Annotated in this window: 52 protein-coding genes, 4 tRNA genes and 1 pseudogene (1 of these 57 only partly in view); 24 read left to right on the top strand and 33 right to left on the bottom strand. The window is 72.4% G+C overall.

Annotated features, from left to right (window positions below; translation table 11 throughout):
* Positions 1-367: the 3' portion of a creatininase family protein gene (locus AB0C78_RS25020; RefSeq protein ID WP_360751902.1), read on the top strand. 407 nt of this gene lie to the left of the window's left edge; only the last 367 of its 774 coding nucleotides appear in the window; the start codon falls outside the window, past its left edge; it ends in the stop codon at positions 365-367.
* Here AB0C78_RS25020 and AB0C78_RS25015 read toward each other — a convergent pair.
* The 8 genes and pseudogenes from AB0C78_RS25015 to AB0C78_RS24980 all read right to left on the bottom strand — a co-directional run.
* Positions 359-1126 (bottom strand): annotated as a pseudogene (locus AB0C78_RS25015) (lysylphosphatidylglycerol synthase transmembrane domain-containing protein); the annotation flags it as partial. The gene AB0C78_RS25020 and the pseudogene AB0C78_RS25015 overlap by 9 nt on opposite strands.
* On the bottom strand, positions 1123-1920 hold the full coding sequence (locus tag AB0C78_RS25010; protein WP_360751899.1) for a class I SAM-dependent methyltransferase: 798 nt from the start codon (positions 1918-1920) through the stop codon (positions 1123-1125). The gene AB0C78_RS25010 and the pseudogene AB0C78_RS25015, both read right to left, overlap by 4 nt.
* Complete coding sequence (locus AB0C78_RS25005) at positions 1917-2984, bottom strand: glycosyltransferase family 4 protein (RefSeq protein ID WP_360751896.1); 1068 nt, start codon at positions 2982-2984, stop codon at positions 1917-1919. Before AB0C78_RS25005 ends, AB0C78_RS25010 begins: the two co-directional genes overlap by 4 nt.
* Entirely contained in the window at positions 2981-3379 is a 399-nt protein-coding gene (locus AB0C78_RS25000) for a 6-carboxytetrahydropterin synthase (protein WP_360751894.1), read from the bottom strand. The genes AB0C78_RS25005 and AB0C78_RS25000 overlap by 4 nt, the downstream gene beginning before the upstream one ends.
* Positions 3380-3423: 44 nt before the next feature.
* Entirely contained in the window at positions 3424-4404 is a 981-nt protein-coding gene (locus AB0C78_RS24995; RefSeq protein WP_360751891.1) for a dehydrogenase, read from the bottom strand.
* On the bottom strand, positions 4361-5047 hold the full coding sequence (locus tag AB0C78_RS24990; protein WP_360752054.1) for a CDP-alcohol phosphatidyltransferase family protein: 687 nt from the start codon (positions 5045-5047) through the stop codon (positions 4361-4363). The genes AB0C78_RS24995 and AB0C78_RS24990 overlap by 44 nt, the downstream gene beginning before the upstream one ends.
* 98 nt (positions 5048-5145) lie before the next feature.
* The gene (gene ribA, locus AB0C78_RS24985) at positions 5146-5811 is read right to left on the bottom strand and encodes a GTP cyclohydrolase II (protein WP_360751888.1); all 666 of its coding nucleotides are present in this window, start codon (positions 5809-5811) and stop codon (positions 5146-5148) included.
* Between the two features lie 167 nt (positions 5812-5978).
* A complete protein-coding gene (locus tag AB0C78_RS24980) occupies positions 5979-6725 on the bottom strand; it encodes a nucleotidyltransferase domain-containing protein (RefSeq protein ID WP_360751885.1) in 747 nt (248 codons plus the stop codon).
* A 173-nt stretch (positions 6726-6898) separates the two neighbouring features.
* Here AB0C78_RS24980 and AB0C78_RS24975 point away from each other — a divergent pair, with 173 nt between their 5' ends.
* Positions 6899-8101 carry an RNA-guided endonuclease TnpB family protein gene (locus tag AB0C78_RS24975; protein WP_360751882.1) on the top strand — a complete coding sequence of 401 codons (1203 nt, stop codon included), beginning with the start codon at positions 6899-6901 and terminating at the stop codon, positions 8099-8101.
* Positions 8102-8131: 30 nt separating this feature from the next.
* Here the strand turns inward: AB0C78_RS24975 and AB0C78_RS24970 are convergent, their stop codons facing one another.
* A complete protein-coding gene (locus AB0C78_RS24970) occupies positions 8132-8821 on the bottom strand; it encodes a nucleotidyltransferase domain-containing protein (RefSeq protein WP_360751880.1) in 690 nt (229 codons plus the stop codon).
* A 199-nt stretch (positions 8822-9020) separates the two neighbouring features.
* Between AB0C78_RS24970 and AB0C78_RS24965 the strand changes: the two genes are divergently transcribed.
* From AB0C78_RS24965 to AB0C78_RS24910, 12 genes are all read left to right on the top strand, one after another.
* Complete coding sequence (locus AB0C78_RS24965; protein WP_360751878.1) at positions 9021-10370, top strand: ABC transporter substrate-binding protein; 1350 nt, start codon at positions 9021-9023, stop codon at positions 10368-10370.
* Between the two features lie 5 nt (positions 10371-10375).
* Positions 10376-11401 (top strand): sugar ABC transporter permease, encoded by a 1026-nt coding sequence (locus AB0C78_RS24960; protein ID WP_360751875.1) that lies wholly within the window; start codon positions 10376-10378, stop codon positions 11399-11401.
* Entirely contained in the window at positions 11398-12228 is an 831-nt protein-coding gene (locus AB0C78_RS24955; protein WP_360751873.1) for a carbohydrate ABC transporter permease, read from the top strand. Before AB0C78_RS24960 ends, AB0C78_RS24955 begins: the two co-directional genes overlap by 4 nt.
* A gap of 45 nt (positions 12229-12273) precedes the next feature.
* Positions 12274-13911: a glycoside hydrolase family 13 protein gene (locus AB0C78_RS24950; protein WP_360751870.1), complete on the top strand. Its 1638-nt coding sequence runs from the start codon at positions 12274-12276 to the stop codon at positions 13909-13911.
* Between the two features lie 10 nt (positions 13912-13921).
* On the top strand, positions 13922-14980 hold the full coding sequence (locus tag AB0C78_RS24945; protein WP_360751868.1) for a LacI family DNA-binding transcriptional regulator: 1059 nt from the start codon (positions 13922-13924) through the stop codon (positions 14978-14980).
* 155 nt (positions 14981-15135) lie between these two features.
* Positions 15136-16425 carry an extracellular solute-binding protein gene (locus AB0C78_RS24940; protein ID WP_360751865.1) on the top strand — a complete coding sequence of 430 codons (1290 nt, stop codon included), beginning with the start codon at positions 15136-15138 and terminating at the stop codon, positions 16423-16425.
* A 105-nt stretch (positions 16426-16530) separates the two neighbouring features.
* Positions 16531-17517: a sugar ABC transporter permease gene (locus tag AB0C78_RS24935; RefSeq protein ID WP_360751863.1), complete on the top strand. Its 987-nt coding sequence runs from the start codon at positions 16531-16533 to the stop codon at positions 17515-17517.
* On the top strand, positions 17514-18410 hold the full coding sequence (locus AB0C78_RS24930; protein WP_360751861.1) for a carbohydrate ABC transporter permease: 897 nt from the start codon (positions 17514-17516) through the stop codon (positions 18408-18410). Before AB0C78_RS24935 ends, AB0C78_RS24930 begins: the two co-directional genes overlap by 4 nt.
* Before the next feature lie 5 nt (positions 18411-18415).
* On the top strand, positions 18416-19849 hold the full coding sequence (locus AB0C78_RS24925) for a GH1 family beta-glucosidase (protein ID WP_360752051.1): 1434 nt from the start codon (positions 18416-18418) through the stop codon (positions 19847-19849).
* A 120-nt stretch (positions 19850-19969) separates the two neighbouring features.
* Complete coding sequence (locus AB0C78_RS24920; RefSeq protein WP_360751859.1) at positions 19970-20980, top strand: LacI family DNA-binding transcriptional regulator; 1011 nt, start codon at positions 19970-19972, stop codon at positions 20978-20980.
* A 110-nt stretch (positions 20981-21090) separates the two neighbouring features.
* Positions 21091-21573 carry a nucleoside deaminase gene (locus AB0C78_RS24915; RefSeq protein WP_360751856.1) on the top strand — a complete coding sequence of 161 codons (483 nt, stop codon included), beginning with the start codon at positions 21091-21093 and terminating at the stop codon, positions 21571-21573.
* Between the two features lie 81 nt (positions 21574-21654).
* Entirely contained in the window at positions 21655-22143 is a 489-nt protein-coding gene (locus AB0C78_RS24910; protein WP_360751853.1) for a nuclear transport factor 2 family protein, read from the top strand.
* Between the two features lie 17 nt (positions 22144-22160).
* Here AB0C78_RS24910 and AB0C78_RS24905 read toward each other — a convergent pair whose 3' ends face one another.
* The 14 genes from AB0C78_RS24905 to AB0C78_RS24840 form a co-directional block, all read right to left on the bottom strand.
* Positions 22161-22718 (bottom strand): WHG domain-containing protein, encoded by a 558-nt coding sequence (locus tag AB0C78_RS24905; protein WP_360751851.1) that lies wholly within the window; start codon positions 22716-22718, stop codon positions 22161-22163.
* 3 nt (positions 22719-22721) lie between these two features.
* Complete coding sequence (locus tag AB0C78_RS24900) at positions 22722-23354, bottom strand: hypothetical protein (RefSeq protein WP_360751848.1); 633 nt, start codon at positions 23352-23354, stop codon at positions 22722-22724.
* A 135-nt stretch (positions 23355-23489) separates the two neighbouring features.
* On the bottom strand, positions 23490-26480 hold the full coding sequence (locus AB0C78_RS24895; protein ID WP_360751845.1) for a glycoside hydrolase family 3 C-terminal domain-containing protein: 2991 nt from the start codon (positions 26478-26480) through the stop codon (positions 23490-23492).
* A gap of 110 nt (positions 26481-26590) precedes the next feature.
* A complete protein-coding gene (locus tag AB0C78_RS24890) occupies positions 26591-27625 on the bottom strand; it encodes a LacI family DNA-binding transcriptional regulator (protein WP_360751843.1) in 1035 nt (344 codons plus the stop codon).
* Positions 27622-28995, bottom strand: coding sequence for a GH1 family beta-glucosidase (locus AB0C78_RS24885; RefSeq protein WP_360751841.1), 1374 nt, complete (start codon positions 28993-28995; stop codon positions 27622-27624). Before AB0C78_RS24885 ends, AB0C78_RS24890 begins: the two co-directional genes overlap by 4 nt.
* On the bottom strand, positions 28995-31286 hold the full coding sequence (gene yicI / locus AB0C78_RS24880; RefSeq protein WP_360751838.1) for an alpha-xylosidase: 2292 nt from the start codon (positions 31284-31286) through the stop codon (positions 28995-28997). Before yicI ends, AB0C78_RS24885 begins: the two co-directional genes overlap by 1 nt.
* Entirely contained in the window at positions 31286-32176 is an 891-nt protein-coding gene (locus AB0C78_RS24875; protein WP_360751835.1) for a carbohydrate ABC transporter permease, read from the bottom strand. Before AB0C78_RS24875 ends, yicI begins: the two co-directional genes overlap by 1 nt.
* Entirely contained in the window at positions 32173-33141 is a 969-nt protein-coding gene (locus tag AB0C78_RS24870) for a sugar ABC transporter permease (protein WP_360751833.1), read from the bottom strand. The genes AB0C78_RS24875 and AB0C78_RS24870 overlap by 4 nt, the downstream gene beginning before the upstream one ends.
* On the bottom strand, positions 33138-34424 hold the full coding sequence (locus AB0C78_RS24865; RefSeq protein ID WP_360751830.1) for an extracellular solute-binding protein: 1287 nt from the start codon (positions 34422-34424) through the stop codon (positions 33138-33140). Before AB0C78_RS24865 ends, AB0C78_RS24870 begins: the two co-directional genes overlap by 4 nt.
* 194 nt (positions 34425-34618) lie before the next feature.
* Positions 34619-36061: a cellulose binding domain-containing protein gene (locus AB0C78_RS24860; RefSeq protein ID WP_360751827.1), complete on the bottom strand. Its 1443-nt coding sequence runs from the start codon at positions 36059-36061 to the stop codon at positions 34619-34621.
* A gap of 20 nt (positions 36062-36081) precedes the next feature.
* On the bottom strand, positions 36082-36873 hold the full coding sequence (locus AB0C78_RS24855) for a putative hydro-lyase (RefSeq protein ID WP_360751825.1): 792 nt from the start codon (positions 36871-36873) through the stop codon (positions 36082-36084).
* The gene (locus AB0C78_RS24850; protein WP_360751822.1) at positions 36870-37775 is read right to left on the bottom strand and encodes a biotin-dependent carboxyltransferase family protein; all 906 of its coding nucleotides are present in this window, start codon (positions 37773-37775) and stop codon (positions 36870-36872) included. Before AB0C78_RS24850 ends, AB0C78_RS24855 begins: the two co-directional genes overlap by 4 nt.
* Positions 37772-38380 carry an allophanate hydrolase subunit 1 gene (locus AB0C78_RS24845; protein ID WP_360752048.1) on the bottom strand — a complete coding sequence of 203 codons (609 nt, stop codon included), beginning with the start codon at positions 38378-38380 and terminating at the stop codon, positions 37772-37774. Before AB0C78_RS24845 ends, AB0C78_RS24850 begins: the two co-directional genes overlap by 4 nt.
* An 8-nt stretch (positions 38381-38388) precedes the next feature.
* Positions 38389-39618 carry an NRAMP family divalent metal transporter gene (locus tag AB0C78_RS24840; protein WP_360751820.1) on the bottom strand — a complete coding sequence of 410 codons (1230 nt, stop codon included), beginning with the start codon at positions 39616-39618 and terminating at the stop codon, positions 38389-38391.
* Between the two features lie 162 nt (positions 39619-39780).
* On the opposite strand from AB0C78_RS24840, the gene AB0C78_RS24835 reads away from it, so the two are divergent.
* The gene (locus tag AB0C78_RS24835) at positions 39781-40476 is read left to right on the top strand and encodes a GntR family transcriptional regulator (protein WP_360751817.1); all 696 of its coding nucleotides are present in this window, start codon (positions 39781-39783) and stop codon (positions 40474-40476) included.
* Between the two features lie 19 nt (positions 40477-40495).
* Here AB0C78_RS24835 and AB0C78_RS24830 read toward each other — a convergent pair whose 3' ends face one another.
* The gene (locus tag AB0C78_RS24830) at positions 40496-41128 is read right to left on the bottom strand and encodes a GntR family transcriptional regulator (protein ID WP_360751815.1); all 633 of its coding nucleotides are present in this window, start codon (positions 41126-41128) and stop codon (positions 40496-40498) included.
* A 144-nt stretch (positions 41129-41272) separates the two neighbouring features.
* On the opposite strand from AB0C78_RS24830, the gene pdhA reads away from it, so the two are divergent.
* From pdhA to AB0C78_RS24805, 5 genes are all read left to right on the top strand, one after another.
* Positions 41273-42430, top strand: a complete 1158-nt coding sequence (pdhA, locus tag AB0C78_RS24825) for a pyruvate dehydrogenase (acetyl-transferring) E1 component subunit alpha (RefSeq protein ID WP_360751813.1) — start codon at positions 41273-41275, stop codon at positions 42428-42430.
* Between the two features lie 11 nt (positions 42431-42441).
* Complete coding sequence (locus AB0C78_RS24820; protein WP_360751811.1) at positions 42442-43458, top strand: alpha-ketoacid dehydrogenase subunit beta; 1017 nt, start codon at positions 42442-42444, stop codon at positions 43456-43458.
* On the top strand, positions 43455-44771 hold the full coding sequence (locus tag AB0C78_RS24815) for a dihydrolipoamide acetyltransferase family protein (RefSeq protein WP_360751809.1): 1317 nt from the start codon (positions 43455-43457) through the stop codon (positions 44769-44771). The genes AB0C78_RS24820 and AB0C78_RS24815 overlap by 4 nt, the downstream gene beginning before the upstream one ends.
* 105 nt (positions 44772-44876) lie before the next feature.
* Positions 44877-45521: a nicotinamide riboside transporter PnuC gene (pnuC, locus tag AB0C78_RS24810; RefSeq protein ID WP_360751806.1), complete on the top strand. Its 645-nt coding sequence runs from the start codon at positions 44877-44879 to the stop codon at positions 45519-45521.
* On the top strand, positions 45518-46627 hold the full coding sequence (locus AB0C78_RS24805) for an AAA family ATPase (protein ID WP_360751803.1): 1110 nt from the start codon (positions 45518-45520) through the stop codon (positions 46625-46627). The genes pnuC and AB0C78_RS24805 overlap by 4 nt, the downstream gene beginning before the upstream one ends.
* On the opposite strand, the gene AB0C78_RS24800 is transcribed toward AB0C78_RS24805, so the two are convergent.
* From AB0C78_RS24800 to AB0C78_RS24770, 7 genes are all read right to left on the bottom strand, one after another.
* Positions 46605-47879, bottom strand: a complete 1275-nt coding sequence (locus AB0C78_RS24800; RefSeq protein WP_360751800.1) for an ROK family protein — start codon at positions 47877-47879, stop codon at positions 46605-46607. The genes AB0C78_RS24805 and AB0C78_RS24800 overlap by 23 nt on opposite strands.
* 80 nt (positions 47880-47959) lie before the next feature.
* Positions 47960-49861 (bottom strand): glycoside hydrolase family 3 N-terminal domain-containing protein, encoded by a 1902-nt coding sequence (locus AB0C78_RS24795; protein ID WP_360751797.1) that lies wholly within the window; start codon positions 49859-49861, stop codon positions 47960-47962.
* Between the two features lie 55 nt (positions 49862-49916).
* A tRNA-His gene (locus tag AB0C78_RS24790) sits at positions 49917-49991 on the bottom strand.
* Position 49992: 1 nt separating this feature from the next.
* A tRNA-Arg gene (locus AB0C78_RS24785) sits at positions 49993-50065 on the bottom strand.
* A 21-nt stretch (positions 50066-50086) separates the two neighbouring features.
* Positions 50087-50159, bottom strand: a tRNA-Met gene (locus AB0C78_RS24780).
* A gap of 5 nt (positions 50160-50164) precedes the next feature.
* Positions 50165-50249 (bottom strand) — tRNA-Ser (locus AB0C78_RS24775).
* Between the two features lie 253 nt (positions 50250-50502).
* Positions 50503-51357 (bottom strand): oxidoreductase, encoded by an 855-nt coding sequence (locus tag AB0C78_RS24770; protein WP_360751795.1) that lies wholly within the window; start codon positions 51355-51357, stop codon positions 50503-50505.
* An 81-nt stretch (positions 51358-51438) separates the two neighbouring features.
* On the opposite strand from AB0C78_RS24770, the gene AB0C78_RS24765 reads away from it, so the two are divergent.
* Positions 51439-52320: a LysR family transcriptional regulator gene (locus tag AB0C78_RS24765; RefSeq protein WP_360751793.1), complete on the top strand. Its 882-nt coding sequence runs from the start codon at positions 51439-51441 to the stop codon at positions 52318-52320.
* On the opposite strand, the gene AB0C78_RS24760 is transcribed toward AB0C78_RS24765, so the two are convergent.
* Complete coding sequence (locus tag AB0C78_RS24760; protein WP_225992169.1) at positions 52310-52570, bottom strand: sigma factor-like helix-turn-helix DNA-binding protein; 261 nt, start codon at positions 52568-52570, stop codon at positions 52310-52312. The genes AB0C78_RS24765 and AB0C78_RS24760 overlap by 11 nt on opposite strands.
* A 272-nt stretch (positions 52571-52842) precedes the next feature.
* Here AB0C78_RS24760 and AB0C78_RS24755 point away from each other — a divergent pair, with 272 nt between their 5' ends.
* Positions 52843-53064, top strand: coding sequence for a hypothetical protein (locus AB0C78_RS24755; protein ID WP_360751791.1), 222 nt, complete (start codon positions 52843-52845; stop codon positions 53062-53064).
* A complete protein-coding gene (locus tag AB0C78_RS24750; protein WP_360751788.1) occupies positions 53057-53668 on the top strand; it encodes a DUF2637 domain-containing protein in 612 nt (203 codons plus the stop codon). Before AB0C78_RS24755 ends, AB0C78_RS24750 begins: the two co-directional genes overlap by 8 nt.
* A gap of 935 nt (positions 53669-54603) precedes the next feature.
* On the opposite strand, the gene AB0C78_RS24745 is transcribed toward AB0C78_RS24750, so the two are convergent.
* On the bottom strand, positions 54604-55335 hold the full coding sequence (locus AB0C78_RS24745; protein WP_360751785.1) for an XRE family transcriptional regulator: 732 nt from the start codon (positions 55333-55335) through the stop codon (positions 54604-54606).
* A 170-nt stretch (positions 55336-55505) separates the two neighbouring features.
* On the opposite strand from AB0C78_RS24745, the gene AB0C78_RS24740 reads away from it, so the two are divergent.
* Positions 55506-55784 carry a hypothetical protein gene (locus AB0C78_RS24740; RefSeq protein WP_360751782.1) on the top strand — a complete coding sequence of 93 codons (279 nt, stop codon included), beginning with the start codon at positions 55506-55508 and terminating at the stop codon, positions 55782-55784.
* Positions 55785-55884: the final 100 nt, after the last annotated feature.

The raw sequence follows: 55884 nt of genomic DNA, 5'->3' as shown, positions 1-55884 counted from the left end.
GCGCGCCGCCGCCGGAATGGCGACGTCCGGCATCTCCGACATGCACGCCGGGGAGCTGGAGACGTCGATCCTGCTGCACGCGCACCCCGACCTCGTCCGGCCCGGGTACGAGGGGTCCGATCACCTCGCGGACGACCGGCGGCACCTGCTGACGGCCGGGATGGCGGCCTACACCGCGTCCGGGGTCATCGGGCGGCCGTCACTGGCCTCCGCCGGCAAGGGCCGGGACGCGCTCGCCCGCCTCGTCGGGGCGTTCGGGAGCTGCCTCGCCGTGCTGGACCAGCAGGGCGAGGGCGCCCGGCAGCGCGGACACGAAGGTCAGCACGCCGTAGACGACGGAGATGGTGAGGCCCTCGGCCGAGCCTAGGCCGGCGGCGCCGAACGCGAGCGCGGTCACGGCCTCGCGCGGCCCCCAGCCGCCGACGTTGATCGGCAGGCCCATGACCAGCAGCGCCAGCAGCAGCAGCGGCAGCAGCTCGATGAGGGGCGCGTGCGATCCGGCGGCGCGCGCGGCGACGACGAACAGCGCGAGGTGCCCGGCGAGCGCCGCGACCGACAGCCCGGCGATGCCGGGCCAGGCCGCGAGGACGCCGCGGGCCTCCGCGAGCGCGGCGGCGACGGCGCGGTGCCGCCAGCGCGCCAGCGCCAGCAGGACGCTCAGCACCAGCGCGGCCGGGATCAGCGCGGGCGTCAGCGACGCCAGCAGGGACGGGCGGGCCGGCAGGACGGCCAGGCACGCGAGCACGAGGACGATCTGCCCCGCGGCGCGTTCCAGCACGACCGCGCGGACGCCGCGTCCGACGTCCCCGGCGCGGTGGCCGTGGCTGACGGCGCGGTGCACGTCGCCGAGGACGCCGGCGGGCAGCACCGCGTTGAGGAACAGCGCCCGGTAGTAGGCGGCGACGGCGCCGGTCAGCGGCAGCGGGAGGCCGAGGCGGCGGGCGATCAGGCGCCAGCGGGCCGCGGCGCACACGGTGCTGAACAGGCCGGCGGCCAGCGCCGCCGCGACGGACGGCCCGTCGACCGCCTTCAGCGCGGCGACGAACGCCGACGTGCTGTGCCACCACAGCAGTCCGGCGAGGATCGCCAGGGCGGCCGCGACGCGCAGCCAGGGACGGAGCTTCACGTGGTTCCCCCGGGGAGTGCGAGCAGGTCGATGTGGTGGACCTCGGCGGTCAGGCGGCCGGCGTCGCAGTCGGCGAGCCGGCGCCGCAGGTACTCGGCGGCGGGTTCGGCGAGGTCGGGGCGCTGCTCGACGGCGGCGCCGACCCAGCCGCGCAGCCATTCGGCGGTGAGCCCGGCCCGCTCCGGGCCGAGCCGCCACGGGCTGGGGCGGGTCTGGACGGTCGCGCCGCGGCGGCGGAACGCGGTCGCGGCGGCCGCGGCGGCGTCGGGGCCGAGCAGCCCGTCCCGCCGCTGGTGGGCGTCGAACGCGGCGCCGATCTCGGCGTCGAGCGGGTCGTGCGGGACGATCCGGACGCGTCCGGCGACGGTGAGGGTGAGCAGCGCGGGGCAGGACGCGGCGGCGGCGATCCCGTCGACCTGCCCGGCGGTGAGGACGTCCAGCAGCGCGGACGCGGTGACCAGGGACGCGCCGACGAGGTCGGCGGCGCGCAGACCGGCGAGGTCGCCCTCGCGGGTCTCGAGGGTGGCGGGCGTGCCGTCGGCGGTGCGGTAGGCGTTGGCGCGGGCCTCCTCCAGCAGGGCGGGGTCGCCGTCGTACAGGACCCAGTGCTGGGGGCCGGGAAGGCGCGGGGCGAGCCAGCGGCCGAGCGCGCCGGTGCCGCAGCCGAGGTCCCAGATGACCAGCGGTTCGCCGGCGGGCAGGCGCGCGCGCAGCGGGCCGAGCAGCTCGCCGGCGCGGGCGGCGGCGTCGGCCTCCTCGCGCAGCGCGAGCCAGGCCGGGGCGAAAGCGGTCATGGTGTCTCCTCAGCGAGTCCGTCCAGGACGGCGGCCATGCGGCGGGACGTGCCGTCCCAGCCGGGCAGGGCGCCGCGCCGCCGCCGGGCGGCGGCGCGCAGCCGGTCGCGCAGGGCCGGGTCCCGCAGCCAGCGGCGCAGGGCCGCGGCGAGCGCGGCGGGGTCGTCCGGGGGGACGAGCATTCCGGGGGCGGTGCCGCCGGGCGCGTGCCCGAGGGTGCCGGGGAGGCCGTCGACGTCGCTGGTCAGGACGGGGGTGCCGCGCGCGAGCGCCTCGGTGACGACCATGCCGTAGGTCTCCGAGCGGGTGGGCAGGACGGCGAGGTCGGCGGCGTGGTAGGCGGCGTCGAGGGCGCGCCCGGTGAGGGGCCCGGCGAGGTCGACGCGGTCGGCGAGGCCGTGCCGGGCGAGGAGCCCGCGGACCCGCTCGGCGTGGGCGGGGTCGCGGTCGAGGGGTCCGGCGCAGACGCACGTCCAGGGCAGGTCGGCGACACGGGCGAGGGCCTCGGCGAGGACGTCGTGGCCCTTGCGCGGCGTCACGGACGCGACGCACAGCAGCCGGGACGCCCCGTCGGTTCCGGCGGCGAGCGGCGCGGGGTCGACGCCCGGCTGGACGGCGTGGACCCGGGCCGGGTCGAGGTCGTGCTGCCGGATCAGCCGTTTCATCGCCCACGGGCTGGTCGCGACGACCGCGGCGGCGGCCTGCAGCGTCTCGCGTTCGAGAGCGTCGAGATGCTGGTCGCCCTCGTCGACGAGGGGCATGTGGACGAGCACGGCCAGCCGCAGCCGGGACGCGTGCGGGACGACGACGTCCGGGACCCCGCACGCGACCAGGCCGTCCATCAGGACGGCGGTGCCGTCGGGCAGGGCGGCGAGGGACCTGGCGAGCCCCGCGCGGGCGTCCGCGCCGGGCCGCGGCCAGGCGCCGGGCGCGGCGATCTCCAGCACGGGTCGTCCCGCAGCGGCAAGCGCCCGGCAGAGCTTCCGGTCGTAGACGTTGCCGCCGCTCGGGACGGCCGGGTCGTCGATGTCGGCGGGGACGACGAACGCGATGCCGGTGGTCATAGCCCGCGCTCGTAACTCGCCCACGCGACATGCGACTCGCGCAGCGTCACCTCGATCCCGGACAGCCCGCGCGCGCTCTCCCCCATCGCCCCGGCGCGGATCCGGGCGGCGAGCCGGTCGGCGACGACCTTCGCGAGGTACTCCGTCGTCGTGTTGACCCCGGCGAACTCGGGTTCGTCGTCCAGGTTGCGGTAGTTCAGCTCCCGCAGCACCTCGCCGAGCTCGCGGGTGGCGAGCCCGATGTCCACCACGATGTTGTCGGCGTCGAGTTCCGCGCGGCGGAACGTCGCGTCCACGACGAAGGTGGCGCCGTGCAGCCGCCGCGCCGGTCCGAAGACCTCGCCGCGGAAGCTGTGCGCGACCATGAAGTGGTCGCGGACGGTGATGCCGAACAAGTGCCCTCCCTGTTCCGTGCGGTTCTCGTGCGGTTCTCGTGCGTCTAGCCCTGCGGGTGGTCGATCCGGTGGCAGAGCGCGGGCGTCTCCCCGCTCGCCAAGCGGGCCATGGCCTGGGGAAGCTCCTCGAAGGGGCTGTTCCCCGTGATCAGCGCGTCGAAAGCCGGGGCGGCCAGCAGCCGCAGCGCCAGCGCGAGCCGGTCGCCGAACGCGCGGCGCGACCGCCGGGCCGGCGCGACCATGCCGACCTGGCTGGCGCGGACGGCGAGCCGGCGCGAGTGGAAGAACTCGCCGAGCGGCACGCTCACCTTCCGGTCGCCGTACCAGCTCAGCTCGATCACCTCGCCCTCCGGCGCGAGCAGCTCCAGCGACCGCGCCAGCCCCTCCTCCGTCGCGCTGGCGTGGAACACCAGGTCCCGGCCGCCCTCGGCGTCGCCGGGCGGCGCGAACGAGACGCCGAGCGCGCGCGCCGTGTCCGCCCGCGCCGGGTCGACGTCGACGAGCTGGACGTCGCAGCCCGGCAGCCCGGCGAGGACGCCCGCCACCGAGCAGCCGACCATGCCCGCGCCGACCACCGCGATCCGGTCGCCGACCAGCGGCGCCGCGTCCCACAGCGCGTTCACCGCGGTCTCCACCGTCCCCGCGAGGATCGCGCGCTCGGGCGGGACATCATCCGGGACCGGGACGACCGCGCCCGCCGGGACCACGTAGCGGGTCTGGTGCGGGTAGAGGCAGAACACGTGCCGCCCGGCCAGCTCCGGCGGGCCGTGCTCGACGACCCCCACGTTCAGGTACCCGTACTTGACCGGCCCGGGGAACGCGCCGTCCTGGAACGGCGCCCGCATCACCGCGTACTGGTTCTCCGGCACGCCGCCGCGGAAGACGAGCGTCTCGGTCCCCCGGCTGACACCGGAGAACACCGTCCGGACGACGACCTCGCCGGGCCCCGGCTCCGGCAGCTCCACCGAGCGGATCTCGCCCTCACCGGGCGACCGGATCCAGAACGCGCGCGCGTCCGGCTCCATGGCTCCCCCTCCCCTGACGGGCCCGGCGGTGGCGCGCCGCGAGCGCCAGCACGTCCCGTCCGAACGACCACGCGAGCAGCGCCAGCGCCGCCCCGACGAACGCCGCCGCGTACGGGACGGCGCCCGACGCGGCGGCCGTCAGCACCACGCCCTGCACCACCGCGACGGCCTTGCGCGCGAAGCTCGGCGGCAGCGGCGCCCGCAGCCACGGCGCCGCCCACGACGCCGCGACGAACGCGTACCGCATCGTCCCGATCGCCAGCACCCACAGCCCCGCCACCGTCGCGACCTGCACCGACAGCACCAGGATCAGCAGCGCGTCGGCCTCCATGTCGAACCGCGCGCCGAGCGCGGAGGACGTCCCGGTGCGCCGCGCGACCTGCCCGTCCACCCCGTCCAGGACGAGCGCGACGGCCGCGAGCGCGACCAGCGCCCCGGCCGGGCCGCCGTCCGCGAGGCGCCCCGCGACGAGCGCCGCGACGCATCCGACGAGCACGACCCGCGCCAGCGTGACGTGGTCGGCGGGCCGCAGCGCCCGCCGTCCCCGGAACGCGAACTCGAGGACGCCCCACGCGGCGAGCGCGTAGGCGATGCCGGCGGCGAGGCCCACGGCGCCCGGCCGCAGCAGCGCCACGGCCGCCATCTGCACGCACGCCGCGGCGGCCAGCTCCCACGCCCGCCACACCACGGGCCCGCGCCACCCCGTCCGGAGCACGGGGCGGGACACCGTCATCGGCCGCGTCATCGGCGCGCCTCGCCGGCGTCCACCGGGGCCGCCTTCGCGGGCAGCACGCCGTCCAGCTGCGGGAGGTCGTGGCCGAGGCGGTCGCGCTTGGCGGTCAGGTAGCGGAGGTTGTCGGCGCTGACCGGGACGAGGAGGGGGACCCGGGCGGCGACGTCGATGCCGTAGGACCGCAGCGCGCTGACCTTTGCTGGGTTGTTGGACAGCAGCCGCACCGACCCGACGCCGAGGTACCGCAGCACCCGGGCGGCGGGCCCGTAGTCGCGGGTGTCGACCGGCAGCCCGATCGCGGTCGCGGAGTCGACGGTGTCGAGGCCCTGGTCCTGCAGCACGTGCGTGCGGACCTTCGCGACGAGGCCGATCCCCCGGCCCTCGTGTCCGCGCAGGTAGACCAGGACGCCGGCGCCCTCGCGGACGACCGCGTCCATCGCGGCGCCGAGCTGGTCGCCGCACTCGCAGCGGGTGGCGCCGAAGATGTCGCCGGTCATGCACTCGGAGTGCATCCGGACGAGGACGCGCTGCCGGCCGGCGACGTCGCCCCGGACGAGCGCCATGTGCTCGTTCCCGTCGACCGGGTCCCGGAACGCGACGGCGCGGAACGTGCCGCGCCGCGTTCTCAGGTCCGCCTCCGCGATGTCCTCGCTGTCGATGCCCTGGTCGTGCATCTGCCCCTCCTCGGCTCGTGATCACCGTGCTCCGCAGCGATCGGTACGCAGCGGCCGCGGCGTGCGGTCGCGTCCCCGGCAATGAATCTGCCCGCGAATCATTCAGGCTCTGAACGAAACCTTCGGGCCGTCACACCGACTGGCACGGAGGGGAGGTACCCGAGGGTTCAGCCGATTCGCGCGCGGACCACGAGTTCGTGCAGGGCACGGCGCGCCGGCGGCTGCTCCGGCAGCGCGCTGCGGGCCCGCTCGTCCTCCAGCCGGGACGTCAGCGCGGCGACGTCCGCCTGCAACGTCTCCACGGACGGCGCGTCCGCCGGAAGCGCCCCGTGCTCGGCGGCGCGCTTCGCCTCGACGAGTTCCGGCAGGTACGCGGGGCCGTATCCGGTCAGCCGGGTCAGGTCCGCCTGGAGCTCCGCCTCCCGCATCAGGTGGATCCCGGTGAGCAGCACCCGAAACGTGTAGAGCAGCGGCTTCAGCTCGCGGGTCTTCTCGAACAGCGTCCACTGCGAGCGCGCGAACCCCAGGTAGTGGTGCGCGTGGTTCGACGTGAACAGCCCCGGCGTCAACGCCACCAGTTCCTCGTGCAGCGGCGACGTCGCGACGACCAGCGGCGACAGCACCTGCTCCAGCACGTACCCGTTGCGCCGCAGCAGCAGCGCGCAGAACTTCGCGAGGTCGTGCGTGACCACGTCGGCCTCCACGCCCGCGTGGTCCCACATGAGCGTCACGGTCTCCTCGCCGGTCTCCAGCCCGACGATCTCCTCCAGCGGCAGCAGGTGGACGCCGCGCAGGTCCACGTCGGAGTCCTGCGACGGGAAGCCGTACAGGTGCGCGCCGCTGACGGTGACGAACGCCCGCGGGTACGGATGGTCGGCGGCGAGGGCGTCGAGCATCCCATCGGGAAGGTTCACCCGGTCCTCCAATAGTTGACGCGGCTTTCGGCCCTGGGAGTTATTTGGACACGTAAAGAGCGGTCCGGTTCAACGCAGGATGCCTCAACACCAACGCAGGATGCTTCAACAACCAGGTCTGCGATATCCAAGAAGCGCTTACAGGAATTCTTCGGCTGTGTAAAGTCGTGGTTATGCGGACGGCGTTCAAGTGCCGGGCTTACCCCGACCCCGAGCAGGCGGCCGTGTTCGGTCGCACGTTCGGCTGCGTGCGCCTTGTCTGGAACAAGACGCTCGCCGAGCGGCACCGCGCCTGGCACGCCGACGGCCAGACCACGTCTTACAAGCAGACCGACGCCGCGCTGACCGCATGGAAGAAGACCGAGGACCTGTCGTTTTTGAACGAGGTGTCCTCTGTTCCGCTGCAGCAGGCGCTGCGGCACCAGCACGCCGCGTTCGCCAACTTCTTCGCCGGACGCGCCCGCTATCCCCGCTTCAAGAGCCGGAACTCTCGCCAGTCCGCGCACTACACCCGCTCGGCGTTCCGCATGCGCGACGGAGAACTGCGGATGGCCAAGACCACCGCACCGCTGGCGTTCGTCTGGTCCTTTGACGAGGTGGACCTGGCGGCGCTGGCCCCGACGATGGTGGTGATCTCGCGGGAGCCCGACGGCCGCTGGTACGTCACCTTCGCCGTCGACACCGACGCCCCCGGGCCCATGCCGGCCACCGGGCACCAGGTCGGCGTCGATCTGGGGGTGAAGGAGTTCGCGGTGACCTCTGACGGGGACCGCATCGCCAACCCGAAGCATCTGGAGAAGAAGCAGCGCAATCTCGCCCGCTACCAGCGGCGCATGGCCCGCTGCCGACCCGGCAGCAACAACCGCCGCAAGGCTAAGGCCAAGGTCGCCCGCGCTCACCGCAAGGTCCGCAACGCCCGCGCCGACTTCTTGCACCGCACCAGCACCGGCCTCATCCGCCGAGCCGACACCATCGTCATCGAAGACCTGAACGTCTCCGGCCTGGTGCACAACCGCAAACTCGCCCGCGCCATCTCCGACTGCGGATGGGGCGAGTTCCGGCGACAGCTGGAGTACAAGTGCCAGCGGGCCGGACGCACCCTGGTGGTGATCGACCGCTGGTACCCCTCGTCCAAGACCTGCTCTGCCTGCGGGCACCTGCTGGCCGAGCTGAGCCTCTCCACCCGGGCATGGACGTGTCCGGGCTGCCGCACCCGGCACGACCGGGACCACAACGCGGCCAAGAACATCCTTGCGGCTGGTCGAGCCGTAGCCGGGGACGACCCCGGCAATGTCTGCGGAGCTGATGTCAGACGGCAAGGGACCTCCCTTCCGCAGTCGGCCGTGAAACAGAAACATCCACGGCGCGAGCCGTAGAAATCCCCTCCCATCGGGGAGGGGGGAGAGTCAACAGTTCACGCTCCTTCGGCGGACGGAGACCAGCAGGGTCTCGACGCGGTCGCGGTCGGGTTCGGGGGGCAGCGGGCTGCGGTCGAGGGCGCCGTCCAGGCCGGCGGTGAGGGAGGCGCGCCAGCGCTCGATCTCGTCCCAGCCGGTCTCGCCGCGCCGGACGGCGAGCAGCCGGTCGCGCAGGGCGCCGACGTCCACCAGCGGCTCGCCCGTCCGGACCAGGTGCTCGCCGCTCAGCAGCAGGCGCAGCAGGTGCATCACGTGCTTCCACTTCGGCTCGCCATGGTTGCGCAAGTCGCCTTGCAGCTTGCGGAACTGCGCGTCGGCATAGCGCAGGAAGGTGCGGTGCGCGTGCCGGGACAGGAACGCGTCCCGGACGGCCAGCAGCTCCTCCCCGACCGGCGTGACCGTCTCGACGATCGGCGACCAGAGGCACTCCAGGACGGTCGGGTTCGCGGCCAGCGCCAGCTCGCAGAACCGTTCCAGCTCCCACGAGAACTGCTCGGGCAGCGGGCCGTCCAGATGGGTCGGCGGCTTGGTGAAACGCCAGAACAGCGGGGCGGGCGCGGCGAACACGCCGCGCCGGTCGGTGTCGCTGTCCCCGGTCGCGAGGCCGTACGCGCGCGAGCCGGTGACGACCGACAGCACGGTGTGGTCGCGGACGAGCCGGAGGTCTTCGGAGGTCACGGACGAAGCCTGGCGCAGGCGCCCGCCGGCGCGCCACCGGGTTTGCCCGCGCGCTGTAAGGGGTTACGGCTCCGCAACAGACTTGCAGAAAGTTTCTGCAAGCTATTTACGAGCCTGCAAGCCGTTGCTAACGTCCCGGTCCAGCCACCCCAATCCCGGACCTGCGGGGCGACGTCCGCGTCCCGCGAAGGAGGACCCCATGCGGCGCATCCCCCCGATCGGCGCCCCGAGAAGCACCGGCCCCCTCGGCACCGGCCCTCTTGTCACCGGCACCGTCGTGTGCGCCGCCCTCGCGCTGTCGCTCTCCGCCTGCGGCGGGGACGACGGAGGCGGCTCCAAGGGCAGCGCGGGCACGGCGAGCCTCACCGGCCGCGGCCCCATCACGTTCGTCACCGGCAAGGACCGCTCCGGCTACCTGCAGAAGCAGCTGGACGGCTGGAACGCCGACCACCCGCAGGAGAAGGTCCGGGTCATCGAGCTGCCGGACGAGCCGAACGACCAGCGCCAGCAGATGATCCAGAACGCGACGACGAAGTCCGACGCGTACACGGTGCTGAACCTGGACGTCGTGTGGACCGCGGAGTTCGCCGCCAACCGCTGGCTGACGCCGCTGCCCAAGGACAAGATCGACCTGGCGAAGATGCTGCCCGCGACCGTCACGACCGGGCAGTACCGCGGCAACCTGTACGCGGTGCCGTCCACGTCCGACGCCGGGATGCTGTACTACCGCAAGGACCTGCTGGCCAAGGCCGGGATCTCCGCGCCGCCGAAGACCTACGCCGAGATGTGGGCCGACTGCGACAAGGTCAAGAAGCTGCCCGAGGGCAAGGGCGTCGACTGCTTCTTCACCGAGGTCAACAAGACCGAGAGCGTCACCATCAGCGCGGTCGAGGCGATCGGCAGCGCCGGCGGGTCGATCGTCGGGCCGGACGGGAAGCCGACGCTGAACACGCCGCAGGCCAAGCAGGGCCTGGAGTTCCTCGTCAACGCCAAGAAGGACGGCCGGATGCCGAAGGAGGCCGTCACCCTCGACACCGAGGGCGGCCGCCGCTACTTCCAGTCCGGCAAGCTGCTCTTCCAGCGGCAGTGGCCGTACCAGTACGCGCTCGCCGACAAGGACGACGGGTCGTCGAAGGTCGCGGGCAAGTTCGCGGTCGCGCAGCTGCCCGGCCCGAACGGCCCCGGCGTCGCCAACCTCGGCGGCCACAACCTGGCGATCTCCGCGTTCGCCAAGAACAAGGCGACCGCGCTCGACTTCATCCGGTACCTGACCGGCGAGCAGTCGCAGCGCGCGAACCTCCTCGCCACCTCGCAGGCGCCGACGCTCGCCTCGCTCTACGACGACCCGGAGATGACGAAGAAGTTCCCGTACCTGCCGGTGCTGAAGCAGGCCATCACCAACGCCCGGCCGCGCCCGGTCGCGGTCAAGTACGGCGACGTCACCGCCGCGATCCAGGGCGACGTCTACGACGCGGTGACCGGCAAGAAGACCGTCGACCAGGCGCTGACCGACCTGCAGGGCAAGCTCGGTCCGCTGACCGCGCAGTGAGCGGCATGACCACCACGTACGACGGCACGCCGTCCGCCGCGGACACCGCCGCGGCGGACGGGGCGCGCCCGCGCAGGCGCGACGTGCAGGGCACGAAGCGGCTCGCCGCCCTGCTGCTGTCCCCGACGCTGCTCGTTCTCGCGCTGGTCATCGGCTATCCGGTGCTCGCCGGGTTCCGCGAGTCGCTGTACGCGCGCGGCGAGGGCCTCGACGCCAACGGGTTCGTCGTCCAGGGCGAGCGGTTCGTCGGCCTGGACAACTACACCGCGATCTTCCACGGCGACCGCGGCGACGCGTTCTGGAACGCCTTCGGCAACACGACGTTCTTCACCGTCACCACCGTCGTGCTGGAGACGGTGATCGGCGTCGCGATGGCGCTGATCATGCAGCAGGCGTTCCGCGGCCGGGGGTTCGTGCGGGCCAGCATCCTCGTCCCGTGGGCGATCCCCACCGCGATCTCCGGGCTGCTGTGGCGGTGGATCTTCCAGGCGGACGGCGCCGCGAACGCGGTGCTGCGCCACCAGGTCCTGTGGACCGCCGACGGCTTCCAGGCGAAGACGGCGGTCGTCATCGCCGAGGTCTGGAAGACCTCCCCGTTCATCGGGCTGCTCGTCCTCGCCGGCCTGCAGATGATCCCGCGCGACGTCTACGAGGCGGCCCGGGTGGACGGCGCCGGGCCCGTCCAGCAGTTCTGGCGGATCACGCTGCCGCTGGTCAAGCCGGCGCTGCTGGTCGCGGTGCTGTTCCGGATGCTGGACGTGCTGCGGATGTTCGACCTGCCCGCGGTGCTGATCGGGGTGAACCAGAAGTCGGTGGAGACGCTGACGATGATCGCCTGGTTCGAGGCGTCCAACCTGCGGTACGGGTCGGCGGCGGCGTACGCGACGATCCTGTTCCTGTACATCGCGCTGATCGCGTACCTGTTCGTCAAGCTGCTCGGCGCCGACATCATCGGCGAGGCGCGGCAGCATGCGAAGCGGCCCCGCAGGCACCGGCCGGTGAAGGGGAAGCGGAAGAAGGTGACCGCATGACCGGGTCGCTGCCGAAGCGCGTCCTGTCCTACCTCGGCCTCGCCGTCGTGGCCGTGTACTGCCTCGCGCCGTTCTACTGGATGGCGGTGTCGGCGTTCCGGCGGCCGCAGGACCAGTTCGACAACTCGATCGTCCCCGCGCGCTGGTCGTGGGAGAACTTCCACGCGGTGTTCTCCGGCGACAACGGCTTCGGCCGCGCGCTGCTGAACAGCCTCGTCGTCGCGGGCTGCACCACCGTGCTGACCCTGCTCATCGGCACGTTCACCGCGTACGCGCTCGCCCGGCTGGACTTCCGGTTCAAGAACGCGGTGCTCGGGCTGATCGTCGCGACCACGATGTTCCCGGGAATCTCCCAGCTGGTGCCCTTGCTGAAGCTGTTCACGGACATCAAATGGATCAACACCTACCAGGCGATGATCCTGCCCAGCCTCGGGTTCGCGCTGCCGCTGTCGGTCTGGCTGCTCACCGCGTTCTTCCGGCAGCTGCCGTACGAGCTGGAGCAGGCCGCGATGGTCGACGGCTGCACCCGCGGCCAGGCGTTCCGCAAGATCATCATTCCGCTGGCGGCGCCCGGGGTGTTCACCACGGCGATCCTGACGTTCATCGCCGCGTGGAACGAGTTCCTCATCGCGCTGTCCATGGTCAACAAGAAGGAGATGCAGACCGCCACCGTGGCGATCTCCAAGTTCACCGGCGTGTCGGGCTTCGACCAGCCGTTCGGCACCCAGATGGCGGCGGGGGTCGTCGTGACCGTCCCGCTCATCGCCCTCGTGCTGGTCTTCCAGCGCCGCATCGTCGCCGGCCTCACCGCCGGCGGCGTCAAGTGACGGCCCGCACGTGACCCCGGCAAGCTCCCTACCCGAAGGACGTTCATGACGCAGGACACCCTCGCCGTCCCCGCACCGGGCTCCCCCGCCGGGGACCCCGCCCGCTGGTGGCGCGACGCCGTCATCTACCAGGTGTACGTGCGCAGCTTCGCCGACTCGGGCGGGGACGGCGTCGGCGACCTGCCGGGCATCCGGTCCCGGCTGCCGTACCTGGCCTCCCTCGGCGTGGACGCGCTGTGGCTGACCCCGTTCTACGTCTCGCCGATGGCCGACTTCGGCTACGACGTCGCCGACTACCGCGACGTCGACCCGCTGTTCGGCACGCTCGCCGACGCCCGCGGCCTGATCGCGGACGCGCACGAGCGGGGCCTGCGGATCATCGTCGACGTCGTCCCGAACCACACCTCCGACCGGCACGCCTGGTTCCGGGCGGCGCTCGCCGCCGCGCCCGGCTCGCCGGAGCGCGCCCGCTACGTCTTCCGCGACGGCCGCGGCCCGGACGGCGCCGAGCCGCCCAACGACTGGGAGTCGGTGTTCGGCGGCCCCGCCTGGACGCGGGTGCCGGACGGGCAGTGGTACCTGCACCTGTTCGCCGCCGAGCAGCCCGACCTGGACTGGGAGAACCCCGAGGTCCGCGCCGAGTTCGCGGACATCCTGCGGTTCTGGCTCGACCTCGGCGTGGACGGGTTCCGGGTCGACGTCGCGCACGGCATGGCCAAGGCGCCCGGCCTGCCCGACGTCGGGCACCCGGACCAGGTCGAGATGCTCGGCACCGACGTGCTGCCGTACTTCGACCAGGACGCCGTCCACGACATCCACCGCGAGTGGCGCCGCATCCTGGACGGCTACGGCGGGCAGCGGATCGCGGTGGCGGAGGCGTGGGCGCCGACCCCCGAGCGGCTCGCGCTCTACACCCGCCCGGACGAGCTGCACCAGGCGTTCAACTTCCACTACCTGACCGCGCCGTGGGACGCGGCGGGGATGCGGGAGGTGATCGAGAAGTCGCTGCGCACCGCGGGGGCGGTCGGCGCGCCCGCGACCTGGGTGCTGTCGAACCACGACGTGAAGCGGCACGTGACCCGCTACGGCGGCGGCGACACGGGCCTGCGGCGGGCCCGCGCGGCGGCGCTGCTGACGCTCGCGCTGCCCGGCTCCGCGTACGTCTACCAGGGCGAGGAGCTGGGCCTTCCCGAGGTGCTCGACCTGCCGGAGGAGTTCCAGCAGGACCCGCAGCGGCTGCGCGGCGAGGGCCAGGGCCGCGACGGCTGCCGCGTGCCGCTGCCGTGGGAGGGCGAGGAGCCGCCGTTCGGCTTCGGCGCGGGCGCCTCGTCGTGGCTGCCGATCCCGACGTCGTGGCGCGACCTGACCGTCGCGGCGCAGAGCGAGGACCCGGAGTCGATGCTCGCGCTGTACCGGACGGCGCTGCGCCTCCGGCACGAGCACCCCGCGCTCGGCGACGGCCCGATCCGCTGGCTGGACGGTCCCGAGGGCACGCTGTCGTTCGTCCGCGAGGACCCGGCGACGGGGCGCGCGTGCGCCTGCGTCGTGAACATGGGCGGCCGCCCGGTCCGCGTCCCCGCACGGGGCGGGCTGCTGCTCGCGAGCGGACCGGTCCACATTGACGGCGACACGGCCGAGCTCCCGCCCGACACCGCGCTGTGGCAGAGCCTTGAAGAGGGATAATTTGAGACCTATGACGACACGCCTGGCGGACATCGCCGCGCACGCCGGGGTGAGCGAGGCGACCGTGAGCCGGGTCCTGAACGGCAAGCCGGGCGTGTCCCCGTCCACCCGCCAGGCGGTGCTGACCGCCCTGGACGTGCTCGGCTACGAGCGGCCGGCCCGGCTGCGCCAGCAGCGGGCCGGGCTGATCGGGCTGATCATCCCGGAGCTGACCAACCCGATCTTCCCGGCGTTCGCCGAGGTCATCGAGAGCGCGCTGGCCCGGCACGGGTACATGGCGGTGCTGTGCTCGCAGGCGCCGGGCGGGGTCGCCGAGGACGACTACATCGAGATGCTGCTGGAGCGCGGCGTCGCCGGGATCATCTTCGTCAACGGGCTGCACGCCAACGCCCGCTCGGACCGGGCCCGGTACGTCCGGCTGATCGAGCAGGCGCTGCCGGTGGTGCTGGTGAACGGGTACCGGCCCGACATCGACGCGCCGTTCATCTCCAATGACGACGTCGCGTCGCTGGAGGCGATCGTCGGGCATCTGGCCGCAATGGGCCACCGCCGGATCGGGCTGGCGATCGGGCAGGACGTGTACGTGCCGACGCGGCGCAAGACCGAGGGGTTCCGGCGCGCGATGGCGGCGCACACCGGGCTGCCGGCCGACGAGGTGGACTCGCTGGTCGTCAACACGATGTACACGGTCGAGGGCGGGCAGGCGGCGGCGGCGAAGCTGCTGGACGCCGGGTGCACGGCGATCTGCGGCGGCAACGACATCATGGCGCTCGGCGCGATCCGCGCGGCCCGGGCGCGCGGCCTGCGGGTGCCCGAGGACGTGTCGGTGACCGGCATGGACGACTCGCTGCTGACCGCCTACCTCGACCCGCCGCTGACCACGATCCGGCAGGCCGTGCGGGAGATGTCGATGGCGGCGGTGAGCACGGTGCTGGACGAGATCCGGGGCGCGCGCTCCCCCCGGACGGAGCTGCTGTTCCGTCCGGAGCTGGTGGTGCGGCGGTCCACGGCGCCGGTCCCGTCGGCCCCGCCCCCGGCCCGGCGGCTGTCCACCGTACAGGAGGGCTGAGCCGGGCCCCGCTCGGGGCCCGGCCGGTTCTGTCCGAGTTGTAACGGTTGTGTTGCGGCGGATTGACAGTGAGGCGGCTCACGGTCTTTCCTTCGTGGGAGCGCTCCCACGCAATGGAAGACACAACCTGAGAGGGGTCCGCCATGAGGGCCATCATGCGGCGCGGACTGGGTACGGCGATGGCGGTCATGCTCGCCGGCGGTCTCGCGGCCGCCTGCGGCGGGGACGACAAGAAGGACTCGGACTCGGGGCCGGTGACGCTCACCGTCGACGTGTTCGGCGAGGTCGGCTACGACCAGCTCTACAAGCAGTTCGAGCAGTCCCACCCCGGCGTCACCGTCAAGCAGCGCAAGGTCTCCGACCTGGACACGTACAAGCCGCGCATCCAGCAGTGGATGGCCACCAACAGCGGCGCCGGAGACGTGGTCATGCTGGAGGAGGGCATCCTCCCGCTCTACATGCAGCAGCGGGCGAAGTTCCTCAACCTGTTCGACTACGGCGGCAAGGCCCTGCAGGACAAGTTCCTGCCCTGGAAGTGGCAGATGGGCCTCAGCCCCGACGGCAAGCAGCTGGTCGGGCTCGGCACCGACGTGGGCCCGCTCGCCATGTGCTACCGCAAGGACCTGTTCAAGAAGGCGGGCCTGCCGACCGACCGCGAGGCCGTCGGCAAGCTCTGGCCGACGTGGGACGCGTTCCTGCAGACCGGGCAGAAGTTCCAGCAGAAGGTGTCCGGCACCAAGTGGCTCGACGGCCCGACCGGCCTCTTCCGCGCCACCGTCCTGCAGAACGCCGGCGCCGGCCCCGGCTACAGCTTCTTCGACAAGGACGACAAGTTCGTCTTCGACACCAACCCGGCGGTGAAGCAGGCGTTCGACACCGCGCTGAAGTTCGAGCAGGGCAAGCTCACCTCCGACATGTCGATCTTCACGCCGCCGTGGCAGGCCGGCCTCAAGCGCGACACGTTCGCCACCGTGCCCTGCCCGTCCTGGATGCTCGGCGGCATCGAGCAGTTCTCCGGCGCGTCCGGCAAGGGCAAGTGGGACGTGGCCACCACGCCGGGCGGCTCGGGCTACTGGGGCGGCTCGTGGCTCGCCGTCCCCAAGCAGACCAAGCACCCGAAGCAGGCCGCCGCGCTCGCCGAGTTCCTGACCTCCCCGCAGGGGCAGATCGGCGCGTACAAGGCCGCCAACACCTTCCCGTCCTCGCCGCAGGCCGAGCAGGACCCGGCCGTCGCCGGCTCCACCAGCGCCTACTTCAGCGACGCCCCCGCCGGCAAGATCTTCGGTGACCTGGTCGCCGCGGTGAAGCCGGTCCACCTCGGCCCGAAGAACGAGGACGTCCGGGCGGCCGTGGAGAACGTGCTGATCTCGGTCGGGCAGGGCAAGGTCAAGCCGGACGAGGCCTGGTCCAAGGCCGTCGACGCGGCCAAGAAGGCCGCCAGGTAGCCGCCTCCCGCCGCGGCGGCGGCGCCGTGCCCCACCTCCCCGTACGGCGCCGCCGCCGTTCCCTTCCCCGCTCAAGTCCCGTCCTCGGAAAGGAGGCGCAAGGCCATGGCCACCGAACTGCGCCCCAGCCGGAACGGCCCCCAGCATCCCCCGGCGCAGGCCCCTCCGGCGGCCCGCCGCTCCCTGCGGTCCCGGCTGACCCGGCTCGACGTGAAGGGCGCGCCCTACGCCTTCATCTCGCCGTTCTACATCGTCTTCGCGATCTTCGGCGCGTTCCCGCTGGTCTACACGCTGTGGGTGTCGCTGCACGACTGGGAGCTCGCCTCCGGCACCCGCAAGTGGGTCGGCTTCGACAACTACAAGTACCTGTGGAGCGACCCCGACTTCTGGCACGCGACGGTCAACACGCTCGCCATCTTCGTGCTGTCGACCGTGCCGCAGCTGCTGATCGCGCTGTTCATCGCCAACGCGCTCAACCGGCGGATGCGCGTGCCGACCCTGTTCCGGATCGGCATGGTCGCGCCGCTGGTCACCTCGACCGCCGCCGTCGCGATCGTGTTCACCCAGATGTTCGACCACGACTGGGGCATGATCAACTGGGCGCTCGGGCTGGTGGGCATCGACCCGATCGCCTGGTCCACCAGCCGCGGCTGGTCCTGGGTGGCGATCGCCACCATGGTCGACTGGCGCTGGACGGGCTACAACGCGCTCATCTACCTCGCCGCCATGCAGGCGATCCCGAAGGACCTGTACGAGGCCGCCTCGATCGACGGCGCGTCCCGGATCCGGCAGTTCTGGCAGATCACCGTGCCGATGCTGCGCCCCACGATCATCTTCACCACGATCATCGCGACCATCGGCGGGCTGCAGCTGTTCACCGAGCCGGTCCTGTTCAGCGTGGGGACGCCCAACAAGATGGACGGCGGCCCGCTGCACCAGTTCCAGACGCTGACGATGTACATGTACGACAACGCCTTCGGCCATGACCGGTACGGCTACGGCGCCACGATCGCGTGGGCCCTGTTCGTGTTGATCATCCTGTTCTCGCTGATCAACTTCCTGTTCGTGCGGCGCACGGGAGGCACCAAGTGACCACGCTCCTGGCCGGTCCCGGCGACGCCCGGCACGCGCGCGCCGGCGGCCGTCCCCGCCGGCTCCACAGCCTGTGGAACGCCAGCCCGCTGACCTACCTCACGCTGATCGTCGCGCTCGCCCTGTCGGTCTTCCCGATCTACTGGATGATCGCGGTGGCGACCCGCACCAACGACGTCGTCTCCGACGTCCCGCCGCCGCTGCTGCCCGGCGGGCACGGCGGCAGCAACGTGCACCGGCTGTTCGACAACCCCGACGCCTACTTCGCCAAGGGCCTGCTGAACTCCGCGATCGTCTCGGCGTGCGTGACCGTCTCCACCGTGTTCTTCGCCTCGCTGGCCGGCTTCGCGTTCGCCAAGCTGCGCTTCCGCGGCAAGAACGCGCTGCTGGTGACGATCGTCGGGACGATGATGATCCCGGTGCAGATGGGCATCATCCCGCTCTACATGATCATGGTGAAGCTGGGCTGGCAGAACCATCTGCAGGCGGTGATCGTCCCGTTCCTCGTCACCGGGTTCGGCGTGTTCATGATGCGGCAGTACGCCGACCAGGCCGTCCCGGACGAGCTGATCGAGGCGGCCCGCGTGGACGGCTGCACGACGTTCGGCATCTACTGGCGGGTCGTGCTGCCCGCGCTGCGCCCCGCCGCGGGCGTCCTCGGCCTCTTCACGTTCATGCAGTCCTGGAACGACTTCATGTGGCCGCTGGCGACGCTCAGTCCCGAGAACCCCACGGTGCAGCTCTCGATCAACAACCTGGCGAACGCCCACTTCTCCGACTACACGCTCATGTTCGCCGGCACCACCGTGGCGGTCCTGCCGCTGCTCGTGGTGTTCGTCCTGTTCGGCCGCCAGATCATCGGCGGAATCATGGAAGGTGCAGTGAAGGCGTGACCTCTCTGGAATCCAGCGCCGTTCAGGACGACGCCGGCGCCCGCGACGCCGGCCCGCGGTTCCCCACCGGGTTCCGCTGGGGCGCCGCCACGGCCGCCTACCAGATCGAGGGGGCCGCGGACGAGGACGGCCGCGGGCCGTCGGTCTGGGACACCTTCGCGCGCACCCCGGGCAAGGTCCTCGGCGGCGATACAGGGGACGTCGCCGTGGACCACTACCACCGGTATCCCGAGGACGTCGCGCTGATGCGCGACCTCGGGCTGTCCTCCTACCGTTTCTCCATCTCCTGGCCCCGGGTGCAGCCGTCCGGGGCCGGGGCCGCCAACGAGCGGGGGCTCGACTTCTACCGGCGCCTCGTCGACGCGCTGCTGGAGGCGGGGGTCGAGCCCTGGCCGACGCTCTACCACTGGGACCTGCCGCAGCCGCTGGAGGACGCGGGCGGCTGGCCCGAGCGGGAGACCGCGTACCGGTTCGCCGACTACGCGGGGCTCGTCCACGAGGCCATCGGCGACCGGGTGAAGCACTGGACGACGGTGAACGAGCCGTGGTGCGCGGCGTTCCTCGGGTACGCGTCGGGGGACCACGCGCCGGGCCGCCTCGACCCGTCCGGGTCCCTGCTGGCCGCGCACCACCTGATGCTGGCGCACGGCCTGACGGTGCAGGCGCTGCGGGCCCGCCGGCCGGACAACCTGTTCGGCGCGGCCGTCAACCTGTACGCGGTCTCCCCGGCGACCGACGACCCCGCCGACGTGGACGCGGCGCGCCGCATCGACGGCCTGCAGAACCGGCTGTTCCTCGACCCGCTGCTGCTCGGCCGCTACCCCGAGGACGTCCTCGCCGACACGGCCCGGCACGGGTTCGAGCCCGACGCCGCGGACCTCGCCGTCATCAACCAGCCGATCGACCAGCTCGGCATCAACTACTACACGCGGCACACGGTCGCGGGGACGCCCGGGGAGGCGGCGCAGACGGCGTCGGGGCCGTTCGCCGTGCACTCGCCGTGGGTGGGCAGCGAGCACGTCCGGTTCGTCGCGGCGGGGCGGCCTACGACCGGGATGGGCTGGGAGATCGACGAGGGCGGGCTGCACGAGGTGCTGACCCGGGTGCACCGCGAGTACCCGGCCGTCCCGCTGTACATCACCGAGAACGGCGCGGGCTACGACGAGACGCCGGACGGCGATGGCACGGTCCACGACGCGGGGCGCATCGCCTACATCGACGCGCACCTGCGCGCGTGCCACGCCGCCATCGCCGACGGCGTCCCGCTGGCGGGCTATTTCACATGGTCGCTGCTGGATAATTTCGAGTGGGCTTGGGGCTACTCCAAGCGCTTCGGGCTGGTTCACGTGGACTATGCGACGCAGCGCCGGACGCCCAAGGACAGCGCGCGCTGGTACTCGGACGTGATCCGGCGGGGCGGCCTGCCCGGGGGCGGCTGACGCGCCGCGGAGATCGGCACACCGGCCGGGCGGTCCCGCCCGGCCGGCCGGGCCGGCGCGCCGCTGGCCGGCGGCCCGGCGGGGCGGCGACGACGCCGCAGGAACGACGGAGGGGGCCTGATGACGCAGAGGGGCACGCGCCCGACCCTGGAGGAGGTCGCGGCGCGCGCCGGGGTCGGCCGCGGCACGGTGTCCCGGGTGGTCAACGGGTCGCCGCGGGTCAGCGAGCGGGCCCGGCAGGCGGTGCTGAAGGCGATCGACGAGCTCGGGTACGTGCCGAACCGCGCGGCCCGCACGCTGGTCACCCGGCGCACCGACACGGTCGCGCTGGTGGTCGCCGAGTCCGACCAGCGGCTGTTCGGCGAGCCGTACTTCGCCGGGATCATCCGCGGGATCAGCAACGGCCTCGGCGACACCGGCCTGCAGCTGCTGCTCGCGCTCGCCCGCTCCCCCGCCGAGTACGCGCGCCTCGAGCACTACCTGACCACCCAGCACGTCGACGGGGTGCTGCTGACCTCGCTGCACGCCGAGGACCCGCTGCCCGCGAAGCTGGAGGCCAACGGGGTGCCGACGGTGCTCGGCGGCCGGCCGCCGGGGCTGTCGCCGGTCAGCTACGTCGACGTCGACAACCGGCTCGGCGCCCGCGAGGCCGTCGGGCACCTGATCGCCGGGGGGCGGCGCCGGATCGCGACGATCGCCGGCCCGCAGGACATGGGGGTGGGCATCGACCGGCTCGCCGGCTACCGGGAGGCGCTCGGCGAGGCGGGGCTGCCGGAGTACGTCGCGTTCGGCGACTTCGGCGAGGCCACCGGCATCGCCGCCGCCGAGCGGCTGCTGTCCGGCGAGCCCGCGGTGGACGCGGTGTTCGCCGCGAGCGACCCGATGGCGCTCGGCACGCTGCGGGTGCTGCGCCGGCTCGGCCGGCGCGTCCCCGACGACGTCGCGGTGATCGGCTTCGACGACTCGGCCGCCGCGCCGCTCGCCGACCCGCCGCTCAGCAGCGTGCACCAGTCGCCGGAGGAGATGGGCGTGGCGATGGCGCGGCTGCTGGTGTCCCGGATCCGCGGCGAGGCCGTCGCCGACCCGGTCGTCATCATGCGCCCGCACCTCGTCCTCCGCGAGTCCGCGTAGCCTGGCGCCGCGTCGAGATCTCGGCCCGCCGCCGGCCTCCGCGGGCCGACCGGGGACGCGCCGTCCGGCGTATGATCGTCTTCGGCATGACGGGCGCGGAGACGAGGACCATGGGATACGAACCGACCGAAGACGAGCTGGTCCACCTGCGGCGCGCCGTCGCGCTGGCCGCCGAGGCGCTGGCCGGCGGGGACGAGCCGTTCGGCACCGTGCTGGTCTCGGCGTCCGGCGAGGTCCTGTTCGAGGACCGCAACCGCACCGCCGGCGGCGACCAGACGCGGCACCCGGAGTTCGAGGTCGCGCGCTGGGCCGCCGCGAACCTGGCGCCGGACGAGCGCGCCGCCGCCGTCGTCTACACCTCCGGCGAGCACTGCCCGATGTGCTCGGCCGCGCACGGCTGGGTCGGCCTCGGCCGCATCGTCTACGTGCACTCCTCCGCGCAGGTGGGCGCGTGGCGCGCCGCGCTGGGCGTGCCGCCGTCGCCGGTCAACGCGATCCCGATCCAGGACGTGGTGCCCGGGATCCGGGTGGACGGGCCCGTCCCCGCGCTGGAGGCCGAGGTCCACGACCTGCACGTGCGCGCCTGCTCCTGAGTCCCGCCGAGCGGGACCGTTCCACGGGGCCCGGCGCGCCGCGGCTTGAATGGCCGGACGTCCCACCGTCAGGAGACCCGTATGCCCGACAGACCCCGCAGGCCCGACGCCCTCCCGGCCGACCAGGCCGTCCGGAATCTGATCTTCGCCTACGCCGAGGCCGTCGACCGCGGTGACTTCGCCGCGATCGGCGCGCTGTTCGCGCACGGCGACTTCGCCGGCAGCGGCGGCGCCCTGACCGGCGGCGCGGTGGCGCGGATGTTCGAGAAGACGATCATCCTGTACGACGACGGTACGCCCCGCACCAAGCACGTCACGACCAACGTCGCCATCGAGCTGGACGGCCCGGTGGCCACGGCCAAGTCGTACTTCACGGTCATGCAGGCCACGCCGGACCTACCCTTCCAGGCGATCTGCGCCGGCCGCTACGACGACCGTTTCGAGCTGCGCGACGGCGCGTGGCGCTTCGCCGAACGCCGCATCACCCTGGAACTCGTCGGCAATGTGGCCCACCACCTGCGCCGCCCCGACACCCTCCCCGCACACCTCCGCCCCGCCGCTCCCCAATGAGGCGCGGCGTGCTGCCGTCATGAGCGGAAGGCTTCGTCCAGGGCGTCGATGATGCGGGTGAAGGTCTCGTCCAGGGACTCCGGCAGGCCGAAGGCCGCGTCCCGCTCCAGCGACGCGAACCCGTGGCAGGCGATCCGCCACATGCGGATCGCGTGGACCAGGTCGCCGCCCTCGAGCCGGTAGCCCCTGAACGCGGACGTGATGACGGCGATCGCCCGGTCGGAGACCGCTTCGTGCTCCGCGTCGCCGGGTGCCGGGGCCCGGACGCTCGCGGCGTACCGTCCGGGATGCGCGGCGGCGTAGCCGCGGTAGGCGGCCGACAGCTCCGCGAGCGCCTCCCGCCCGGTGACGCCCGCGACGGCCGCCGCGAGCCGCGCCGTCATCTCCTCGACGGCCAGCATCGCGATGCCGCGCTTGACCGCGTCCAGCCCGTCGACGTGCTTGTACAGCCCGGGCAGCGACACCCCGCACCGCTTCGCGACGGCCGCGAGGGTCAGCCGTTCGAGGCCCGTCTCGTCGGCGACCTCCGCGGCGACCTTGACGACCCGCTCCGGGGTCAGACCCGCGCGCGGCACGCCCTACCGGGCCTTCCGGGCGAGGGCGACACCGGCGCCGGTGACGAAGAGGATCAGCAGGGGCAGCGACACGTAGGCCAGCGTAGCGACGCCGGTGAGCAGCAGCGCGTACCCGATGCCGGAGCCGGCGATGGCGGCGGCCAGCGCGAACCCGGTCCATTCCAGCCAGCGCGGGAGCGCCCCGGCCAGCGCGCCCGCGGCGCCGACGGCCGCGAGGAAGAACATCTTGACGCCGTCCGCGCGGTTGAGCGCTTCCAGCAGCGCGTGCGCGGTCCCCGGCGTCGACGTGGCGACCAGCGCCAGCCCGATCGCGAACTGGACGAGCGAGATGACCGCCGCCACCAGCCCGGCGCCCGCCGCGATCCGCCCGGCCCGCGACCACCGGGCCGCCCGGCCGAGCGCGAGCGGGACGAGCACGAGCGCGGCCGCGGGCAGCCCCTCGGTGAGCAGGAACTGCACCGTCAGCGCGGCCCCGTGCCCCGCGTAGCCGCCGACGATCTCGCTCCCGCTCGCGCCGAACCCGGGCGCGGGCACCGGGACCGACAGCCCGGCCGCCCACGAGAGCGCGAACCCGATCCCGGCGACGCCCGGAACGCTCAGCAGCCCCTTGCGCGGCGCGGCGGTGATGGAGGCCATGTCACTCTCCCCTTGCTCGGTTAATCTCATTAACTTCAAGTTAATGGAACTAACTGAGGAGCGCAAGCCCTCTCGCATCGCCGCTCCTGAGACGCCAGCGCCCCGCCCCGGGTGGGGCGGGGCGGGGGCCTTCGGTCAGTGGAGGGTGAGGGTGGAGAGGCGGGCCTCGCCGGTGAAGACGAGGTAGAGGTCGTGGCGGCCGGTGGCGTGCAGGGCGGCCGTCACGTCCTTGTAGGTGTACTTGTCGCCGGTGGACGGGATCGTGAAGGTCGCGGCCACGGGCCCGGTCGGGCTGTCCAGGCGCGCCTGGACGGTGGTGGCGCCCGCGGCCGCGTTGGCGGCGCGGAGGGTGAGGCTGCCGTTCCTCAGGGCCGAGTCCTTGAAGGCGAGCCAGGAGCCTCCGGTGCCGGCGACCGCGTCACCTGCGGCCTTCGACTCGTCGACGAGCTGGACGGCGTTCTGGTCGTCGAAGTCGGCGGCGCGGGTCGTGCGGGTGAGGTCGCGGGCGGGGACGCGCTCGCCGTGGACGTCGACCGTGGCCCGCTGCCGGATGTCGGTCGACGACGAGCCGATGAGCACGTCCTGCTTGGAGGTCTCCAGCGTCCACTTGCCGCGGGTGACGTCCCAGGTCGCGAGGTCGGACGCGTTCACGCGGAGCGTCACCGAGGCCGTCTTGCCGGGGGCGAGATGGACCTTCTGGAAGGCGCGCAGCTGCTCGACGGGCTGCTTCACGCGGGACGTCCGCTGGTGCGTGTAGAGCTGGACGACCTCGTCCGCGGCCCGTTTGCCGGTGTTGGTGACCGGGACGGTGACGGTCAGGGTCTTGCCCCCGGCCAGTGAATGGCTGCTGAGTTTCGGCTCGCCGTACCGGAACGTGGTGTAGGTGAGGCCATAGCCGAACGGGTAGAGCGGCTTGCCCTTGTAGTACAGGTAGGTGCGGTCGGACTTGATGATGTCGTAGTCGAGGATGTCGGGCAGGTCGCTCTCGGAGCGGTACCAGGTCTGGGGCAGCTTCCCGGACGGGCTCTCGTCGCCGAACAGGACGGACGCGAGGGCGTTGCCGGTCTCGGCGCCGGCGTGGCTCGTCCACAGGATGGCCGGGACGTTCGACTGCTCCCAGGTCAGGGTCGTCGGGTAGCTGTTCTCCACGACGACGACCGTGTTCGGGTTGGCCTTGCGGACGGCCTTGATGAGCTCCTCCTGGCCTTCGGCGAGGGCCATCGTCGTGCGGTCGTGGTCCTCGCGGCCGTTGATGAACGGCATGCTGCCGACCACGACGACGGCGGTGTCCGCGCCGGCGGCGGCCTTGACGGCCGAGTCGACGCCACTGTTGACGACGTCCTTGGCGAAGGCGCTGGCGTCGTCCTTGGTGGTGAGGACGAGCGTGCCGTCGTCCTGGACCTTCACGTAGATCTTGGTCGGGTCGGCCCAGTCGTAGGCCTTCTCGTAGCCCGCGTAGCGCAGGAGGTAGTTCCCGTCCGGCTGCTTCTCCAGCTTGAACATCTGCTGGACGAACCAGCCGTTCGGCTGGTCCTGGTCGTTGGCGAAGGTGTTGCCGGAGTGGATGCCGACGGTCTTGCCGTTGGCGGCGGAGCGCAGCGTGACGATGCCCTGGCCCCAGTCGAACACGTCGAACTGGGTGGACGCGTCGGCGGTCGCCGGGCCGGTCTTGAGGACGGCCCCGGCGGCGGTGGTGCCGCCCGCCACGTACTTGCCGGTCTTCACGTCCTTGAGGGCGATGCGGTCGACGCCCTCGCTGGACGCGACGTTGCCCGCGCCGGCCTTGGCCTTGATGCCGTCCAGCGGCGTGACCTTGTACGGCAGCGAGCCGGAGTACCAGTCGGTGTAGAGGGTGTTCGAGAGCGGGCCGACGACGGCGACCTTCTTGCCGGACGCGAGCGGCAGCGCCTTGTTCTGGTTCTTGAGCAGCACCATCTGCTCGGTCGCGGCCTTGCGTTCGAGGGCGCGGTGGGCGGGGCTGTCGATGACGTCCTTCGTGATCTTCCCGTACGTGCCGCCGCCCGGGTCGAACTCGCCGAGCCGGACGCGGACGCTGAGGATGTCGCCGACGGCGCGGTCGAGGTCGGCCTCGCTGAGCAGGCCCTTCGCCAGGGCCGTCTTGACCGCGTTCACGGTGATGGACGAGTTGGTGTCGTCGGTGGTGAAGCTGTCGACGCCGGCCTTGATGGTGGCGGCGTCGCCGGTCGGCAGGTCCGGGTAGTACTGCTCGGAGCCGACGAGGTTGTTGGGCGCGCCCGCGTCGGTGACGTTGAGCAGCGTCCTGCCGCTCCACTTCCGCGCGTCGTTGACCAGCGGCGACGCGGTCGCCGGGCGTCCGTTGACCAGGTTGTAGGAGGTCATCAGACCGGTCGCGGCGTCCTGCTGGAGCGGCAGCTTGAACGGGACCTCGTCGTACTCCTTCAGAACGCGGGGCCGCACGCTGGACGACGTCTGGTCGCGGCGGATCTCGTTGTTGTAGGCGAGGTAGTGCTTGAGGACGGGCGCGGCCTTGAGGTGATCGGGGTCGTCGCCCTGCATGCCCTTGCCGTAGGCGGTGGCGAGCAGGCCGGTGAGCAGCGGATCCTCGGAGTAGCCCTCCTCGTTGCGTCCCCAGCGCGGGTCGCGCAGCAAGTTGACGACGGGCGCCCACAGTTGCAGGCCCCACACATCGGGATCGATGGTGTTGTAGCCGCGGGCCTCGTCGCCGACGGCCGACCCGATCTGCTTCATCAGCGCCGGGTCCCAGGTGGCGCCGAGGCCGACCGACTGCGGGAACACCGTGCCCTGCGCGGTCCGGACGGCGCCGGACGCGTTGACGTCGGTGGACCACGCGACGCCGTGCAGCGCCTCGGTGCCGGTCTTGAACCGCTTGATCCCGAGGCGCGGGATCGCCGGCTCGTACTGGTGCAGCAGCGAGACCTTCTCGTCGGTGGTGAGCCGTCCGAGCAGGTCCTTGACGCGGGCGTCGACGGACAGCCGCGGATCGCGGAACGGGTAGGTCTCGGCGGCCGACGCGGCGGGGACCGCCGTCACGGCGGCCGGCGCCGCGATCACGGCGGCGACGGCGAGGGACAGGGCCCGGCGGCGCCGGGCGGGGAAGCGGGGGGTGGGGCGGGTGGTGTGCACCTGTTCTCCTCTGTGGCTCGTCCCCCGAGTACGTACTGTCGAAGCGCTTCGACAACCGGGCCGCGCGGGCCCGGACGCATGCCTCCTTCGGGTCCGGCGGGGCGGGACGGTCAGCGCGGTGCCGGGGCGGAACTCGCGCGCGGGGTCAGGGTCGGCGGCAGCAGCGTCGCGGCCGGGACGTCCGCGCCGTCGAGCTTGCCCATCAGCAGCTCGACCGCGCGCCCGCCCACCTCCTGGGCCGGGATCGCGACGCCCGACAGCGGCGGCTCGGCGTGCTCGGCCATCTCGTCCGGGCAGATCGCGACGACCGAGACGTCGTGCGGGACGGCGCGCCCGTTCGCGCGCAGCGCCCGCACCACCGTGTCCACGACCGGCTCGTTGTGGACGAGGATCCCGGTCAGCCCGGGACGTTCGGCGAGCAGCCGGGCGACCAGCGCGCGGGCCGCCTCCGGGGTCGCCTCGCACGGGTGGACGCCGCCGGCGAGCCCGTGCTCGCGGACGGCCGCGCCGAACCCGTCCGCGACCCGCTGCGCGAACCCGGTCCGCCGCGCGTACACCTCGGGCGGCGAGCCGATCAGCGCGACCTCGCGGTGCCCGAGCCCGGCCAGATGCTCCACGCAGACCGCGCCGGCCGCGTGGAAGTCCAGGTCGATGCAGGTCAGGTCGCCCGCGTCGGCGGGGAAGCCGATGAGCACGCTCGGCCGGTCCAGGGAGCGCAGCAGCGGCAGCCGCGGGTCCTCCATCTGGACGTCCATCACGATGAGGGCGTCCACGAGCGCGCTGTCGGCGACGCGGCTCAGGCCGTCCTCGCCCTCCTCCTGGGTCAGCAGCAGGACGTCGTGGTCGTGCCGCCGCGCGGCGGTCACCACCGACATCGCGAACTGCATGACGACGGGCACCGCGATGCCCGAGCGCAGCGGGATCATCAGCGCGAGGACGTTGGACCGGCTGCTCGCCAGCGCGCGGGCGCCGGCGTGCGGGCGGTAGCCGAGCTCGCGGATGCTGTCGCGGACCCGCCGCCGGGTCTCCTCGGAGATCGTGCGCTTGCCGCTCAGCACGTAGGACACCGTGCTCGGGGACACCCCGGCGTGCCGCGCCACGTCGGTGATCTTGACCACGGACCGTCCCGTCGTCGAGCGGTTCACTGGGCGTCCGATGCTAGCGGCGCGGAGATCGCGTCGCGGTACCAGAACGCACTGTCCTTCCAGGTTCGTTCGCCCGTGCCGTAATCGACGTGGATCAGCCCGAAGCGCCGGTCGTAGCCGTACGCCCACTCGAAGTTGTCGAGCAGCGACCAGGCGAAGTACCCGCGCAGGTCGGCGCCCGCGTCGCAGGCGCGCCGAGCCGCGGCGATGTGGTCGCGCAGGTAGGCGATGCGGCGCTCGTCGCGGACCCGGCCGTCCACCACCTCGTCGTCGAACGCGGCGCCGTTCTCGGTGATCATCAGCGGCACGTCCGGGTACTCGCGGTGCAGCCGCAGCAGCAGCTCCTCCAGCCCGGACGCGTCGATCGGCCAGCCCATCGCCGTGTACGGGCCGGGCTGCCGCACGAACTCCAGGCCCTCGCAGCCGACGAACGGCGTCGCCGCGCCCCGCTTGTGGCCGTCGTCGTTCTCGCGCGGCGACGTCCCGTCCCACACCCGGACGAGCGTCGGCGAGTAGTAGTTGACGCCGAGGACGTCGAGCGGCGCGGCGATCACGTCGGCGTCGCCGTCCCGGACGAACGCCCAGTCGGTGATCTCCGCCGTGTCGGCGAGCAGGTCGGCGGGGTAGCCGCGGCCGAGCATCGGGTCGAGGAAGATCCGGTTCGCGACCGCGTCGGCCCGCCGCACGGCCTCGGCGTCGCCCCGCAGGTGGTGCAGGTTGAGGGTGACCGAGTGCCGCGCGGACGGCGACACGACGCCGCGCAGCGCCCGGACCGCCAGGCCGTGCGCGAGGTTGAGGTGGTGCGCGGCGGCGAGCGCGTCCGCCGGGTCGGTGCGGCCGGGCGCGTGGACGCCCGCGGCGTAGCCGAGGAACGCCGAGCACCACGGCTCGTTCAGCGTCGTCCAGGTGTCGACGCGGTCGCCGAGGACCCGGCCGGCGCGCTCGGCGTAGTCGGCGAAGCGGCGGGCGGTGTCGCGCTCCGGCCAGCCGCCCGCGTCCTCCAGCTCCTGCGGGAGGTCCCAGTGGTACAGGGTCGCGACGGGCGAGATCCCGTGTTCGAGGAGCTCGTCGACGAGCCGGGAGTAGAAGTCGAAACCCTTCTGGTTCGGTTTCCCCTCCGGCAGGACGCGGGACCAGGAAAGGGAGAACCGGTAAGCGCCGAGCCCGAGCCGCGCCATCGACGCGACGTCCTCTTTCCACCGGTGGTAATGGTCGGTGGCGACGTCGCCGGTGTCGCCGTTCAGCACCTTTCCCGGCGTGCGGCTGAAGGTGTCCCAGATGGACGGCGTGCGGCCGTCCTCGGCCGCGGCGCCCTCGATCTGGTAGGACGCGGTCGCCGCGCCCCACAGGAACCCCTCAGGGAAGCCCATCAGTTCTCCTCTTCCAGGGTGATGACGAGTTCGCCGCCGGCGGCCTTCACCAGGACTCCCTGCGGATGGGCGGACGCCTCGCCTCCGTCCACCGCCGCGACGCGCGCGTTCACTAGGAGAACGTTCCAGGCGCCCGCACCGGTCACCCGCAGCGTCGCACCGTTCCGCACGGTGGTGAAAGACGTTTCGCCGATCTGCGTGAGGACGTCCATCCCGTCGAATGATTCGTAGACGCGCAGCGTCACGCCGTCGGCGTGGTCGTAGTCGGGACGGTCGTCCACCGAGCCCTCGGGAATGACCGCGCCGGGACGGGCCAGCAACGGCACGCTGCCGAATCCGTGCCGTTCCTTCACCCACCGTCCGCCGTGCACCCGTTCACCGGTGAGGTAATGCGTCCACACGCCGTCCGGGACGTAGTAGGAGATGCCGCCGTCCGCCGAGAACACGGGCGCGACGAGCAGGTCGTCGCCGAGCATGTACTGGCGTTCGAGGTGCGTGCAGGCCGGGTCGTCCGGGAACTCCAGGACCATCGCCCGCATCATCGGCAGGCCCTCGCCGTACGCCTGCCGCGCCGCCGCCGAAAGGTAGGGCATCAGCCGCATCTTCAGTTTCGTGAAGTCGCGGAGGACGTCCACCGACTCGTCGTCGAACAGCCACGGCACCCGGTAGGAATGGCTTCCGTGCAGGCGGCTGTGCGAGGACAGCATCCCGAACGCGATCCACCGCTTGAACAGCGCCGGATCGGGCGTCCCCTCGAACCCGCCGATGTCGTGGCTCCAGTACCCGAACCCCGACAGGCCGAGGGAAAGGCCCCCGCGAAGGCTCTCCCCCATCGCCTCGAACGTCGATTCGCAGTCGCCGCCCCAGTGCACCGGGAAACGCTGCCCGCCGGCCGTCGCGGACCGGGCGAACACCACCGCCTCGCCCTCGCCGCGTTTCTTGCGCAGCAGCTCGAAGACGGTCTGGTTGTAGAGGTAGGTGTAATAGTTGTGCGCGCGTTCCGGGTCGGAGCCGTCGTGGTAGACGACGTCGGTCGGGATGCGCTCGCCGAAGTCGGTCTTGAAGCAGTCGACGCCCATGTCCATGAGCGCTTCGAGCTTCGCCGCGTACCATTCCCGCGCCTCGGGATTGGTGAAGTCGACCACCGCGAGGCCGGGCTGCCACTTGTCCCACTGCCAGACGTCGCCGTCCGGCCTGGTCAGCAGGTAGCCGCGGGCGCGGCCCTCCGCGAACAGCGGTGAGCGCTGCCCGATGTAGGGGTTGATCCAGACGCAGATCCGCAGCCCGCGCTCCTTGAGCCGGCGCAGCATCCCCGCCGGGTCCGGGAACACCCGCGGGTCCCATTCGAAGTCGCACCACTGGAACTCGCGCATCCAGAAGCAGTCGAAATGGAACACGCTGAGCGGCAGGTCGCGCTCCGCCATCCCGTCGATGAACGAGGAGACCGTCGCCTCGTCGTAGTCGGTGGTGAACGAGGTGGACAGCCACAGCCCGAACGACCAGTCCGGCAGCCGCGCCGGACGCCCCGTCAGCGCCGTGTACTTGCGCAGGATCTCCCGCGGCGACGGCCCGTAGATGACGAAGTACCGCATCGACTGGCCCGCGACGCTGAACTGCGTCCGCGCGACGGCCTCGGAGGCGACCTCGAACGACACGTGCCCGGGATGGTCGACGAAGACGCCGTAGCCCGCGTTCGTCAGGAAGAACGGCACGTTCTTGTACGCCTGCTCGCTGGCGGTGCCGCCGTCGGCGTTCCAGATGTCGACGGACTGGCCGTTCTTCACCAGCGGCCCGAACCGTTCGCCGAGCCCGTACACGAAATGGTCGACGCCGAGGTCGAGCTGCTCGCGCACGTAATGGCCGCCGTCGTCGGTGTCGATGACGGCCGTCGACTTCGGCGCCGTTCCGGTCAGCCGCCGTCCGCCCGCGAGGAAGTCGACACCCCATTCCCCGCCGCGCTTCACCCGCACCGTCAGCGCGCCGGACGTCAGCGTCGCCGCCTCGTCGTCGACGCGCACCTCGCCCGCCTGCTCGGCGGCGAGCTCGAACTCCGGGCCGCGCCGCCGCTCCCCCGCGAAATGGGTGATGGTGACGCCGATGACGTCCGGCATCGGCGAGGCGCAGTCGATCGTCACCACGGGGCCCTTGAGCAGGTCGCCCCGGTGCCGGATCCGCTGGACGGGCGCCTGCACCGAGAACGAGCCGGGCCCCTCCGCGACGTCGAGGACCTCCACCGGATGAACGGCGTGCACACCCTCGCGCATCATCCAGTAGCCGTCACTGAACTTCATTACTTGATTGCCCCCGCAGTCAGTCCGCGCGACAGGGTGCGCTGGAAGATGAGGAAGAACACGACGGTCGGGAGGAGGCCGAGGAGCGCGGCGGCGCTGGACATGGTGGCGTCCATGAGGCGCTGTCCCTGCAGCACGCCGAGCGCGACGGAGACCGTCTGGTTCTCGTTGGAGATGAGGAAGACCATGGGGATGAGGAACTCGTTCCACGTCCACACGAAGAAGAAGACGAGCAGCACGCTCAGCGTCGGCCGGACGACCGGGACGACCACCCGCCACAGGATCTGCCAGCGGTTCGCGCCGTCGATGCGGGCCGCCTCCAGCAGCGGCCGCGGGAACGCCGACATCACCGACGACAGCAGGTAGGTGCCGAACGCGCTCTGCACCACCGTGAACACGATGATCACGCTGAGCCGGGTGTCGTAGATGCCGAACTGCTTCGCCAGGTAGTACAGCGGGTAGACGAGCGCCTCCTGCGGCAGCGTGTTCGCCAGCAGCAGCAGCGCGAGCAGCCAGATGCGGCCCTTGATGCGGCCGATGCCGAGCGCGTAGGCGTTGAACACCGACAGCAGGACCGCGAGCACCGCGACCGAGCCGCTGACGAGGACGCTGTTGAACAGCACGTGCCCGAAGTCGACGCGGTCCCAGAAGTCGCTGATCGCGTCGAAGTTCAGCCCGGACGGCGGCGCGAGCGGCCCCTTGGACGTGTACTCCTGCGGCGTCTTCAGCGCGTTGAACACCACGACCAGGAACGGGATCAGCATGATCCCGGCCAGCGCCGCCAGCGCGACGAGCACCGCGTAGGCGGACGGGCCGCGGCGGCGCCTCCGCCGCGGGGCGCCCTGCCGGTCGCGCGCCGGCGCGCCCGGCTTGGTCATCGTCACGGTCATCGCTCCTCCCCCAGGTCACGTCCCTGCAGCCGCAGGAAGACGACGGTGAGCGCGATGATGACGAGCGTCAGCACGGTCGCGATCGCCGAGCCGTAGCCGACGTCGGACTTCTCGAAGAAGTTGACGTAGGAGTAGTACGACGGGACGTTCGTGGCGCCGCCCGGCCCGCCCTTCGTCAGGACGAAGATCTGCGGGAACGCCTTGAGCGCCGCGATCGTCGTCCACAGCAGCACGACGAAGATCTCCGGGCGGATCTGCGGGATCGTGATGTGCCGGAACCGTCGCGCCCACGTCGCGCCGTCGATCTCCGCCGCCTCGTACAGCGACGGGTCGACGCGCTGGAGCCCCGACATGAACACCACGAGCGGGAACCCGATCTGCATCCACACCATGACGCCGAGGACGGACCACAGCGCGGTGGACGGGTCGCCGAGCCAGTCGTGCGCGAGCGAGCCGAGCCCGACGTCCTTCAGCAGCGTGTTCACCGCGCCGTTGTCCGGCGCGAGCAGCCAGCTCCACACGACGCCCGCGATGACGACCGGCAGCACCTGCGGCAGGTACAGGCAGGCGCGCAGGACCGACGCGGCGCGCGGCCCGAAGTGCCGGTCGATCAGGTCGGTGAGGGCCGCCGCCAGCACCAGCCCGATCGCGGTCGGGACGATCGCCATCCCGACGATGACCAGGACGTTGTGCCGGAACGAGGCCCAGAACTCCCCGTCCTTCACGAGCTCCCGGTAGTTGCCGAGACCGGCCCAGGACGGGCTGCCGACGCCGGACCAGTCGGTGAAGCTCGTCCCGACGTTCATCAGGAACGGCACGCCGATGACGGCGGCGAACAGCAGCAGCCCGGGGATCAGGTACGGCAGGTAGGCGAGCTGCTCGCGCGCCCTCCCCCGGCCGTCCGGGCGGGACGCGGCGCCGGTGGCGGCGCCGCGTCCCTTCCGGGCCTCGTGGTGCGTCGTCACTTCGGCAGGCCGTCGTCGTAGGTCTTCTGGAGCGCGCCGAGCGCGTCGCCGGGCGCGCTGCCGTTCATGATCTTCTGGGTCTGCGCGACCCAGGCGTCGTAGAAGCCGGAGACCGGCCAGTCCGGGTAGTACGCGAGCTGATTGTTCTGCGCCAGCGTGGTGAAGTCGTCGGTGAGCTTCTTCACCTTCGGGTCGGTGATCGCCGACGGGTCGGCCGCGACGGGGATGCCGCCGAGGTTGCCGAGCATGTTCTGGACCTTCTTCTTCATCGTGATGTCGATGAAGTCGTAGGCGAGGTCCTTGTTCTTCGAGCCCTTGGGGACGACCCACAGGTTGCCGCTGGAGCCGAGCGTCATCTTCGCGCCGGGCCAGACGGAGGTCTCCCAGTCGAACTTGGCCTCCTTGGCGACCCGGCCGAACCACCAGGACCCGGAGAACATCATCGGGAACTTGCCGCCCATGAACGCGACGCCCGCGTCCTCGGCCTTCTGGCTCACCGAGTTCTTGGCGATGTAGCCCTTCTTCACCCAGTCGGCGAAGGTGGTGGCGCCGGCCGTCCAGGCGGCGTCCTTGAAGTTCGGCTTCGCGGTGTAGCGCTGGTAGGCGTCCACCCACGAGCGGTCGGGCGCCTTGTCGAGGGCGAGCTGGTAGACGAACTGCTGCGCCATGTACTCGGCGCCCGCGTTGGTCAGCGGCGTGACGCCCTTGGCGACGAACTTGTCCATCGCGGCGGTCAGCTCGGCGAACGTCGTCGGGATCTGGACGCCGTACTTCTTGAACAGGTCCTTGTTGTAGTAGACCTGCAGGTACTCGCCGTAGTTGGGGACGCCGTACCATTTGTCGCCGCCCATGGTGCCCTTGGCGTCGTACTTGGCGGTGACCTGGACGCCGGGGCTGATCAGCTTGTCCCAGCCGCGCTTGGTGACCTCGGGGGTGAGGTCCTGGAGGAGGCCCTGCTTGGACAGCATCCCCGCGGTGGCGTTGCCCTTGTTGTACTCCAGGACGTCGGGGGCGTCCTTGGAGTTGAGGACCATCGGCGCGGTCTTCTGGATCTGCTCGAAGCCCTTCTCCTCGAACTTCACCTTCACGCCGGGGTGGGCGGCCTCGAACTCCTTGATCGCCTCGTTCCACGCCGCGCCCATGGCGCTGTCGGGGGCCTCGTAGTGCCAGAGCTTGAGCACCTTGCCGTCGGAGCCGCCGCCGTCGCCGCCGCAGGCGGACAGCGACAGGGCCGCGGCGGCGAGGGCGGCGAGCAGCGCCGCGCTCCTGCCTGCCTTGAACATGGGGGATCCTTCGCGGGGGTGGGACCGGGAGGTCGGATCGATGGGGTGTCGAAGCGGGTTGTCGAAGCGCTTCGATTGACGGGGATGCTAAGCCCTCGGGAAGCCGCCGCACAATAGGGCGATCGGTGTCGGGCGGTGAAAATGGGCGCTGAACTGCGGGAACTTTCTGGGAGCGCTCCCACTGCGGGCCGGGCCTAGCGGCACTCCACGCCGTTCAGGGTGAACCGGGACGGCCGCCCGTTCCCCCCGTCCTGCCTGCCGAGGAACCCGAACTCGACCGTCCCGCGCGGCGGGATCGACCGGTTCCAGTCCGCCGCGGTGACCGTCACCGACGCGCCGTCCTGCTGCTGACCCGCGTTCCACACCTGCGTGATCGACTGGCCGTCGGGGAAGGCGAAGCCCAGCCGCCACCCGTCGATCGCGGCCGTCCCGAGGTTGGTGATCCGCACCGTCGCCTGGAAGCCCTGCGGCCACGACCCGTCGATCCGGTACGCCACCGAGCACGCGGTGACCGCGGCGGTCGCGCTGGTCCCGGACGGGGCGGGCGCCTTCGGCGGACCGCCGGCGTTCGGCGAGGAGTCCGGGGTGAGCACGCCGATCAGCAGCGCCGCCAGGCCGACCGCGCCGACCGCCGCGCCCGCGATGACCAGCGGCCTGCGCGACGGCCCCGGCCCGCCGCCCGCCTGCACGCCGCCGGCCTGCGCGCCGGGCGGCGGCGCGCCCGGCGCGGGCTCGCTCGATGTGGGGTCGCCGGACGGCTCCGGGAGCGGCTCGTCCAGCACGCGCGTCGGTGGATGCTCGCCACCGCCGACGGCCGCCGCCTCGGCGTGCTGCGGGAACGGGGCGAGCTGCACGCCCGCCGCGTCCGCGAGGATCCGGGCCGCCTCCGGCGCCGCCGGACGCGCGCCGGGGTCCTCGTCCAGGCAGCGCCGGCACAGCTCCGCGACCTCGGCGGGGACGCCGTCCGGCAGCGCGCCGACGACCGGTGCGGGGGCCTCGCCGGTCAGGGCCTGGTTCAGCACGACGCCGAGCGAGAACACGTCGGCGGACGGCCCCGGCTCGGCGCCCGCGAGCAGCTCGGGGGCGACGTAGGCGGGGGTGCCGAGGACCGGCCCCTCGGACGTCCCGGTGAACGCGATGCCGAAGTCGAGGACCTTCACCCCGACCGGCGTCAGGAACACGTTCGCGGGCTTGATGTCGCGGTGCACGACCCCGGCGGCGTGCGCGGCGGCCAGCGCGTCGGCGATCCGCGCGCACACCCCGGCCGCCTCCCGCCAGGGCATCGGGCCGCGCGCGAGCCGCGCCGCGAGGGTCTCGCCGTCGAGCAGCTCCATCACCACGTACGGGACGCGCCGCCGCTGCGCGAACCGGCCCGTCCGCGGCGTGATGTCGTCCTCGCCGTAGTCGTAGACGCCGGTGATGCTCGGGTGGGCGAGGCCGGCGGCGGCCTTGGCCTCCTGGCGGAGCCGGCGGCCGAGCTCCTCCGGCCAGCCGTCCGCCGGGACCTTCACCGCGACGGCGCGGTCCAGGACCTGGTCGGTGGCGCGCCAGACGGTGGCCATCCCGCCGGCGCCCAGCGGCGCCTCCAGGAGGTAGCGCTCCCCGAGCCGGTCGCCCGGGGCGACGATCTCGGGCATGGGGGCAGCCTATGCCGGACTCAGGGCACGAGGTACCGGGTGTCGCGGACGTCGGTGATCGCCATGTGCCCGGGCGCGTGGCCGATCGCGAGCTTCGGGCGGGACGCCATGACCGCGGCCTGCGGCGTCACCCCGCACGCCCAGAACACCGGGATCTCGTCCACCCGGACCTCCACCGGGTCGCCGAAGTCGGGCGCGTCCAGGTCGTCGATGCCGAGTTCCAGCGGGTCGCCGACGTGCACGGGCGCGCCGTGCACGGACGGGTACCGCGCCGTGACGCGGACGGCGTCGGCGACCTGCGCGGCGGGGACGGGCCGCATCGACACGACCAGCGGGCCGCCGAACTCTCCGGCGCGGCGGCACATCCGGTTCGTCCGGTACATCGGGACGTTGGTGCCCTGCTCGATGTGCCGGACCGGGACGCCCGCCTCGCGCAGCGCGTCCTCGAACGTGAAGCTGCACCCGATCAGGAAGGACACCAGGTCGTCGCGCCAGTACCCGGTGACGTCGGGCACCTCCGCGACCGGCTCGCCGTGCTCGTACACGACGTAGCCGGGCAGGTCGGTGCGCAGGTCGCCGGCGAACAGCGACGCGGACGCCTCGCCGGGCTCGGTGACGTCCAGCACCGGGCACGGCTTGGGGTTGCGCTGCGCGAACAGCAGCAGGTCGTAGGCCTGGTCGCGGGGCACGGCGATGAGGTTCGCCTGCGTCCAGCCGGAGCACCAGCCGGCCGTCGGGACGCGCAGCCCGGCGCGGAACAGCGCCCTGGCCTGGTCCGGGCTGAGCGAGCCCGGGTCGATCGGATTCGTCACGGTCCCTCCTGTGGTGGTCGCGGGCCTGCGAGCGGGGGCGCGGGATGCGGCCGGAACCGCAGCCGCTGCCCGGGGCGCGCCTGCGCGGCGCGCCCGACGTCGGCGGAGACGACCACCGCGATGACCGGGTAGCCGCCGGTCACCGGGTGGTCGGCGAGGAACAGCACGGGGAGCCCGGACGGCGGGACCTGCAGCGCGCCGGTGACGGTGCCCTCGCTGGGCAGCTCGCCGCGTCCGGCGTGCTCCAGGCGGGGTCCGTCGAGCCGCATGCCGACCCGGTCGATCTCGCTGGTCACCTCGTAGGGCGAGCGGAACAGCGCGGCCAGGGCGCCGGGGGCGAGCCAGTCGGCGCGGGGGCCGGGGATCGCGCGCAGCTCGACGTCCCGTGCGGGCGGCGGCGCGACCGGCAGGGCGTCCAGCTGCGGGTTCGCGCGCGGCGGCGGGCCGACCGGCAGCAGGTCGCCGGGTTTGAGCGGGGCCGGGCCGAGGCCGGACAGCGTGTCGGTGGAGCGGGAGCCGAGGACGGGCGGCACCGCGATCCCGCCGCGGACGGCGAGGTAGCTGCGCAGGCCCGTGGCCGGCGTGCCCATGCGCAGCTCGGCGCCGTCGGGCACGTGGAAGACCGAGAACGGGGCGACGGCGCGGCCGTCGACGGTGAGGGGCGCGGGTGCTCCGGTCACGGCCGCGAACGCTCCCCCACGGGACCGGACGTGGAGCCCGCCGAACGTGACCTCGATGGCGGCGGCGTCCTCGGGATTGCCGACCGCGCGGTTCGCGAGCCGGAACGAATCCGGGTCCGCGGCGCCCGCCACCCCCACGCCGAGCGCCGCGTGACCCGGACGTCCCAGATCCTGAACGGTTGCCAGGAGTCCTGATTGGAGAACGTCCAGGCCCCGCTTCATGGTTCCCTCCGGACGAAACGAACTTTTACCCCGGGCCTGAGCAGGGCGGGCGGGTCCCGGTCGAGGTCCCACAGGACGGCCTCCGTACGCCCTATGAGCTGCCAGCCTCCCGGCGACTCGACCGGGTAGACGCCGCTGAAGCGGCCCGCGAGCCCGACCGCGCCGGCCGGGACCCGGACCCGCGGGGTGCCGCGGCGCGGGACGTCCAGCCGGGGGTCGCCGCCGTCCAGGTAGCCGAACCCGGGGGCGAACCCGGTGAACGCGACCCGCCACGGCGTGCCGGTGTGGGCGGCGGCGACCTCGTCGGGGGTGAGCCCGGTCAGCGCGGCGACCTCGGCGAGGTCCGGGCCGTCGTAGACGACGGGGACCTCGACGGCCGCCGCGGACCCGGCCGCCGCGCCGGGCCGCGCGCCGCGCACGGCGGCGGCGACCCGGGCGGGGTCGGCGGACGGGTCGAGCAGCAGGGTCAGGGTGCGGGCCGCCGGGACGATGTCGGCGACGCCGCGCGGCGGGGCGGCGGTCAGCGCCGTGTACAGCCCGAGCGTCGCCTCCGGACCGGGCAGCTCGACGAGCAGCGCCCGGTCGCCGTTCGGCAGGATCCGCACCCGTTCCCTCAGTTCCACAGGTCTTCTATGCCCGACAGCGCGTTCCAGCCGAGGTACAGCGACAGCAGCCAGGCCGCGACGCCGAGGCCGAGGAGCCAGGCCGGGTACCGGTAGCCGCCGAGCAGGTCGCGGCGGCGGGCGGCGACCCACAGCAGCACGGCCAGCCCGAACGGCAGGATGAGCCCGTTCAGCGCGCCGGCGAGGATCAGCAGCTTGGCCGGGGTCGTGCCCATCGCCAGGTAGATGGCGGTGGAGACGACGATGAACGCGACGACGAGCCGGTTGCGGTGCCGCTCGATCCAGCCGGAGAACGACACCAGGAACGACACCGAGGTGTACGACGCGCCGATCACCGAGGTGATCGCGGCGGACCACATGATCAGGCCGAACACGCGCAGCCCGGTCTCGCCGGCGGCGTGCTGGAAGGCCGACGGCGCGGGGTTGTCCTTGGCGAGCGTGACGCCGCCGGCGACGACGCCGAGCACGGCGAGGAACAGCAGGACGCGCATCACGCCGGTGACGAGGATCCCGGTGATGGCGCTGCGGTTGATCTCGCGGATGTTGCCCGGCCCGGTGAGCCCGGACTCGATCATGCGGTGGGCGCCGGCGTAGGTGATGTAGCCGCCGACGGTCCCGCCGATGAGGGTGGTGATGACGAGGAAGTCGACCTGCCCGGGCGCCACGGTCTGGCGGAGCGCGTCGCCGATCGGCGGCCCCGACTCCACCGCCACGTACAGCGTCATGATGATCATGACGGCGCCGAGCACCACCACGATCCGGTCCATCGCGACGCCGGCCCGCCGGATCAGGAAGATCGCGATCGCGACCAGCGCGGACAGCGCGCCGCCGATCTTGACGTCGAGGCCGAGCAGCGCGTTCAGCCCGAGCGCGCAGCCGGCCACGTTGCCGATGTTGAACACCAGCCCGCCGAAGACGTCGAGGGCGGCGAGCGCGTAGCCGCCGCCGGGCACCACCGAGTTGCCGAGGTCCTGGGCGCGCCGTCCGGAGACGCCGACGATCCGCCACACGTTGAGCTGGATCGCGATGTCGACCAGCACCGACACCAGGATCGCGAACGCCATCGCGGCGCCGAGCTTGGCGGTGAAGGTGGTCGTCTGGGTGATGAACCCGGGGCCGATGGCGCTCGTGGCCATCAGGAACATGGCGCCGAGGAGGGCGCCGCGGCGGGACGAGGTGGGCGGGGAGGCCGGCGTGTGGTCGAGGGTGGTTTCCGTCATGGCTGCCCCTTCCGGGGAGTCGGCTTTCCGACAGCGTAAGGATTGTTCAACAATCCTTCAATCCCCTTGTTGAGGAATTCTCCCCGGAAGGGGATACGGTGGTCCCGGACGAGTTCCGCGCGCGCCCGGGCGGCGCCGCGCCACCGCGGGGAGGACGGGCCGATGCCGGCGCAGGAGTCGTGGCTGGACACCATCGCGGCGGCGCGGGACGACATCGGCCGGCACAGCACCGCCGACCGCGTCGCCCACCTGCTCCGCGAGCAGATCACCGACGGCCGCCTCGTCCCCGGCCAGCGGCTCCCCGAGGAGGACCTCGGCCGCGCCGCCAAGGTCTCCCGCAACACCGTCCGCGAGGCGTTCCGGCTGCTCATCAACGAGCGGCTGCTCGTGCACGAGTTCAACCGGGGCGTGTTCGTCCGCCGCGTCACCGCCGAGGGGCTCGCCGACCTGTACCGGGTCCGCCGGATCCTGGAGTGCGAGGGCGTGCGGTGCGCGCCGTCCGCCCCGCCCGGGGCGCTCGCGCGGGTGGAGGCGGCCGTGGCCGACGGCGAGCGCGCCGCGGCGGACGACGTGTGGGAGCAGGTCGGCACCGCCGACATCCGCTTCCACCAGGCGCTCGCCGCGCTGGTCGGCAGCCCCCGGGTGGACGAGATGACCCGGCACCTGCTGGCCGAGATGCGCCTGGTCTTCCACGAGATGGGCTCGCCGCGCGAGTTCCACGAGCCGTACCTCGCCCGCAACCGGCGGCTCTGCGACCTGCTGCGGCGGGGTGACGTCGAGGCCGCCGAGGCGGAGCTGCGCTCCTACCTCGACGACGCCGAGGCGCAGCTCACCAAGGCCTACCGCGAGCAGGAGTGAGCGTGAGCGGCCAGGCGTCTTACGGCGCGTAGTTCATGACGTGGTCGTGCAGCAGCTGCGGGGCCCGCGGGTCGCGGCGGCGGAACGCCTCGATCAGCTCGGCGTGCTCGGCCGACTTGGAGTAGATCTCGGTGTGGTGCAGCCGCAGCGACAGCGTCGTCCACAGCTCGATGCCGAGGCCCTCCCACACCGAGAACAGCAGCCGGTTGCCGGCCGCCTCGACGATCTCGCGGTGGAAGGCGATGCTGAGCCGCATCTGCTCGTGCAGGTCGTCGCCGCGCGCCGCCTCGCTCAGCTGCCGGTTGCGCTCCTCCAGCGCGTCCAGGCAGCCGGCGATGCGCGCCATGCCGAGCTCGGCGGCGGTGCGCTCCAGCCCGGCGCGGACGGGGAAGATCTCGGCGAGGTCCTGCTCGGTGAACGCGCGGACGCGGGCGCCCCGGTTCGGCAGCGACTCGATCAGCCGCTGCGCCTCCAGCTGCCGCAGCGCCTCGCGCACCGGCCCCTGGCTGACGCCGAGCTCGGTGGCGATGCGGCGCTCGACGATGCGCTCGCCCGGCTCCCACCGGCCCGAGCTGATGCCCTCCACGATGAACTCGCGGATCTGGTCGGCGAGCCCGGTGCGCAGCAGCTGGGCGGGGACGGGCGTGTTCACGGGAGCCAATATTAGACGGGGCGACGGTAAGTGAGTCTTGACGCCCGAGGAGATAGACTCGAATATGATCGATCATTGATCAATGATGATCGGTGAGCGTCGTGGCGATCCTACGGCGTTCCCCCGGACTTAGGAAGGTCGCCGATGGCTGAGACCACCCGGTCAGCTACCAAGGCCGCTCCGGCTCGCACGACCCGGAGAGCGCGCGGCACCAAGGCCTCAGGGCCGACGGCCGGCGCGGCGAAGAACGGTGCCGCGCGCGCGGTGAACGGCGCCGCGCCCGGCGGCCCGGCGGAGAGCGCCGAGACGCTCGTGGCGTACTACCGCCAGATGCTGCTGATCCGCCGCTTCGAGGAGCGCGCCGCGCGCGCCTACACCGAGGCCAAGATCGGGGGCTACTGCCACCTGAACCTCGGCGAGGAGGCGACCGTCGTCGGCCTGATGGCCGCGCTGCGCCCCACCGACTACCTCTTCACCAACTACCGCGAGCACGGCTACGCCCTCGCCAAGGGCATCTCCGCCGAGCGCGTGATGGCCGAGCTCTACGGGCGCTCCACCGGCGTGTCCAAGGGCTGGGGCGGGTCCATGCACCTGTTCGACGCCGAGGCGCGGCTGCTCGGCGGGTACGGCATCGTCGGCGGGCAGGTCCCGCTCGCGGCCGGCGCCGCCCTCGCCGTCTCCTACAAGGGCGGCGACGAGGTCGTCATGTGCCACATGGGCGACGGCACCACCGCGATCGGCGCGTTCCACGAGTCGCTGAACATCGCCGGCCTCTGGGACCTCCCGGTCGTCTTCGTCGTGATCAACAACGGGCTGGGCATGGGCACCACCGTGGAGCACTCCGCCGCCGAGCCCGAGCTGTACCGGCGCGGCGCCGCCTACCGGATGGAGAGCGTCCGGGTGGACGGCACCGACGTCGTCGCCGTCCGCGACGCCGCGCGCGTCGCCGTCGAGCGCGCCCGCGCCGAGAGCAAGCCGTACCTGCTGGAGACCGTCAGCCCCCGGCTCAAGGGCCACTCGGTCGTCGACCCGGCCCGCTACCGGTCCAAGGAGGAGAAGGAGGCCCTGAAGGCCGCCGACCCCCTCGCCCGGATGGCGCTGGAGCTGGAGGAGGCGGGGATCCTGTCGCACGACGACCGGGACCGCCTCGACGCCGAGGTCACCGCCGCGATCGACGCCGCCGCCGCGTTCGCCGACGAGAGCCCGGCCCCCGAGGTCTCCACGCTGTTCGACTACACCTACGCCACCCCGGTCCCGGGCGAGCTGCGCCGCCTGCCCGCCGACCCGGTATTCAGTTCCTGAGGAGCACGCTGATGGCACCCGTCACTTACCGCCAGGCGCTCCGGGACACGCTGCGCGCGGAGATGCTCCGCGACGAGAACGTCTTCCTGATGGGCGAGGAGATCGGGCTCTTCGAGGGCTCCTACAAGATCACCGAAGGGCTGCTCAAGGAGTTCGGGCCGAAGCGGGTCCGCGACACCCCGATCGCCGAGGAGGGCTTCGTCGGCGCCGCGATCGGCGCCGCCATGCTCGGCCTGCGTCCCGTCGTGGAGATCATGACGATCAACTTCTCGCTGCTCGCGCTGGACCAGATCGTCAACCACGCCGCCAAGATCTACGGCATGTTCGGCGGCCAGGCCAGCGTGCCGATGGTGATCCGCACCCCGGGCGGCGGCGGCCAGCAGCTCGGCGCCACCCACTCGCAGAACGTCGAGCTGTTCTACTCGTTCATCCCCGGGCTGAAGGTCGTCGCGCCGAGCACGCCCGCCGAGGCGTCCGCGATGCTGAAGGCCGCGATCCGCGACGACGACCCGGTGCTGTTCCTGGAGAACCTCGCGCTCTACAACACCAAGGGCGAGCTGCCGGCCCCCGTCGAGGAGATCGAGCCCGCCGAGATCGGCCGCGCCGCCGTCACCCGCCCCGGCACCGACATCACCATCATCGGCTACTCCCGGATGGCGCGCGTCGCCTCCGAGGTCGCCGAGACCCTCGCCGCCGAGGGCGTGTCCGCCGAGGTCGTCGACCTGCGCAGCCTGCGCCCGCTGGACCGCGCGACCGTCGTCGAGTCGGTCCGCAAGACCGGCTGCGCGGTCGTCGCCGAGGACGACTGGCTCACCTACGGCATCGGCGCGGAGATCGCCGCGACGATCCAGGAGGGCGCCTTCGACTGGCTGGACGCGCCGGTCCGCCGCGTCGCGATGGCCGAGGTGCCGCTGCCCTACGCCAAGTCCCTGGAGTCGGCGGCGCTGCCGTCCGCCGACTCCCTGCTCACCGCCGTCCGCGACACGCTCCGCGCGACCGGCCGTCCGATGCTGGAGCCCGCCCGATGACCGAGATCCTCATGCCGCGCCTCTCCGACACCATGGAGGAGGGCGTCATCAGCTCCTGGCAGAAGCAGCCGGGCGACGAGGTGGCGGTCGGCGACGTCCTGGTGGACATCGAGACCGACAAGGCGGTCATGGAGTACGAGGCCTACGAGGCCGGCGTGCTCGAGAAGATCCTCGTCGGCGAGGGCGAGACCGCCGCGATCGGCGCGCCGATCGCGGTGATCGCCCCGAAGGGCGGCGCGAGCACAGAGGCGGCGGCGGCCGAACCGGCCCCGGCGCCCGCCGAGCCTGCCCCGGCCGCCGAGCCCGCGCAGCCCGCCGCCGCGCCGGCGCCCGAGCCCGAGCCGGTGCCCGCACCGGCCGCCGCGCACCCGGCACCTGCCCCGGAGGGGCGCAAGACCGGCGCGTCCCGGCCGCCGTCGTCGCCGCTGGCGCGCCGGCTGGCCCGCGACCACGGCCTCGACCTCGCGTCGCTGACCGGGTCCGGGCCGGGCGGGCGCATCGTCCGCGCCGACATCGAGGCCGCGATCCGCGACGGCGCGCAGCCCGCCGCCCCGGCCCCGGCCGCAGCGCCGGCCGCTGCCCCGCAGGCGCCCGCCGCCAAGCCCGCCGCCCGGCCCTCCGCCGAGGACCCGGACGTCGAGGCCGTCCCGCTCAACCGCTTCCGCAAGGTCGCGGCGCGGCGGCTCACCGAGAGCAAGCAGAACGCGCCGCACTTCTACCTCAACCGGGAGGTGGACGCCGAGGCGCTGCTGGCGTTCCGCGCCACCCTCAACGAGGCGCTCGCCCCGGCGAAGGTCAGCGTGAACGACCTGGTCGTGAAGGCGGTGGCCACGGCGCTGCGCGAGCACCCGGAGGTCAACGTCTCCTACACCGAGGAGAACCTGCTCTTCCACAAGCGGGTGCACGTCGGCGTCGCCGTCGCGGTCCCGGACGGGCTGGTCGTCCCGGTCGTGAAGGACGCCGACCGCAAGAGCGTCTCGCAGATCGGCGCGGAGACCCGCGAGCTGGCCGGGAAGGCGCGCGACGGGAAGCTGTCCGCGCAGGAGATGAGCGGCGGCACGTTCAGCGTCAGCAACCTCGGCATGTTCGGCGTCGACTCGTTCTCCGCGGTGATCAACCCGCCGGAGGCGGCGATCCTCGCGGTCGGCGCCGTGCGCGACGAGCCGGTGGTGCGCGACGGGCAGGTCGTCCCGGGCAAGCGGATGGCGGTGACGCTCTCGGTCGACCACCGCGCCTGCGACGGCGCGACGGCCGCGAAGTTCCTCGCCCGCCTGGCCGAGCTGCTGCAGAACCCGCTGCTGATCGTGGCCTGAGCCACGGGGTGAGCCGAGCGTGAGCGCGTGGCTCCGGTGATCGCGGAGGTCACCGGGGCCGCGCGCCACTTGTCGTCTTTCTGACGACATGTGATCATTGCCGGCATGGCGGTCAACGTTCCGCTGGGTCCCCTGCTGGATCCGGCGTTCCACCTCGGGTCGGTGCCCACCACGTGGGCGGAGCTGCTCGGCTTCGCCACCGGCGCGGTGAACGTCTGGCTCGTCGTCCGGCAGAACATCCTCAACTGGCCGATCGGGATCGCCAACGTCGTCCTGCTCGGGCTGGTGTTCCTGGACGGCGGGCTGTACGCCGACGCCGGGCTCCAGGTCGTCTACGTCGTGCTCCAGCTGTACGGCTGGTGGGTGTGGCTCTACGCGGGCGACGGGCGCGACGAGCTGCCCGTCCGGCGCACCGCCCGCACCGAGTGGTTCGCGCTCGCCGCCGCCGGAGCGGCCGGGACGGCGCTGCTGACCTGGATGCTGTCGGCCTGGACGGACTCGACCGTCCCGTTCTGGGACGCGCTGACCACCGCGCTGTCGCTCGTCGCGACCTACGGGCAGTCCCGCAAGCTGCTGGAGTCGTGGTGGCTGTGGATCACCGCCGACCTGATCTACATCCCGCTGTACTTCTACAAGGAGCTGAAGCTGACCGGCGCCCTCTACGTGCTGTTCCTCGCGCTGTGCGTCGCGGGCCTGGTCGCCTGGCGCCGCGACCTGCGGCGGCGGGAGGCGGCCCCGGTGCCGGCATGACCCGCGAGCACGGGCTCGTCATCGGCAAGTTCTATCCGCCGCACGCCGGACACCACCACCTGATCGACACGGCCGCCGCGGCGTGCGCGCGGGTGACGGTGGTCGTCGCCGCGTCGACCGTGGAGAGCGTCCCGCTCGCGCTGCGCGCCGCCTGGCTGCGGGAGGCGCACCCGCAGCCGCACGTGGAGATCGTCCCGGTGGTGGACGACGCGGAGATCGACTACGGGTCGGACGAGATCTGGTCGGCGCACGTCGCGGCGTTCCGGGCGGGGCTCGCGCTGCGGTCGGGGCTCGGCGTGGCCGTCCCGCCGGTGGACGCGGTGTTCAGCTCCGAGCCGTACGGCGCCGAGCTGGCGGCGCGGTTCTCCGCCGTCCACGTGCCGGTGGACCCGCCGCGCGAGCGGTTCCCGGTCAGCGGCACCGCCGTCCGCGCGGACCCGGTGGCGGCGTGGGAGTGGCTGTCGCCGCCCGTCCGCGCGTACCTGGCGCGCCGCGTCGTGGTCACGGGCGCCGAGTCGACGGGCACGACGACGCTGGCGCGCGCGCTCGCCGCGCACTACGCCGGACGCGGCGGGGTGTGGGCGGCGACGCGGTGGGTGCCGGAGTACGGACGCACCTTCACCGAGGAGAAGCTCGCCGCCGCGCGCCGCGCCGCGTCCGACCCGTCGCTGTGGCTGGACGACCTGGCCTGGGAGTCCGCCGAGTTCACCGCGATCGCCGAACGGCACGCCGCGCTGGAGGACGCCGCCGCCCGCACCGGTTCGCCGCTGCTGGTCTGCGACACCGACGCGTTCGCGACCGCGCTCTGGCATGAGCGGTACCTCGGCGCGCCCGCGCCGGACGTCGAGGCCGTCCACGCGCGGGTGCCGCACCACCTGTGGATCCTGACCTCGCCCGACGGGGTGCCGTTCGAGCAGGACGGCTGGCGGGACGGCGAGTCGATCCGGTCGTGGATGTCGGGCCGCTTCCAGGAGGAGCTGGAGAAGCGGGACCTCCCGCACATCGTGGTGACCGGCCCGCACGAGGAGCGGCTCGCCGCGGCGGTCGAGGCCGCCGACGCGCTGCTCGCGCGCGGCTGGTCGTTCAGCGCCCCGCTGGCTCCGTAGCGGCGGGCGGTTCCGCGCCGGCGGACGGCTCCGCGCCGGCGGGCGGTCCGGCGTCGCCGGGCGCCCGGTCGACGCGGAAGAGGTCCTCGTCGATGCGGTCGAGGGCCAGCCGGACGGCGCCGAGCCCGATCGCCTCGTCGCCCAGCCGGGACGCCTCGATGCGCACCGGGCTCAGGCACAGCGGCAGGACGTGCCGGCGCAGCGCCTCCACCAGCGGCGCGCCCGCGCCGACCAGCGGGCCGCCGACGACGATCATCTCGGGGTCCAGCGCGAGGGCCATCGCGGCGACGCCCCGGGACATCCGCGCGGCGAGCCGGTCGACGGCCCGCAGCGCGTCCGGGTCGCGCCGGCCGGCCGCGGCGAGCACCCGTTCGGCGTCCTCCAGCGCGGGCCCGGCGGAGGCGAGGCCGGCGAGCGCGGCGCCGGCCGCCCCGGGCCGGGGCTCGGGCCCCGGCTCGGCGCCGGTGACCAGCACGGCGGTGGTGTAGCGCAGGCCCAGCTCCGGCAGCATGCCGATCTCGCCGGCGGCGCCCCACCGGCCGCGGTGCAGGCGCCCGCCGATCAGCGCGCCGGCGCCGGTGTGCAGCCCGGCGTGCACGCAGACGACGTCGTCGGCCGCGCGGGCGGCGCCGCGCCACCGCTCGGCCAGCGCGGCGAGGTTGGCGTCGTTCTCCACGAGGACGGGGCAGGCGAACGAGCGGCCGAGCTCCCGGCCGAGCTCGACGCCCTCCCAGCCGGGCACCGCGGCGCAGCGGGTGACGGTGCCGTCGGGGCCGACGACGCCGGGGGTGCCGGCGGCGACGGCCCGCAGCGACCGCCGGTCGATCCCGGCCTCGGCCAGGCACGCCTTGACGGCGGCGCGGACGGCGGCGATGCGGGCGTCCGGCCGGGCGTGGGTGTCGAGGCCGGCGCGGTGGCCGCCGACGACCTCGCCGGACAGGTCCGTGACGAGCAGCCGCACGTGGTGGGCGTCGATGTCGGCGCCGAGCGCGTGGCCGGCCTCGGCGCGGAACCGGTAGCGGCGCGCGGGCCGGCCGAGGCCGCTGCCCGGCCGCGGCGCGACCTCGGCGACCAGGCCGCGGCCGATCAGGTCGCCGAGCACGCCCTCGGTGGTGGGGCGCGACAGCCCGACCCGGCGGGCCAGCCCCGACAGCGTCGACTCGCCGCCGTCGCGCAGCTCGCGCAGGGTCGCGGCGGAGTTCAGGCGGCGCAGCACCGAGAGGTCGCCCCCGTGCAGCGAGCGTTCGGACACGGCACCCCCTGACTTATGGAAGGCACCTGCATAAGTGGGCCGGACGGCGCCCACGATACCCCGGACCGGCGGCGCGGTCCTCAGCCGCCGTACGTGAGGCCGTACCCGAACGGGAAGAGCGGCTCCTTGCCGTCGCCGCGGTTGACCGGCTCCTCTCCCCCGCCGCGCGGCCACGTCACCGGCAGCCGGCCGGACGGCCGCACGGCGCCGAACAGGACGTCGGCGACGCCCGCCCCCTCCGTGCCCGGCAGCCACGACGCGACGAGCGCGTTCCAGCCGCCGAGCCGGGACGCGACGTCCAGCGGGCGCCCGGAGACGAGGACGACCGCGACCGGAACGCCCGAGACGCGCAGCCGCTCGATCGTCCGCACGTCCTCGTCGTCGAGGGCCAGGCCGCCGGGCCGGTCGCCGTGGTACTCGGCGTACGGCTTCTCGCCGACGACGGCGACCGCCGCGTCGTAGGACTCGTCGATCCCTTCGCCGTCCCGGTCGTAGGCGATCTTCGCCTGACTCCCCGCGACCTGCTTGATGCCCTGCAGGATCGTCGTGCCGGGGGTCGTCCTGCCGGGCGCGCCCTGCCAGGTCACCGTCCAGCCGCCGGACTGCATGCCGATGTCGTCGGCGCTGCGTCCCGCCACGAAGACCTTCGCGTCGCGGCGCAGCGGCAGGACGCCGTCGTTCTTCAGCAGCACCTGCGACTCGGCGACGGCCCGGCGGGCCAGCGCCCGGTGCGCGGCGCTCCCGACCGCCGCCAGGTGGCTCCGGTCGGCCATCGGCCGCTCGAACAGCCCGAACCGGACCTTCTCGGTCAGGATGCGGCGGTTCGCGTCGTCGATCCGCGCCATCGGGACCGTCCCGTCCTTCACCTCGGCGCGCAGGCCGGCGATGAAGTCCTTCCATTTCTGCGGCACCATGACCATGTCGATCCCGGCGTTGACGGCCTTCGCGATCTCGTCCCTGGTGAACCCCGCCTTACCGTCGATCCGGTCGACGCCCTGGTAGTCGGACACGACGAACCCCTTGAAGCCGAGCTCGCCCTTCAGCACGTCCGTGATCAGGTACCGGTTCGCGTGCATCTTCACGCCGTTCCACGAGCTGTACGACACCATCACCGACGCGACCCCGCGCCGCACCGCCTCCCGGAACGGCGGCAGGTGCACGGCCCGCAGCTCCTCCTCCGAGATCTTCGCGTCGCCGCGGTCCCGGCCGCCCTCGGTGCCGCCGTCGCCGACGAAGTGCTTCGCCGTGGCGAGGACGGACGCCGGCCCGCCCGGCTCCGCGCCCTGCAGCCCGTCGATGAGCGAGGCCATGGCCGACGGGAGCGCCGGGACCTCGCCGAACGACTCGTACGTGCGGCCCCAGCGGTCGTCGCGGGCGACGCACAGGCAGGGCGCGAAGTCCCAGTCCGCGCCCGTCGCCGTCATCTCCTCGGCGGTCGCCGCCCCGATGTCGCGGACGAGCGCCGGGTCGCGGGCGGCGCCGAGCCCGATGTCGTGCGGGAAGATCGTCGCGCCGACCACGTTGTTGTGGCCGTGCACTGCGTCCACCCCGTACATCATCGGGATGCGCAGCGGCGCGGACAGCGCGCCCTTCTGGTACCCGTCGACCATGTCGGCCCAGCTCTCCGCCGTGTTCGGCGAGGGCGCCGAGCCGCCCGCCGACATGACCGACCCGATCCGGTACCGCCCGACCTCCTCCGGGGTGATGTACCGGCGCTCCGGCTGCGTCATCTGCCCGAGCTTGTCGTCCAGGCTCATCCGCGACAGCAGGTCGTCGACGCGGGCCGCGACGGGCAGCGCCGGATCGAGATAAGGGGCGGCCGGGCGTGCCGCGCCGCCGGCGGCGAGCGCGGGCACCGGGCCGAGCACGAGGAGCGCCGGCAGGCCGAGGGCGAGCAGCCGCCACCGGACCGCCTGCACGGAGAAGCAGTACATGAGGAAGGTTTTTCCGGCGACGGCCATTCCCGGCACAAGCGGGCGCAAGCGGCCGGCAATATCTGCCGGCCGCCGCCCACCCAATACCGCTATTTCCTATTAAGGGCGACCGCCCGGGATCGAACCGAGGACCTCCAGGACCACAACCTGGCGTGCAGACCACCACACCACGGACGCCGTGTCTCCGGTAGGAATCGAACCTACGCCCTCCGGGTCCGCAACCCGGCGCGCTCTCCTCTGCGCCACGGAGACTCGATATTCACTTGTACTGCGTACTGGGCGCAGGAATCGAACCTGCCTGATGCGGCTTATGAGACCGCCGGATGCACCAGCATCCCTGCCCAGCCTGCGCGGAGGGTGCGAGATTCGAACTCGCGCAGGGTGACCCCTGACGACGGCTTAGCAAGCCGCTGCCTTTCCGCTCGGCCAACCCTCCGAGGGTGCGTTCGGGGAACGTTCCGGGAAACAAAAAGACCGCCCGTTCTGCTCGGGCGGTCGGCGTCAGGACGCGATGGTCACGTCCTGCGGCGGCTCCCGAGGCCGGAGTGGCTGCTGCGGTGCATTCGGTGATGGCGCATCTTTCCCTCTCCTTCCGGCCTCGTTCCGTTCGACGCCCATATTGCCGCAGGGGTTCCGCCCCGGCAACACATTATTTCCGGGGCGGCCCGATGGGAGCCGCCCCGGATTCCCTACTCGTCGAAATCGGTGCTGCGGATCAGCGGCTCCCAGGCGTCGAACTCCTCGCGCAGGCCGTCGAGGCTCGCGGCGACCGCGTCGGCGGCGTCGCTGCCGAGCGGCAGCCGCAGCGGCGTGTCCTCGGCGTCCAGCGCGGTCAGGATCGCGGCGGCGGCCTTGGCGGGGTCGCCCGGCTGCTTGCCGTCGCTGTCCGGCAGGCCCTTGCGCACCTGCCCGACGGTGCCGGCGTACTCCGGCATCTCGGCGGCCATCAGCAGCCCGCCGCCCGCGAACGACGTCCGGAACGCGCCCGGCTCCACGATCATCACCTTGATGCCGAACGGCGCGACCTCCCCGGCGAGCGCCTCCGTCAGCCCTTCCAGCGCGAACTTGGTGGCCGAGTAGCCGCCGACGCCCGGGAAGGACAGCCGGCCGCCCTGGCTCGTCAGCTGGACGATCGCGCCGGACCCCTGCCGGCGCATGTGCGGCAGCACCGCCCGGGTCAGCGCGGCGGGCCCGAAGAAGTGCAGGTCCATCAGGTCGCGCAGCTCGCGGTCGGTGGTCTCCTCCACCGCGCCGACCAGGCCGCGCCCGGCGTTGTTCACCAGGACGTCGATCCGGCCGTGCCACAGCAGCACGTCGGCCACCACGTCCGCGATCCGGCCGTGGTCGGTGACGTCCAGCGCGACCGCGTTCACGCGGCCCGGGTGGCGCTCGGCGAGGTCGTCCAGGGCCTGCGGGCGGCGCGCCGCCGCGACGACGGTGTCGCCCGCCGCGAGCGCCGCCTCCGCGATCGCCCGCCCGAATCCCGAGGTCGCCCCCGTGATCAGCCAGACCCGTCCGGTTCCGTTCTCAGTTGCGTTCGTCATGGCTCGTTTATCGCAGGCGCGGCACCGCGGCGTCCAAGACAGAGATCAACATGACCGATAAAGAGCCTTTATCATCGCAGCATGGAGCTGCGTCAGCTGCGCTACCTGGTCGCGATCGCGGACGCCGGCAACCTCGGCCGGGCCGCCGAGGCGCTGTTCGTCAGCCAGCCGGCGCTGTCGTACGCGCTGCGGCGGCTGGAGTCCGAGCTCGGGGTGCGGCTGTTCGACCGGCACGCGGGCGGGGTCACCGCGACCGCCGCCGGGGCCGATGTCGTCGCCGAGGCCCGCCGGACGGTCCGCCAGGCCGAGCGGGTCACCGCTGCGGCGGAGCGGCACCGGCGCGGCCAGACCGGGGTGCTGCGCGTCGGGTTCGAGGCGAGCGGCGCCGGCGAGCTGACGACCCGGGCCCGCTCCGAGTTCGCCCGCGCGCATCCCGGCGTCCGGGTCGAGCCGAAGCGGTTCGACTGGGGCGGCGAGGCGGACGCGCTGCGGTCCGGGGACGTCGACGTGGCGTTCGTGTGGCTGCCCGCCGACCTGACGGGCCTGCACTCGGAGATCGTCCACACCGAGCCGCGGATCGTGGGGCTCCCGTCCGACCATCCGCTCGCCGGTAACGAGGCGGTCGGCATCCTCGACGTCGCCGACGAACCCCTCCTGTGGACGGAGCGGGCGCCGCGCGAATGGGTGGACTGGTGGGCGGTCAACCCGCGCCCGGACGGGTCGGAGCCGCGGTGGGGGCCGACCAACGACAACGTCGAGGAGATGCTCGAGCAGGTCGCCGAGGGCGTCGCGATCTGCTTCGCCCCGTCCAGCATGGCGCGCTACTACACGCGGCCCGGCATGGTCTGGGTGCCGCTCACCGGCGTCGAGCCGCTGCGGGTCGCGCTCGCCTGGGCGGACGGCGCGGACGGCCCGCTGGTGCGGTCGTTCGCGGAGATCGTCCGCGGCCTGGTCACCGGGTGACGGGCGCGCCCAGCGTCGCGTGCAGGGCCCGCAGCGCCTGGTAGACGCGGACCTTGACCACGTCGACCGGCACCCCCAGCAGGGCGGCGGCCTCGTTGACCGAGCGCTCCCGGAAGACCGTCTCGGTGAGGATCTCGCGGTGCGCCGACGGCAGCGCCTGGAAGGCCCGGGCGACCGCCGCGGAGCGCGTCCGCTCCCCCGGTGCGCCGGGGGCGAACGAACCGGTGTGCTTGCCCATTCGCAGTGCCACGCAACGAACTTCGCACCGCGAAGCCCCCAAGGCGCCCCCCTTATGCCGTCTTTAAGGAAGAGTTGAGGCGCCGATTCGAGGGCTGGATCCGATCACGTCCGGCACCGTCCGGAAGAGTCGCCCTGGCAGCCGCTCACCTGCGCAAACGCAGGCAGGGAAACCCACGGTCCGTCCGGCGGAGTCGAGGTAGGTCGAGCAAGATCGATTTACCTTGGCTCCCGCCGGCGGCTCCCGTGGCTCCCCTCCGCTCAGCAGGAAGGAGGGCACACACCATGGCCCTGAGGATCAGCGAAAACACCATGGTCACAGACCTCAACGGCGAGATCATCGCCACGGCCACCCGCATCCCGGACGGCTGGCACGTCACCACATGGCCACGCCCCCTCGACCGCAACTCGGCGATCACAGCCATGTTGCTCGCCGAACGCGTCATCACCCACGGCGAGGACGACCTGTGCGTCATGGAGTGGCGTCGGGAACTGGCCAATGGTTGATCGCCTCATCCGGATCACAACGGCTCTGGCAGTCGTCGCGGTCGCCGTGGTGGCCGCGATCATCTCGTACCGCCACGCCTACGAACTCGTCCACTCCCACGGCGAGGCGGGCACAACGGCGCGCCTCGTCCCGTTCACGGTGGACGGCCTCATCTGGGCGGCGTCCATGGTGATCCTGGACGCGAGTCGCCGCAAGCAACCGGCGCCCGCTCTGGCCAAGTGGAGCCTCGCCGTAGGCATCGTGGCGACGGTAGGCGCCAACGTGGCGCACGGCGCGTCCCACGGCGTCATAGGCGCCCTCGTGAGCGCATGGCCGGCGCTCGCCCTCGTCGGCTCATTCGAGCTACTCATGACGCTCACTCGCACCGCAGCGCGCCACACCGCACCACCCCAGGACGAGCAACGCACCATCGTGGAACACCACGAACCACCAAGCACCGAAGTGAAGCAAACCCTAGAACAAGCGGTACTAGCCGAGTATCTCGCCAGCCTGGACGGCCCCGGCCGCCCCCTCTCCCAGCGCTACCTAGCCGAGAAGCACAACATCGACCGCCGCAAGGTCAAGCAGATCATCACCAACGCGGAACACTCCGCGTCGGCGTGAACCACGAGAGCCCCTGTCACGCACCATCCAGACCGACAGGGGCTCTCGCATGCTTCCCCTACGCACTCAGTAACGCCCCGCCTGTCTAGGCTGCGCCACCGCCAGTGACAACTTATAACCTTCAGACATTTACAAGAATGCACACTAATAACGACCAGGCCCACCGTCCGATACATAGACAGTCGTTTCCGTCACGCAGTCAAACTCCAGAATAGGAGAACCAGAAATTGCCACAAACCTACTCCGTCGCATGAGGGCGTCACCTAGACCAGTTCCCACTGTTTGATAAATAAGATTCACAAGGTAGGGTCGCTTCTCTTTGCCCTCAACCACGAGACGCACGCCAGCTTGTACCAATAGATCGAAGGTTGGAGGACGCCGAGCAACGAGGATCCCACCGCACTGTAGGCCCGTCCAGAGATCGGCAACAACCTCTCCGCTACCCCCGGCAGCCAATAAGTCTCTGGTCACACCGTCCGGCATTCTAGCGCGAACGGCACGCAAACCCTGTATTACGCCCGAGAAACGCCAAGGATCCAGTGAACGAAATATAAATCCAGACGCATATGCCGAAAATGGTATCGGGTCTCGCCAAGCGACCGCAGACTGCAAACTGTTCGAGATTGCAACTTTGCTCCACATATCTGTTCGCAATCGCTCTATCCAAACTTGCCCACGGCGAGTCAGCAGTAGCGTTGGATCTATCAGTATCAGCATGCAGCAAGTGTCTCATAACTAACTAACGATCGCGTACATTGCTACCTTGGAAGCCCATTGACGCCGCGACGCGATCACTGCCTTCCCGCGCGGATATCCAGGCCAGGTCATGTCGGTGAGCTGGACAGCCGTGCAAGGCACTGCAACTCGCGCCGGCGGCAACCACGAAGGCTCCTGCTACGAACCATCCCGTCCATGACAGAGGATTGGCATGTCCACTACCCGACCGGCGACGCCGCCGCCCACACGCGCTCAAAACTCTCCAGGTAGGTGCTCGCCATGTCGCCATCCTCCGCGCGTCGCAGGTGGAGCACCGGCGCGTGGGATGCGGCGATGCCGTAGGCGTGCGGATTGATCAGAAGGTCGTCATCGGCACGGTAGATCGAGTTGTAAAGGACGGTGTCATGTAGCCGGATCTCTACGCCGTCCACCTCGCCGAGAGCCCGGTAGTGGACAAGGGCGTTGCGGATCTTCGCGGCCATCGACTCGCCAACGCCCTCATCACTTCCGCGTTCCGCAACGCATGCCCCGTCCGAATCTCCGAGCAGGATCCGCACACGCACCCCACCACGCGCTCTCTCGGCGAGCGCGCGCATGATGCCCATGTCCTCGGCGAGGAACAGTCCCGCGTAGGCCAGAATGCCGATCTCGTCCCGGGCGCCCTGGAAGAGCTGTTGCCACACCGGACGAGGGACGGCCCACCGGTGCGGGTACGTTGCCAAGACCTCAACCACCGGCGGATCCGTCCGGACGGCCGGCACGGCGAGCTGTGGCCAGAGATCCGCCTCATCCTTCCCGAGTAGCGCGGCCACGCGTCCGCGGTGCCGCGCGTACGGTACGCGCCCGGCAAGCCATCGGTGAACGGTCTTGGGATCCACTCCCACCCGCCTCGCGACGTCAGCTTCGGCGAGACGGGCATCAGCAAGGGCCCGCCGCAACAAGTCGTTCACCAGACCTCCCGGGGACACAAGCGAGGACGACGCACTCAACGACGCTAACAGAAGACGTCCCAAGACGTCCCTAGATGCCGATAGAGAGGTCCCGGACCGGACGCGAGGCTCAAGGCACACCGCGAACGCCACGTTCGCCAGGACGACCCCACGCACGCCAAGGAGCCACCATGCACACCGATCGGCCGTACCCGGCCGCCCCCACGCACACCGCCGTCGACTCGGACTCGGCTGACAAGGAACTCGCAAACCTGCGGAGGGACTTCACTGGTCACCGGATCTGGCGTGGCGTACGCAGCGACGGGAGTCTCGGGGATTGGGTAGCGAGCCTGCACGACCCGGCCGCCGGAGTCGACCCCACGGTGATCCAGTCCTCGCCCGCCGCGTTGCGTGAGGCACTCGTCAACGAGGCCGCACGGGCCGAGATCAAGCGCGCGGTGAACTGGTGATCGGACGCCTGCGAACGCCGCGCTCACCATGGACCGGGACCGCGAAGGGGAGCGCGGTTCCGCGGGGGGAGGTGGAGGCGGCGCGGTCGGTGAGTGTCCC

The sequence above is a fragment of the Actinomadura sp. NPDC048394 genome, assembly GCF_040651755.1.
GTDB lineage: Bacteria > Actinomycetota > Actinomycetes > Streptosporangiales > Streptosporangiaceae > Spirillospora > Spirillospora montaniterrae.
This window is presented reverse-complemented; position numbering and strand designations above follow the sequence as displayed.

Excerpts from the sequence above, each read along its gene's own strand:
- AB0C78_RS25010 (WP_360751899.1), bottom strand. The coding sequence starts at position 1,920 with ATGACCGCTTTCGCCCCGGCCTGGCTCGCGCTGCGCGAGGAGGCCGAC.
- AB0C78_RS25005 (WP_360751896.1), bottom strand. The coding sequence starts at position 2,984 with ATGACCACCGGCATCGCGTTCGTCGTCCCCGCCGACATCGACGACCCG.
- AB0C78_RS24995 (WP_360751891.1), bottom strand. The coding sequence starts at position 4,404 with ATGGAGCCGGACGCGCGCGCGTTCTGGATCCGGTCGCCCGGTGAGGGC.
- AB0C78_RS24990 (WP_360752054.1), bottom strand. The coding sequence starts at position 5,047 with ATGGCGGCCGTGGCGCTGCTGCGGCCGGGCGCCGTGGGCCTCGCCGCC.
- ribA (WP_360751888.1), bottom strand. The coding sequence starts at position 5,811 with ATGCACGACCAGGGCATCGACAGCGAGGACATCGCGGAGGCGGACCTG.
- AB0C78_RS24975 (WP_360751882.1), top strand. The coding sequence starts at position 6,899 with ATGCGGACGGCGTTCAAGTGCCGGGCTTACCCCGACCCCGAGCAGGCG.
- AB0C78_RS24965 (WP_360751878.1), top strand. The coding sequence starts at position 9,021 with ATGCGGCGCATCCCCCCGATCGGCGCCCCGAGAAGCACCGGCCCCCTC.
- AB0C78_RS24960 (WP_360751875.1), top strand. The coding sequence starts at position 10,376 with ATGACCACCACGTACGACGGCACGCCGTCCGCCGCGGACACCGCCGCG.
- AB0C78_RS24955 (WP_360751873.1), top strand. The coding sequence starts at position 11,398 with ATGACCGGGTCGCTGCCGAAGCGCGTCCTGTCCTACCTCGGCCTCGCC.
- AB0C78_RS24950 (WP_360751870.1), top strand. The coding sequence starts at position 12,274 with ATGACGCAGGACACCCTCGCCGTCCCCGCACCGGGCTCCCCCGCCGGG.
- AB0C78_RS24945 (WP_360751868.1), top strand. The coding sequence starts at position 13,922 with ATGACGACACGCCTGGCGGACATCGCCGCGCACGCCGGGGTGAGCGAG.
- AB0C78_RS24940 (WP_360751865.1), top strand. The coding sequence starts at position 15,136 with ATGCGGCGCGGACTGGGTACGGCGATGGCGGTCATGCTCGCCGGCGGT.
- AB0C78_RS24935 (WP_360751863.1), top strand. The coding sequence starts at position 16,531 with ATGGCCACCGAACTGCGCCCCAGCCGGAACGGCCCCCAGCATCCCCCG.
- AB0C78_RS24920 (WP_360751859.1), top strand. The coding sequence starts at position 19,970 with ATGACGCAGAGGGGCACGCGCCCGACCCTGGAGGAGGTCGCGGCGCGC.
- AB0C78_RS24915 (WP_360751856.1), top strand. The coding sequence starts at position 21,091 with ATGGGATACGAACCGACCGAAGACGAGCTGGTCCACCTGCGGCGCGCC.
- AB0C78_RS24910 (WP_360751853.1), top strand. The coding sequence starts at position 21,655 with ATGCCCGACAGACCCCGCAGGCCCGACGCCCTCCCGGCCGACCAGGCC.
- AB0C78_RS24900 (WP_360751848.1), bottom strand. The coding sequence starts at position 23,354 with ATGGCCTCCATCACCGCCGCGCCGCGCAAGGGGCTGCTGAGCGTTCCG.
- AB0C78_RS24885 (WP_360751841.1), bottom strand. The coding sequence starts at position 28,995 with ATGGGCTTCCCTGAGGGGTTCCTGTGGGGCGCGGCGACCGCGTCCTAC.
- yicI (WP_360751838.1), bottom strand. The coding sequence starts at position 31,286 with ATGAAGTTCAGTGACGGCTACTGGATGATGCGCGAGGGTGTGCACGCC.
- AB0C78_RS24875 (WP_360751835.1), bottom strand. The coding sequence starts at position 32,176 with ATGACCGTGACGATGACCAAGCCGGGCGCGCCGGCGCGCGACCGGCAG.
- AB0C78_RS24865 (WP_360751830.1), bottom strand. The coding sequence starts at position 34,424 with ATGTTCAAGGCAGGCAGGAGCGCGGCGCTGCTCGCCGCCCTCGCCGCC.
- AB0C78_RS24860 (WP_360751827.1), bottom strand. The coding sequence starts at position 36,061 with ATGCCCGAGATCGTCGCCCCGGGCGACCGGCTCGGGGAGCGCTACCTC.
- AB0C78_RS24850 (WP_360751822.1), bottom strand. The coding sequence starts at position 37,775 with ATGAAGCGGGGCCTGGACGTTCTCCAATCAGGACTCCTGGCAACCGTT.
- AB0C78_RS24840 (WP_360751820.1), bottom strand. The coding sequence starts at position 39,618 with ATGACGGAAACCACCCTCGACCACACGCCGGCCTCCCCGCCCACCTCG.
- AB0C78_RS24835 (WP_360751817.1), top strand. The coding sequence starts at position 39,781 with ATGCCGGCGCAGGAGTCGTGGCTGGACACCATCGCGGCGGCGCGGGAC.
- pdhA (WP_360751813.1), top strand. The coding sequence starts at position 41,273 with ATGGCTGAGACCACCCGGTCAGCTACCAAGGCCGCTCCGGCTCGCACG.
- AB0C78_RS24820 (WP_360751811.1), top strand. The coding sequence starts at position 42,442 with ATGGCACCCGTCACTTACCGCCAGGCGCTCCGGGACACGCTGCGCGCG.
- AB0C78_RS24815 (WP_360751809.1), top strand. The coding sequence starts at position 43,455 with ATGACCGAGATCCTCATGCCGCGCCTCTCCGACACCATGGAGGAGGGC.
- pnuC (WP_360751806.1), top strand. The coding sequence starts at position 44,877 with ATGGCGGTCAACGTTCCGCTGGGTCCCCTGCTGGATCCGGCGTTCCAC.
- AB0C78_RS24805 (WP_360751803.1), top strand. The coding sequence starts at position 45,518 with ATGACCCGCGAGCACGGGCTCGTCATCGGCAAGTTCTATCCGCCGCAC.
- AB0C78_RS24770 (WP_360751795.1), bottom strand. The coding sequence starts at position 51,357 with ATGACGAACGCAACTGAGAACGGAACCGGACGGGTCTGGCTGATCACG.
- AB0C78_RS24765 (WP_360751793.1), top strand. The coding sequence starts at position 51,439 with ATGGAGCTGCGTCAGCTGCGCTACCTGGTCGCGATCGCGGACGCCGGC.
- AB0C78_RS24755 (WP_360751791.1), top strand. The coding sequence starts at position 52,843 with ATGGCCCTGAGGATCAGCGAAAACACCATGGTCACAGACCTCAACGGC.
- AB0C78_RS24750 (WP_360751788.1), top strand. The coding sequence starts at position 53,057 with ATGGTTGATCGCCTCATCCGGATCACAACGGCTCTGGCAGTCGTCGCG.
- AB0C78_RS24740 (WP_360751782.1), top strand. The coding sequence starts at position 55,506 with ATGCACACCGATCGGCCGTACCCGGCCGCCCCCACGCACACCGCCGTC.